This window comes from Pseudomonas sp. 43A (genome assembly GCF_013363935.1).
Classification (GTDB): Bacteria; Pseudomonadota; Gammaproteobacteria; order Pseudomonadales; family Pseudomonadaceae; genus Aquipseudomonas; species Aquipseudomonas crudilactis.
Window position 1 is genome coordinate 5,271,720 of record NZ_CP054880.1, and the last position, 57,671, is coordinate 5,329,390.

Sequence of the window (57,671 nt, forward strand, 5' to 3'; positions counted from 1 at the left end):
AAAGGCGTCGCACTGGCGCTGGCCAACAGCGGCGCGTTCCTCGAGGCCAAACTGCTGACCGGCCAGAACCCGACGCTGGCCCCGGACATGAAAGCCGACCTGCTCAAGCTGATCGCGCAACTGACCCCGGGCCTGCCGAGCAGTACCAGTTTCAACGCGATCATCGCCGCCAACACCCTGGCGCAAGCGCTGCCGAGTTTCGTCCGTAACGCCCTCGGCATGCTCGGTCAGGTCAGCGCCAAACCGCTGCCAAGCAGCTTCCCGCTGCCCGACCGCTTGCTGCAAAGCCTGGACGGCGAAGGCGATCTGGAACAGTTGCTGCGCCTCGCCGCTGCCGCTGTTTCGCGCCTGCAGAGCCATCAACTATCGAGCCTGGAACAGACCGGCGTTACCGACGATGGGCGTCTGCTCAGCACCTGGCAGCTGGAAATCCCCATGCGCAACCTGCAGGACATCGTGCCGTTGCAGGTCAAGTTCCAGCGTGAAGAAGCGCCGGAGCGCGAACCGCAGCCGAACGAGCGCCGCGACGAGCGCGAACCCAAGCAACAACTGTGGCGCGTCGATCTGGCGTTCGACATGGAACCACTCGGGCCGATGCAGATTCAGGCGCAACTGATCGCCGGCAGCCTGTCCAGCCAACTGTGGGCCGAACGGCCGTACACCGCTGACCTGATCGGCAACAACCTGTTCGCCCTGCGCCAGCGCCTGCTCGATCGCGGGCTCAACGTCGGCGACATCGACTGCCACCTCGGCACCCCGCCGCAGGGCAACCAAACCCGTCTAGAACACCGCTGGGTCGACGAAACCGCATGAACGATTCCACTGCCCCACGCCAGGCCATTGCCCTCAAATACGACGGCAACCACGCGCCGACCCTCACCGCCAAGGGTGATGACGAACTAGCCGAAGAAATCCTGCGCATTGCTCGTGATTGCGAAGTGCCGATTTACGAAAATGCCGAATTGGTGCGGCTGTTGGCGCGGATGGAATTGGGCGACAGCATTCCTGAGGAGCTGTATCGCACGATCGCCGAAATCATCGCGTTTGCGTGGAATCTGAAGGGTAAATTTCCCGAGGGACAGGATCCGAATGCGCCGATGGTCGAGAAGGACGTCACCGAACGCGGGGATGATTATTAAGCCTTAAAAGAAAAACATCGCAGCCTTCTGCGTTTGCTGCAGGGAAAAACACTGCAATGCAGGTGCCACTGAAGGATGTGACTTAACGAGAGTCGAGAAAGACGCCACCGTTCGTCGCAACTGTCAGATCTGACAGTTGCGCACGATTTTGCCGTGGCTGCCAAATGATCATGCAGCGCCAATCATCCGATCTCGGCGCTATACCGATCAGGAGCGCTCTGATGACCTCGGCCTCGAATCCGGAAGACCCTACTGCGAGTAACGATACCTCAACCCTGTATGCACCCCACATTCCTGAGCTCATCAGCCCAATGGACGGCGACGAGGGCTACCACGGTGGCATCGGCGCAGCAGCACTGAATGCCGACCTGGTTGTTATTGTTGATCCCTGGCTAGACAGTGATATGGGCCAAACCTGCAAGCTTTTTTGGGATGACGATGTCACCGCCATTCTTACAGAGACGATCGATAAACCAGAAGAATTGAACGCCCCACTGCTTTTTCGGGTACCGGCAAGCCAGATACTCGATGGGCCTGCATTCCCCGTGTTCTACCGCGTCAGGCGCAACAGCGGCAACGAAAGCGATTCGTTCAAGCTCAACATTCTGATCAAGCGCACGCTGCCAGGAGGGGTACTCGACAATCCTGAACCCCTCGGTCATCCCGGACTGCGTTATACCTTTACCCCGGATATCAAGGATGGCATCGACAGTGAAATGGCAAAGCAGGGCATTGCCATGCGTATCGAGCCCTATCAGAACATCACCGTGTTCGACCGCATCATCGCGCGATGGGGTGATACAGAACAGGTTCCCTACTATCCCGTCACGCCTGAGCAAATCAATGATCCGCAAAACCATCCGATCCTGATCCTGTTCGATGAACAACTGATCAAGCGCGCGGGGGACGGCAAGCATTCGATCACCTACCAGGTGATCGACCGCTGTGGAAACCGGCCGCACCCGCACGCGCAGTGGGCAATCCCCACGGAAGTCAGCGTGAACGTCAATCGCATACCGGCACCGACCGTGACAGGCGAACAAGGCGGTGTGCTGGATCCTGCCTACGCGACGAATATCCAGGTTGTCGCTTCAGGAATCGGACTGGCCGCTGGCGACCGTGTCCGTGCCAACTGGTTGGGCCGGGAAGAACGCGAAACAGAGGAAAAAACCTATTCGGGAAGTGGAACGCTGACATTTCCGGTTCCGCTCAGTTGGGCTAATGAAAGTGACCAGAGCACCGTCAGCATTACCCTGCGCGTACAGCGTACAGGAGGAAACCCCACCTCCGACGCCAAGCTCTTGATCATCAAAACCACGATTAATCTCAAGCCTCCCAAGGTTCTGGAGGCTTACGGTGAGCTGGGCGATCACTTGAGAATGTCCGATATCTATGAGGCCAGGTTCGTGACCGTCCAGGTTCAGCAATATGTGGGGATGGCGATCGGGCAAACCATTCGCGTCCGTTGGGCATCGGCGCGATATCTCCATGATAGTGCGATCATCCCGGTAACGGCTGTCGGCGCAATGAATGTCACCGTTCCACGGATGGAGGTCGTGGACTCCATTGGGAGTAACGTTCCCGTCAGCTTCACCGTTCGTACCTACCCCAACGGTCCTCTGCATCGGTCTGATCCATTAAGGCTGGTTGTCGATGCTCAGGCATTTGTCCTGCCGCCCCCACGACTCACCGAGGACAAGTCCACAGTCACCGTTCGATATCCGGCAATGGCTGACGCTCACGAGGCGCGTGTGCGTCTGGGCGGGGTCGTTACTCGCCGGACAGCATGGAAAGACATGAAAACAGGCGTCACAGCCGATTTTCCAATCCCGCCAGACTGGATAGCTGAAAACCAAGGGAAACCCGTGTTGATCAATTACAGCGTCAATCGACGTGGCGTTGATGAGCAAAGCCAGTTCTCTCAAGTATTAAGAGTGGAACTGTAATTCAGTGAATGCAACTCACTGAAAACACCCAAAACCAGTCATTTTTTAAATGGATGAAAAAACATGAACGCGACCGTTAATGTATTTAACCTTGTCCCGCCAAAAGTGCTCAAAGCATACGGAATCAAGGGTAACCGCTTAAACATCAACGACATTTACTGGGATAAGTATGTCGAAGTCCAGACAGACTATATCGGCATGTTGAAAGGTCACGCCGTACGCGCGCGCTGGGTGACCAGAAACCACGTGTATAACAGCGAAATACTGACAGTTGAAACTCCAGGGCCTTTGATGTTCAAGATTCCGCGCCTTGAAGTGATTGATGCCATTGGGGGAATCGCCACCGTCAATTACAGTGTTCGCCCTACACCGAACGAACCGCTTCTTATCTCCAAATCGCTGACATTAAATGTCGACCAACAAATGTTCGACCTCAGTGAACCGAGACTTTCTGCCGATCGAAAAAACGTCACGGTCAAGTTCTTGAACATGACTCCCGGGTACACCGTCAGGGTCAGATGGCACGGAGTGGTAATACGCGATACTGAAACCCAGCCAATCCAGGATACTTCCTCAATGGCCTTTGATATTCCAGCCTCCTGGATAACGGAGAACGCAGGAAAAACAGTACCGATCAACTACAGCGTTCACCGCTCAGGCTCTAATGACAACCTTATGTTTTCCCGATTGCTGCGCATCACGCTCTGAAAATGAAGATTATGAAGAAGGCACAGAATACAGGTCCACTGCAATCTGTGCCTTTATCATTGTGCTATCAGAACCTGCAATCACGCCCACCTCTGCGCGCTGCCATTGTTTACCGCAGCATTACCAAAGATAACAATATCGACTAACAACAACCCGTTAGCTTTTTTACTTCACTTAGCCAAAGTATTTTCGACTGCAATAAAAGCCGGATTTTTAGCCAGTAGGCGGCACGCGCCCAGCAGTATCTACGGCTTGATCCTGAATAAAATAGTCGAACACAGTGGCCGCTCCATCACCCAAGGTCAGGCGAATAACCGGCACTATTCTTCCCACCGTTTCGTAATAATCTTTTTGCATAAATTGCGCGCCTTCCAAACCGACAGCACGACTAGGGCCAACAACGTAAATAAATGCCTCAATTGGAAGATCTCGCCTTCCTTTTGGCCAGACGCCTACAACCACCTCATTGGCCTGAACCCGCTCGGACTGAACCTGGAAAGCGTTACGTGCCTGCAGGCTGATGGTGAACTGGTGCTTATCTGGATTAAAACTGCACTGACTCAAATGCCTGTCTCCTCCCATTCGATGATAGTGAGACACCCACTTGTCCAGGGTTGTAACTCCCTCCTCCGGGCAAGATCTGCTGGAGTCAGGATGATAGCTGTGCGCACCGCAACCTTTATTAGTCCGGTTAGGATATATCGCACCGTCAACCGGATATGAGCACAACACAGCCACTGGATAATCGTTGCTCTTATCAACATCTGCCTGACTCTTAAAGACAAAACCCTGCGTTTCGCCTCTATAAAGACGAGCAATACCCAAATCCTCGCGCAAATATGAAAACGAAATACTTCCGGAAATCTCGGACGATGGGCTAGGATCCCAAGCATGGTATTTTTCCGACGCGCCTGTTGTCCTGACCAATACGCCATCGCAGTGAAATGCCGCTTTGCCGCCACAATCATTTGCAACATTCAAGTACCGTGCATTCAATTGCTCTGCGACTATTTGACCATACATCTGATCACCTGCAGAAAAACTGAACACATTTCCGTCTGATGCCGCAAGATTCAACTTGACGATAGGCACATATAACGAAGTAGCACGATAATAATCACGTTGAAAATTTTGCGCATCCTGCAACTTTGAGGGCCACCAAGTATTGTAGTAAACGGCGTCTATGGGGAGTTTTTCAGGTTTGCTCTGATCCCACGTCTGAATCAGCACTTCCATGGGTTTGATCGTCCATCCCGCCCCTACAAGTGTGTGCGCTTCAAGACTCGCCTTGAATTGTGCGGCGACCACCGTGCTCAGCGAACACTGATTTTTTGGCAGCGAACTGTGCTCCTGAAAATTTTTCAGCCACGCTGCAGCCGTAACGGGAGAGCCCCATAACTTTGCACAATTGGCAAGATCGGTGTCGGTTTGTGCAGTTCTGGGTGCAAACCCACAGCCGTGATCCGCCCGAATATCGAGTGATTCGGTTGGGAAGGGAAAAATACATCGCAGGTTCAGCGCCTTCCCTGCTGCCAATGCAGAAGTCTGATCCTTGAGGATAAAGCCGCTATTCCTATGGCTGTTTACTGATGTGCTACCTACATCAGAACGAATATAAGTAAAGGCAACAGAGCCGAGTTTAGTCGCCTGGGAGCCATAATCCCAGAACTTGAAAACCGTGCTGTAATCCACACCCCGCAAGAGAACGCCGGAACAGAAATACGCAGGTGTTCCGTTCGAACACTGCGCGACATTACTCTTATATTTTTCATTTAAATCGGTGATCAAGGCCAGGCCAGACATGGCATTCGCAGGGAAAACGATACATACCGCAGCAATCATTATAAAATACGTCAGACATTTCATATAAACCTTCCTTATCTGATCAAGAGCAACTAATTCCAAACATCTGACTGCTCATTCCTGTGAAAACTGAAAGCTGTTGGCTCACCCTCTACCAGCGTGACACGTATGACGGGAACCAACTCTCCGCCCATATCAAAATAATCCTTTTGGGCATACTTGGCGCCTTCAACCCCTACTTCCAGGGTCTGCTTATAAAGGTAGAAAAATGCGGCTATTGGCAACTGCCTTGGAATCCCCCTGGGCCAAGTCTTCAACATGACTTCGTTATGGTAAGGTCGCTCTTCATTCGGTCTTTCAAAATTATTTCGCGCTTGCAGACTCAGGGCAAATTGATCCCGGTCAGCGGCAAAACTACATTGATGCATATTTCTATTGGAAAAATAACCTGACCCTCCAACTGAACGGTAATGCAACTTCCATTTCTCTAATGTGGTTACACCTTCTTCCAGGCAGGAACGGCTATTAGTCATATATGCCTTGTTCGGACCACACCCACCCTTCGTTGTCCGGTTGAAAGTATTACCATCCGAAGGATAAGAGCAAAGCAACGGAATAGGATATGTGCCTAACCGCTCAGCAGTCTGCGAATCTTTGAATATAAAACCTTGAGTCTCATTCCAGACCAGAATCTCAATACCTAAATCCTTTCGAACATAGGAAAACGACACACCACCCGTTGCCATGGAATTATCACTCGGATCCCAGGCATGATAACTTGGCTTAGTGCCTGTCACTCTCAGAAAAACACCACTGCAATAATAAGCCGCCTTGCCGTTACAGTCGCTTGTCACGTTCGCGTATTTGATATTCAATCTTTCGGCCACCGCCTCACCGTAGACTTGCTCCAACGGGTTAAAGCTAAAAACCTGTTTATTCGATGCAGATAGATTTAGCTTTACGATGGGCACATACAGCGACGTCTCCAGATAATATTCTCGCTGAAACTTCTGAGCATCCAACAACTTGGCAGGCGTCGATGCATTGTAAAATACAGCTTCAATTGGCAGTGACTCTGGCTTGCTCTTGTCCCACGTTTGAATGAGTACTTCCATGGGTTTGTTCGTCCATGCCGCCCCTACAAGTGTGTGCGCTTCAAGACTCGCCTTGAATTGTGCGGCGACCACCGTGCTCAGCGAACACTGATTTTTCGGCAGCGAACTGTGCTCCTGAAAGTTTTTCAACCACGCTGCTGCAGTAACGGGAGAGCCCCATAACTTTGCACAATTGGCAAGATCGGTGTCGGTTTGTGCAGTTTTGGGTGCAAACCCACAACCGTGATCCGCCCGAACATCGAGTGATTCGGTTGGGAAGGGGAAAATACATCGCAGGTTCAGCGCTTTCCCTGCTGCCAATGCAGAGGTCTGATCCTTGAGGATAAAGCCGCTATTCCTGTGGCTGTTTACTGATGTGCTACCTACATCAGAACGAATATAAGTAAAGGCAACAGAACCGAGTTTAGTCGCCTGGGAGCCATAATCCCAGAACTTGAAAACCGTGCTGTAATCCACACCCCGCAAGAGAACGCCGGAACAGAAATACGCAGGTGTTCCGTTCGAACACTGCGCGACATTACTCTTATATTTTTCATTTAAATCGGTGATCAAGGCCAGGCCAGACATGGCATTGACAGTAGCGGTAAAAAACATCGTCAAAAAAAATGAATATTTCATGCCCATACTCCGATGAATTGAAGCTCATCTTGAGTATGTTGAATATAACAAAGCGCTATCTACTGTCAGTTCTGACAGTCCCGACAAACGGTATTTTCGTATTAATGCAAAAGATCGCAGCCTTCGGCAGCGCCTACAGGAAACAAATCCAATGCAGGTGCTGCCGAAGGCTGCGATCTTTTGATCTTGCTTGCCGCTTGAAGCTAGAAGCCCTAACTGCTCTTGTGCAACTTGCGCATCAACTCCGCCTCAGCCTGGGTCAACCCGCACGACTGAGTCAGTTCATCCACGCTTGCACCCATGCCCACCAGTTTCGCCGCCTGGGCGAATGACAGGCTCGACGGGTCGCGTTGTTCAAGCTGAACGATTTTGTCCGGCAATGGACCTACCACCGCGCGCAGCTCGTGCAGGGCTTCGCCCATGCGCACGTTGCCGTTCTGGTAATCGTCGACACGCTTGGCCAGGTCCTTGATGCGCTGATCACGCAGCGCATCGCCCTCGGCCTGTTGCGCAGCGATTACGCGCTGCGCCTTGATGTACGACACAAACATCGCCAGCGTGCCTGCCCAGAAGAGGAACAGGACAATGACCGCAACCTCGAGAATCAATCAGATATTCTCCAGGTCCGACCATTCTTCTTCGCTCATCATCTTGTCCAGCTCGACCAGGATCAGCAACTCGTTGTTCTTGTTACACACGCCCTGGATGAACTTGGCCGACTCTTCGTTGCCGACGTTCGGCGCCGTCTCGATTTCCGACTGACGCAGGTAAACCACTTCGGCCACGCTGTCGACCATGATGCCGACGACTTGCTTGTCGGCTTCGATGATGACGATACGGGTGTTGTCGCTGATCTCGCCGCTGTTCAGGCCGAAGCGCTGACGGGTGTCGATCACGGTGACCACGTTACCGCGCAGGTTGATGATGCCCAGCACGTAGCTCGGCGCGCCCGGCACCGGAGCGATCTCGGTGTAGCGCAGCACTTCCTGCACGCGCATCACATTGATGCCGTAGGTTTCGTTGTCCAGTTTGAAGGTCACCCATTGCAGGATCGGATCTTCAGAACCCTTTGCATTCGTCGCCTGACTACTCATACCCTGACCCCTCGAAAAAACCGCTCTGAGCGGTGTGTGTTCTGTGTGGCGGCATTCAACAATGCCGTCGCCTGATTGTTATGTCGGCAGCTATGTCGGTTTATGTAGCGGCTTGTGGCCGCCGAGGTGCTTTGCCCCACCGCTGGCGATCAACTCGGCCAGTGCGGAAACGTCAAGCAATGCACACATGTGCTCAATCACCGTGCCGGCGAGCCATGGCCGCTGACCCCGGTGACTTCTCCATTTGATTTCATTCGGGTCCAGACGCAACGAGCGGCTGACCTGATGCACCGCCAGCCCCCACTCGTAACCTTGTACCGAAATCACGTACTGCAAGCCCTGACGGAAGTCATCGCGATAGCGATCCGGCATGACCCAGCGCGCGGTGTCCAAGACTTTCAGGTTGCCGGCCTGGCTCGGCAGGATCCCGAGGAACCATTCCGGCTGACCGAACAACGGCGTCAGCTCATGGCCGGCCAGCGAATAGATCGAGCCGAGGCACACCAGCGGCACCGCGAGGGTCAGGCCGGCGACGTCGAACAGCAGGCATTCGAACGCTTCCGAGGCCCAGGCCGGACGACCATCGGTTTCCACCGGTGGCGGCGTGTTGTTCGGCGGCAGATGCACTTCGACCAGCGGCGGGACCAGCGTCTGTTCGACGGGGGCGGGTGCAACCGGGGCTGGAACGGGTTCGACCACCGCCGGTTCCGGCGCGGTTTTCAGCAATTGGGTTTGCAGCAGCGGTGCCAATGTCGAGACCGGCGCGCGAACCGGTTCGGCCTCTTCGATCAATGTCACGGGTGCTTTGGCGACCGCTGCAACGGCAGGCGCGACAACCTGAGCAGCAGGCTTGGCCGCTTTCTGTGCGTCACGCGCCTGCTCTTCCAGTACCGCTGCCTGGAACTCGTCCAGCGTTTCGCTGCTTTCGACAACTTCAGGCTGAGCCTCAATGATCGGCGGCAGCTCCTCAGGAATGTCCTGCAGCAAATTATCCAGATAAGACTGCAGCGCCAATTGCGGACGCGAGGTGAGTTTGACCGGGCGATTCATGCTCACGCCACCTGCGGAACAAGTTGTTGCGCCAACAGGTGCTTGAGCAGCGCGCGGTAGGCCAGCACGCCACGGCTCTTGCCGTCGAATTGCGAAGGCGTGACACCGGCTCGGCTGGCGTCGCGCAGACGAGTATCGACCGGGATATAACCCTGCCAGATTTCGTCGGGGAATTTGTCACGCAGCACACGCAAGGTGTGCATCGATGCCTGCGTACGGCGATCGAACAAGGTCGGCACGATGCTGAACGGCAGCGCCTGTTTGCGCGAGCGGTTGATCATCGCCAGGGTGTTGACCATGCGCTCCAGACCTTTGACGGCCAAGTGTTCAGTCTGCACCGGGATCACCAATTGCTGGCTCGCCGCGAGGGCGTTGACCATCAGCACACCGAGCAACGGCGGGCTGTCGATCACCGCGTAATCGAAGTCCTGCCACAGCTGCGCCAGACTCTTGGCGATTACCAGACCCAAGCCACTCTGCCCCGGCGACTGACGCTCAAGGGTTGCCAGCGCGGTGCTCGATGGCAGCAGCGAAATGCGCTCATCGCTGGTCGACAACAGCAACTGCCCCGGCAGGCCTTGCGGCACGCTGCCCTTGTGCAGAAACAGGTCGTAGTTGCTGTGTTCCAGGCTGTCGGGATCGTAGCCGAAATAGCTGGTCATCGAGCCGTGCGGGTCGAGATCGACCACAACCACGCGCTTGCCCGCCTCGGCCAGCAACCCGGCTAAAGCGATGGAAGATGTGGTTTTACCGACACCACCCTTTTGATTGGCGACTGCCCAGACTCTCATTCAGTTCGTTCCTCCCGGCCGATATGCTCGACCGAGACATAGCTCAGCGTGTTAATGCGGGTGACGGAGAATTGACGGCACTCTCGCGTCCCGGCGTCTTGACCGGGGTCGGTGCAGTTTGTGTGCCAGCCCGCTTCAACGCAGCGTCCGGTTGCGCATTGGCGGTTCCGGTGCCCGTGAGACTGCGACGTACATCGAGATTGCGCGAGACCACCAGAACCACCCGACGGTTTTTCCCCCGGCCTTCAGCGGTAGCGTTGTTGGCCACCGGTTGAAACTCGCCGTAACCCACCGATGCCAATCGGCCAGGGTTCACGCCCTGCATGGCCAGCATGCGCACGATGCTCGCCGAACGCGCCGAAGACAGCTCCCAGTTGGTCGGGTACTGCGCGGTGCGAATCGGTTGATCGTCGGTGAAGCCTTCGACGTGAATCGGGTTGTCGAACGGTTTGAGGATTGCCGCCACCTTGTCGATGATGTTGAAGGCGATGTCGCTCGGCATCGCATCGCCGCTGCCGAACAACAGGCTGGAGTTGAGTTCGATCTCGACCCACAGCTCGTTGCCGCGCACGGTCATCTGGTTGGAGCTGATCAAGTCGCCGAACGCGGCGCTGATGTCATCGGCGATGCTTTTCAGCGGATCGCTGGCGCCGGCGATACCGGCGTCGATCTGCTCGGCGTCCTTGACCAGCGGCTTGGCCGGGGTCACGGTTTTCGGCCGCTCGTCGCCGATCTGGATCGGTTTGAGCGCGCGGTCGGAGTCTTTGAAGACGCCGACCAGCGCTTCGGAAATTTCCTTGTACTTGCCTTCGTTGATCGACGAAATCGAGTACATCACCACGAAGAACGCGAACAGCAACGTGATGAAGTCCGCGTAGGAGACGAGCCAGCGCTCGTGATTGACGTGTTCTTCCTGATGCCTGCGACGAGCCATGAGGTTATTCCCTTAATCCATGAAGCCTTGCAGCTTCAACTCAATGGAGCGAGGGTTTTCACCTTCGGCGATCGACAGGATCCCTTCCAACAACATTTCGCGATAACGCGACTGCCGCAACGCGATTGACTTCAGCTTGGCGGCGATTGGCAGCAACACCAGGTTGGCACTGGCCACGCCGTAAATGGTCGCGACAAACGCCACGGCAATGCCGCTGCCCAGTTGCGTCGGATCCGCGAGGTTACCCATCACATGGATCAGGCCCATCACCGCACCGATGATGCCGATGGTTGGCGCGTAGCCGCCCATGCTTTCAAAGACTTTTGCCGCTTCGATGTCGCGGGCTTCCTGAGTGTAAAAGTCCACTTCAAGGATGCTGCGAATCGCTTCCGGCTCGGCACCGTCGACCAACAGTTGCAGGCCCTTGCGCGAGTAGTTGTCAGGTTCGGCATCGGCCACGCCTTCCAGGCCCAGCAGGCCTTCCTTGCGCGCGGTGAGGCTCCAATTGACGACGCGATCGATGCCACCGGCCAGATCGACCCGTGGCGGAAACAGAATCCAGGCAAGGATCTGCATGGCGCGTTTGAACGCGCTCATCGGCGATTGCAGCAGTGCGGCACCGATGGTGCCGCCCAGTACGATCAATGCCGCCGGGCCGTTGGCCAGCGCACCGAGGTGACCACCCTCAAGGTAGTTACCACCGATGATGGCGACGAACGCCATGATGATCCCGATAAGGCTTAAAACATCCATCAGAGACACGCCTCGACAATGTGTTTGCCGATGACGTCGAGGCTGTACACCGCGTCGGCGAGGTCGGCTTTGACGATGGCCATCGGCATGCCGTAGATCACGCAGCTTGCCTCATCTTGTGCCCACACCGCGCTGCCGCCCTGCTTGAGCAGACGTGCGCCTTCACGGCCATCGGCGCCCATGCCGGTCAACACCACCGCCAGAACTTTGTCGCCGTAGGATTTCGCCGCCGAACCGAAGGTGATGTCCACGCACGGCTTGTAGTTCAGACGCTCGTCGCCCGGGAGGATTTTCACCGCGCCACGGCCATCGATCATCATTTGCTTGCCACCCGGCGCGAGCAACGCCAGGCCCGGACGCAGGATGTCGCCATCCTCGGCTTCCTTGACGCTGATGCGGCAGAGCTTGTCGAGGCGTTCGGCGAAGGCCTTGGTGAACGCTGCCGGCATGTGCTGGATCAGTACGATCGGCGCCGGGAAATTCGCCGGCAACTGCGTCAACACACGTTGCAGCGCAACCGGGCCGCCCGTCGACGTACCAATGGCAACCAGTTTGTAGGCTTTGCGTTTCGGCGCGGGCGACGAAGCGCTGGCGGCCGGAGTACGGCTTGGAGCAGGTGCATGCACAGGCGCGGGTGCCGGACGTGCCGGTGCACTGGTGCTGTGGCTGCTGAAGCTGGATGGCACCGGAGCCGGTGCAGGCGTTGGTGCTGCGGCTGGAGCCGGCGCACTGTAGGCACTGAAACGACGGTTACTGCGCGAGATGCTATGGACCTTCTCGCACAGCAGTTGCTTGACCTTCTCGGGATTGCGCGAGATGTCTTCGAAATTCTTCGGCAGGAAATCCACCGCACCAGCGTCCAGCGCGTCCAGAGTGACCCGGGCGCCTTCGTGGGTCAACGAGGAGAACATCAACACCGGGGTCGGGCAGCGCTGCATGATGTGCCGCACTGCCGTGATGCCGTCCATCATCGGCATCTCGTAGTCCATGGTGATCACGTCCGGCTTGAGCGCCAGCGCCTGATCAATCGCCTCTTTACCATTGGTTGCAGTGCCGACCACTTGAATGCTCGGATCCGCTGAAAGAATTTCCGAGACGCGGCGGCGGAAAAAACCCGAATCGTCCACCACCAGGACTTTGACTGCCATAAACACTCCATTAGGTGCAGCGGGACGTTGTCGCCCCGCCGCCCCGGATTCAAATACGCCGTGCGGCGTAACGCTTGAGCATGCTTGGAACATCGAGAATCAGCGCGATGCGGCCGTCACCGGTAATGGTGGCGCCGGACATGCCCGGAGTGCCCTGCAGCATTTTGCCCAATGGCTTGATGACCACTTCTTCCTGGCCGACCAGTTGATCGACGACGAAGCCGATCCGCTGAGTGCCCACCGAAAGGATCACCACGTGGCCTTCACGCTGCTCTTCGTGAGCGGCGGAGCTGACCAGCCAGCGCTTGAGGTAGAACAATGGCAGCGCCTTGTCCCGCACGATCACCACTTCCTGACCGTCGACGACGTTGGTGGTCGACAGGTCGAGGTGAAAGATTTCGTTGACGTTGACCAACGGGAACGCAAACGCCTGATTGCCGAGCATGACCATCAGGGTTGGCATGATCGCGAGGGTCAGCGGCACCTTGATGACGATTTTCGAGCCCTGGCCCTTGGTCGAGTAGATGTTGATCGAACCGTTGAGCTGGGAAATCTTGGTCTTCACCACGTCCATGCCGACACCACGGCCGGACACGTCGGAGATCTCGGTCTTGGTCGAGAAACCCGGGGCGAAAATCAGGTTGTAGCACTCGGTATCGCTGAGGCGATCGGCCGCGTCCTTGTCCATCACCCCGCGTTTTACCGCGATGGCACGCAGGACGTTCGGGTCCATGCCTTTACCGTCATCGGAAATCGACAGCAGGATATGGTCACCCTCTTGCTCGGCAGCCAAAACAACACGGCCGCCACGGGCCTTGCCCGACGCTTCGCGTTCTTCCGGCGACTCGATGCCGTGGTCGACAGCGTTGCGCACCAAGTGGACCAGCGGGTCGGCCAAGGCCTCGACAAGGTTTTTGTCGAGGTCGGTTTCTTCACCCACCAGTTCCAGATTGATCTCTTTCTTCAACTGACGCGCCAGATCTCGAACCAGACGCGGGAAGCGCCCGAAGACCTTCTTGATCGGCTGCATCCGCGTCTTCATCACGGCGGTCTGCAAGTCAGCGGTGACCACGTCGAGGTTCGACACGGCCTTTTGCATGGCTTCATCGCCGCTGTTCAGACCCAGGCGCACCAGACGGTTACGCACCAGCACCAACTCGCCGACCATGTTCATGATTTCGTCGAGACGTGCCGTGTCGACGCGCACGGTGGTTTCGGCTTCGCTCGCCGGTTTTTCCGGTGGCGGTGTCGCCGGCGCACGGGTCGGAGCCGGAGCCGGAGCCGGAGCAGCAGCGGCCGGTTTCGGCGCTTCGGCTTTCGGCTCAGGCTTGGCGGCAGGCTTGGGCGCTGCAGCAGCGGCCGGTGCCTTGGCAGCAGGCGTGGCGACAGTCGAAGCACTGCCAGCAGCAGCGGTGCCGACTTCGGAGAACTTGCCTTTGCCGTGCAGTTCGTCGAGCAGCGATTCGAACTCGTGATCGCTGATCAGATCGCTGCCGGCCGCCGCCGCAACCGGTGCGGCTGGCGCAGGTGCCGAGGCAATCGCCGATTCCAGCGCATCCACGGCAAAGTTGCCCTTGCCATGCAACTGATCGAGCAAGGCTTCGAATTCGTCGTCGGTGATGTCAGAGCTGTCGCCCTTGGCCGGAGCCGCAGGGGCTGCCGCCGCTGGCGCAACCGCGTCCACCGCAAACTGGCCCTTGCCGTGCAGTTGATCGAGCAACGACTCGAACTCGGCATCGGTGATTTCATCGCTCGCGGCTTCAGCGGCCGTTTGCGCAGGTGCGGCAGCGGCCGGGGCTTCAGCTTCAGCCTTGACGGCGTTCAGCGAGTCCAGCAGTTGTTCAAATTCGTTATCGGTGATGTCGCCCGACGCGTCGCCTTCGACGACCAGTTCTTCGATCATCTCGGCCACCGGCGAAGCCGGGGCTGCGTCCGCCGATTGCGGTTCGGCCAGGCGCGCCAGGGCAGCCAGCAGTTCCGGGGTGGCGGCGGTGATCGGAGCACGCTCACGAACCTCAGTGAACATGCTGTTCACCGCGTCCAGTGCTTCGAGGACAACGTCCATCAGTTCTGCATCAACGCGACGCTCACCCTTACGCAGGATGTCGAACACGTTTTCGGCGATGTGACAGCACTCCACCAGCTCATTGAGCTGAAGGAAGCCGGCGCCCCCTTTTACAGTGTGGAAACCGCGAAAAATTGCGTTGAGCAGATCTGCGTCATCCGGGCGGCTTTCCAGCTCGACCAGTTGTTCGGACAGTTGCTCAAGAATCTCGCCGGCCTCAACCAGGAAATCCTGAAGGATCTCTTCATCGGCGCCGAAGCTCATTAATGGGGTGCTCCTACAGGTCTAAAAACCCAAAAAACCTAAAATTCCAAAACTCTAGAACCCGAGGCTGGATAACAAATCGTCCACATCGTCCTGACCGGACACAACGTCTTCTCGTTTATCGGCATGAATCTGCGGACCTTCACCCTGCGAGAGATGTTTTTGTGGATCTTTTTCTGCAAGCATCGCGGCGCGGTCATGTTCGATGCCCGCAAAGCGGTCCACCTGACTGGCCATGAGCACGAGCTTGAGCAAATTGCTTTCGACTTCGGTGACCAGTTGGGTCACACGCTTGATCACCTGACCGGTCAGGTCCTGGTAATCCTGGGCCAGCAGGATGTCGTTGAGATTGCTCGACACCGCACGGTTGTCCGTGCTGCTGCGTGACAGAAAACCGTCAACCCGGCGCGCCAGTTCACGGAACTCTTCAGCCCCGACCTCGCGACGCATGAAGCGACCCCAATCGGCGCTCAACGTCTGGGCTTCGTCAGCCAGACTGTTGACCACCGGCGTGGCGCTTTCCACCAGATCCATGGTGCGGTTGGCCGCGGCTTCTGTCAGCTTGACCACATAGCCCAGGCGTTCGGTGGCGTCGGTGATTTGCGACACTTCCTCGGCCTGCGGCATGTTCGGGTCGATCTGGAAGTTGACGATCGCACTGTGCAATTCACGTGTGAGCTTGCCCACTTCCTGGTACAGGCCACGGTCACGGGTCTGATTGAGCTCATGGATCAGTTGCACAGCGTCGCCGAACCTGCCTTTTTCAAGGCTTTCGACCAGTTCGACCGCGTGTTTTTTCAGGGTCGACTCGAAATCGCCCTGTGAAGATTCGTTATGCTCCATAGCTCCCCCGCGCGTTCATCAGCCGATGCGTTCGAAAATCTTCTCGATTTTGTCTTTCAACGCCTGAGCCGTGAAAGGTTTGACTACGTAGCCGTTTACACCGGCCTGAGCGGCTTCAATGATCTGCTCGCGCTTGGCTTCTGCAGTCACCATCAGCACGGGCAGGTGCTTGAGTTTTTCATCGGCACGCACGTGGCGCAGCAGGTCGATACCGGTCATGCCCGGCATGTTCCAGTCCGTTACCAGAAAGTCGATGCTTCCGCTGTTGAGCACTGGAATGGCAGTCACGCCATCGTCAGCCTCGACGGTGTTGGTGAACCCAAGATCACGCAGCAGGTTCTTGATGATCCGCCGCATCGTTGAGAAGTCATCAACGATGAGGATTTTCATGTCTTTGTTCAATTCGACCTCCAAGCAGTCTTAAACGCGCCCAGCACCTGGACGCGCCACTTCAATCAATCGGCGCAGCACTCGAAGACTGTCTGGAGCACAACAGAGCAAGACCGGTGCCGTTCATCACCGCACCAGCCTCGTTCGCAGTGTCCCCACACTGCCTTCAGCGCGCTCGCCACTCCCCCAAACGCCCCCGCAAACGGGCCGCGCACTGGCTGTGTAACTGGCTGACCCGCGATTCACTGACGCCAAGGACTTCACCGATCTCCTTGAGGTTCAGCTCTTCGTCGTAGTACAGCGCCAACACCAGTCGCTCACGCTCCGGCAAATTGGCAATCGCGTCCGCCAACGCGGCCTGGAAACGTTCATCTTCCAGATCGCGTGACGGCTCAAGATGAGCACTCGCGCCATCCTCGTGCAGCCCTTCGTGTTCGCCGTCCTGCAACAGGTCGTCGAAACTGAACAGGCGGCTGCCCAAGGTGTCATTCAAAATCCCGTAGTAATCGTCGAGACTCAATTGGAGTTCGGCTGCAACCTCGTGATCTTTAGCGTCACGGCCGGTTTTAGCTTCAATTGAGCGAATTGCGTCGCTGACCATACGGGTATTGCGGTGAACCGAGCGTGGCGCCCAGTCCCCTTTGCGCACTTCGTCGAGCATCGCGCCGCGGATTCGTATGCCCGCGTATGTTTCGAAACTGGCGCCTTTGCTGGCGTCATATTTGGTCGAGACTTCGAGCAGGCCGATCATCCCGGCCTGGATCAGGTCTTCGACCTGCACACTGGCCGGCAAGCGCGCCAGCAAGTGATAGGCAATGCGTTTGACCAGCGGCGCGTAACGCTCGATCAGCTCGTACTGAGCGTCGCGTGCCGACTTCTTGTAGTAGTTCATACCGCTAGCGGTCATAGCACGGGCCCTGCCGTTTGCTGCACGAGGCGCTCGACGAAAAACTCAAGGTGGCCACGCGGGTTGGCGGGCAGCGGCCAGGTGTCGACCTTCTGCGCGATCGCCTTGAACGCCAGTGCGCACTTGGAACGCGGAAAGGCTTCGTACACCGCGCGCTGCTTCTGCACCGCTTTACGCACGCTTTCGTCGTAAGGCACGGCGCCGACGTATTGTAGAGCGACGTCAAGGAAGCGATCCGTGACCTTGGTCAACTTGGCGAACAGGTTGCGCCCTTCTTGCGGGCTCTGCGCCATGTTGGCCAGAACGCGGAAACGGTTCATGCCGTAATCGCGGTTGAGCAGTTTGATCAGCGCGTAGGCGTCAGTGATCGAGGTTGGCTCGTCGCAGACCACCAGCAACACTTCCTGGGCTGCACGTACAAAACTGACTACCGAGTCACCAATACCCGCAGCGGTGTCGATCACCAACACGTCGAGATTGTCGCCGATGTCGCTGAACGCCTGAATCAGGCCGGCATGTTGCGCCGGGCTCAGGTGAACCATGCTCTGTGTGCCGGACGCGGCCGGGACGATACGAATGCCGCCGGGGCCTTGCAACAGCACGTCGCGCAATTCGCAACGGCCTTCGATCACGTCGGCCAGTGTGCGTTTAGGGGTCAGACCCAACAAAACGTCGACGTTCGCCAGTCCCAGATCGGCGTCCAGCAGCATGACCCGACGGCCAAGCTCTGCCAGCGCCAGAGACAAGTTCACTGACACGTTAGTCTTGCCGACGCCACCTTTGCCGCCGGTCACCGCGATCACCTGTACGGGATGCATGCTGCCCATGTTATTTCTTTACCTTGTCTTGCATAGACGGAGGCCACATTACTGGCTGCGCGTTCACAACCGGAACAATGCATGGCAGACCATCGATGTAGGTACAAAAACTGTTCATGAATACCTCAGCCTACCTGCTTGGTCGGGCTGTGATAGATATCAGCGAACATGTCAGCCATGGCTTCTTCGCTGGGTTCTTCCTGCATTTGCACGCTGACGGCGCGGCTGACCAGTTGATGACGGCGCGGCAGATGCAGATCATCCGGAATCCGTGGGCCATCGGTCAGGTACGCGACCGGCAATTCATGACTGATCGCCAGGCTCAACACTTCGCCAAGGCTGGCCGTTTCATCCAGTTTAGTCAGGATGCAGCCGGCAAGCCCGCAACGCTTGTAACTGTGATAAGCGGCGGTTAGAACCTGTTTCTGGCTGGTGGTTGCCAAGACCAGATAATTTTTTGAACGAATGCCACGTCCGGCCAGACTTTCCAGCTGCATGCGCAGGGCTGGATCGCTGGCTTGCAGGCCGGCAGTATCGATCAATACCACGCGTTTGCGCAGCAGTGGATCCAGCGCCTGCACCAGCGATTGGCCCGGATCGACGTGGGTCACCGGCACATTGAGAATGCGGCCCAGCGTCTTCAGTTGTTCCTGCGCACCGATGCGGAAACTGTCCATGCTCACCAGCGCAACATTCTGCGCGCCGTATTTCAGCACATAACGCGCGGCAAGCTTGGCGAGTGTAGTGGTCTTGCCCATGCCGGCCGGGCCGACCATGGCAATGATACCGCCCTCTTCCAGTGGCTCGACTTCCGGTACGGCAATCATCCGTGCCAGATGCGCGAGGAGCATGCGCCAGGCCTGACGCGGTTCTTCGATATCAGTGATCATCGCCAGCAGATCACGCGACAACGGACCGGACAGGCCGATACGTTGCAGACGGCGATACAGGTTGGCTTGCGCCGGACGGCTGCCTTGCAGCTGATTCCAGGCCAGGGTGCCGAGCTGAACTTCCATCAGCTCGCGCAGGCTGTTCAATTCGAAACGCATCGAATCCAGTGCGCGCGGATCAACACCGCCGGAGGACTGCGCAGGCGCCGGGGCTGGACGCGCCGGGGCGGCGTAAGTCGGCTCGCTCAGCGGTTCAGCGGCAGTCAGCGGCAGGCCAGCCGTCAACGGCAGCCCGGCGAAGATCTGGCGATTGCTATTGCCGTCGGCTTCGCCACGCAGGCTCAGTTCGGCCTGGGCGGTGACAATGCGCGATTGGGTCTTGCGCAGTTCGTCTTCGAGCTCCATGTTCGGAACCCGTGGCGCCAGCGCCGACAGTTTGTAATCCAGTGCCGCCGTCAGCTCGACACCGCCGGCAATGCGGCGGTTGCCAATGATGGCGGCATCAGCGCCCAGCTCATCACGAACCAGCTTCATGGCCTGACGCATATCGGCGGCAAAGAAACGCTTAACTTGCATAAACCACTACCTCAGCCGTTGGGCCCTACTGTCGCAACGATGGTCACTTGCTTGTTGTCCGGTATTTCCTGGTAGGCCAGCACATGCAATCCAGGGACTGCGAGGCGGCCAAAGCGCGAGAGCATCGCGCGGATCGGGCCAGCGACCAAAAGGATCACCGGCTGACCTTGCATTTCCTGACGCTGCGCCGCTTCGATGAGCGAACGTTGCAGCTTCTCGGCCATGCTTGGCTCCAGCAGAACGCCCTCTTCTGAGCCTTGTCCTGCCTTCTGCAGACTATTGAGCAATATTTGTTCCAACCTTGGTTCCAAGGTGATCACAGGCAGCTCCGACTCAGTACCTACAATGCTTTGGACGATGGCGCGGGATACGCCGACCCGCACAGCAGCCACCAACGCGGCGGTATCTTGACTCTTCGCCGCGTTGTTGGCGATGGCTTCGGCAATGCTGCGGATATCGCGCACCGGCACGTGTTCGGCCAGCAGCGCCTGTAGCACTTTGAGCAGTTGCGACAGCGACACCACGCCCGGCACCAGTTCTTCAGCCAGTTTCGGCGAGCTTTTGGCCAGCAATTGCATGAGTTGCTGCACTTCTTCGTGGCCGATCAGCTCACTGGAGTGCTTGTACAGAATCTGGTTCAAGTGCGTCGCGACCACGGTGCTGGCGTCGACCACGGTGTAACCGAGCGATTGTGCCTGCGCACGTTGGCTAATTTCGATCCACACCGCCTCCAGGCCGAAAGCCGGATCTTTGGCGTTGATACCGTTGAGCGTGCCGTACACCTGGCCCGGGTTGATCGCCAGTTCGCGATCCGGATAGATCTCGGCTTCGGCGAGGATCACCCCCATCAGGGTCAGGCGATAGGCGCTTGGCGCCAGGTCGAGGTTGTCGCGAATGTGCACGGTCGGCATCAGGAAGCCCAGATCCTGCGAGAGCTTCTTGCGCACGCCCTTGATCCGCGCCAGCAATTGCCCGCCCTGATTGCGATCCACCAGTGGGATCAGGCGATAACCGACTTCCAGACCGATCATGTCGATTGGCGTCACGTCGTCCCAGCCCAGCTCTTTGGTTTCCATGGCACGGGCCGGCGACGGCAGCAGCTCCTGCTGACGCTTGACCTCTTCCAGCGCCACAACTTTGGCAACGTTCTGCTTTTTCCAGAACAGGTAGGCACCGCCAGCGGCCAGCGCGGCCATGGTCAGGAACGAGAAGTGCGGCATACCCGGCACCAGGCCCATGACCGCCATCATCCCTGCCGCCACCGCCAGCGCTTTCGGCGAGGCGAACATCTGGCGATTGATCTGCTTGCCCATGTCTTCCGAACCGGAAGCACGGGTCACCATGATCGCCGCGGCTGTAGATAACAACAGTGATGGCAATTGCGCCACTAAACCGTCACCGATGGTCAGCAACGCGTAAACCTTGCCGGCGTCGGCGAAGCTCATGTTGTGCTGGAAGATACCGACGGCCATCCCGCCGATAAGGTTGATGAACAGAATCAGCAGGCCGGCAATGGCGTCACCACGGACGAACTTGCTGGCACCGTCCATCGAACCGTAGAACTCGGCCTCTTGGGCGACTTCCTGACGGCGCGCCTTGGCCTGGTTCTGGTCGATCAGACCGGCGTTGAGGTCGGCGTCGATCGCCATTTGTTTGCCGGGCATCGCATCGAGGGTGAAGCGCGCGCTCACCTCGGAAATCCGCCCGGCACCCTTGGTCACCACGACGAAGTTGATGATCATCAGAATCGCGAAGACCACGATACCGACCACGTAGTTACCGCCGATCACCACTTCACCGAAGGCCTGAATCACCTTACCGGCAGCGGCGTGGCCGTCCTGACCGTGGAGCATCACCACCCGCGTCGAAGCCACGTTCAGCGCCAGCCGCAGCAGCGTCGCGACCAGCAGAATCGTCGGGAACACGGCGAAATCCAGCGGTCGCAGCGCGTAAACGCAGACCAGCAGAACGACGATCGACAGGGCGATGTTGAAGGTGAAGAATACGTCGAGCAGGAACGGCGGCACCGGCAACATCATCATCGCCAGCATCACCAGCAACAGCAACGGCACGCCCAGATTGCCTCGACTGAGGTCGGCAACGTTTGTGCGAGCAGTGTTGAATAACTGAGAGCGATCCACCGGTTTTCCCCGTTCCTTTAAAGCAAACTTTTGACGCCCAGAGCGGGCTCACGGCGGGTACTGCAAGAAGCTTTCCAACTTTTGCCAAGGATTGAAACAGGAAGGGATAAACACGCTCCCTGTAGGAGTGAGCCTGCTCGCGATAGCGGTGTGTCATCCAACAAATTCGCCTACTGACACTCCGCTATCGCGAGCAGGCGAAGGCCTACATTTGGTGTGCATTTCACTCTCACATTTGGAATGCAGTCTCTTGTGGGAGCGAGCCGGCTCGCGAAGAGGCCCTTATATCCGGCACAAATTTTTCGATTTAAACGAAGCTGTTTAAAAGACACCTTCAGACACGCCTTCAAGGCTACAAATCCTTGCGCCTTTGCCTACAGCCAAGCCAGAATCCGCCGGTTTGTGCGCCTTGGGGGGCGGGTTCTATTGTGGATCGGTCGCTGACGAATCAGCGATCGGGTCTCGCAGCCCGTCGATCTCTGGACGCACAACACCCGCTTTTTTAAGGCGGCTGTACGTGGGAGACCTTCGGGTCTGCCGGTTCTAGAGTCCCGGTCTGCGACCCGCGTATAGCTGCCCCCCTCATTCGTCTCGCAGCGAACGCTGGCAACTCCAATGACTCCAGGAGCTTCACCATGATCAAACCAACACCCAACCCACCCGAAACCGACCCCACCTCCCCCTACGAATCCCTCGATTCAAAAAAACTCCACGAAGCCGCCGACCGCGCCCTCGATCACTACCTCTGCCCACCCGGCTCCACCCCACCGCCACGTAAAACACGCCGGATGTACGCCGTGACCGCCGACTTCAAAAACGAAGAACTGCTGGCCGATGCCAGCGAAACACTCGCTTCTGCAAGAACCATCGCCCATGACTTCGCCCACCTCATACCCGCGTCGCAGCGCAGGACGCTGCTGGGCATCGCGCAGCTGATCATGCTCGGGGAACTGGCGGTGAATCGGGCGCTGGATAACTTGGAATTGCCGAATTAACGCGTCGCCACTGATGCCCTCCTGTGGGAGTGAGCTTGCTCACGAAGACTGACTTACAGGCAACACAGCTTTTCATACAGCAAACGACCACTCGTCGCAAAACCGCCGTCACCTGTCAGATCTGACAGGTGTGCAATCTGCGATTAAGCGCTTTGATGACACCTGACCCTTTCACCGCTCAGGAGCGTCAGTCATGACCACAACCCGAACGCCCGACAACGCCGCATTGGCGCTTTACCCTCCCCGCGCTCCCGAAGCGACTACGCCGGTAGATGGCGCCCATTATGGCGTACCCAAACACGTATACGACCTCAAGCCCATGGGCCTGACCATCGCCGTCGATCCTCCGCAGGTCGGTACGGTCGATGCCGGCGATGTGATTCGCCTGGTGCTGAACAAAGCCAGTACCGAAGCCACCAAAACCATCCAGCCCGGCGAGGAAAATGCCGTTCATACCCTCTACCTGCCCAAAGGCCTTCTGCTGACCACTGGCGTCAACACTCTCGTTTACACCATCACCCGTGGCAGCCAGAACATTGGCACCTCAACGCCGGATCTGACCTTGCTGTACAACGACATCCGCCCCGGTAAAGAAGATCTCACGCCCGGTGACGGCGCTCATTCCAGACTGCAACTGATCCTGCCGCAGGACGTGATCGACGACGGCATCGATGCCGAGCGCGCCAAACAAGGCGTGCAGGTGTGCTTTGCCTACCCCTACTGCCGGGCTTACGACGTAATCCGTTTGAACTGCAACGGCAAGGATGTTGTGCGAACCGTCACTGCCGCTGAAGCCCCGACCAGCCCTTCAGCCGAGCCGACGAAAATTTGCGTGATGGTTGGGGAAGATGTATTCCAGCAGGCCGGGGACAATTCGAAGTTTGTCTTTTCCTACACCGTCACCGATCAGCTTGGCAACGGGCCAGACACCGACTCGCCTTACTCGGGCACGGTGGAGGTCGATGTGCACCTGAAGGAAACCCGACTGGTCGCCCCCGATCTGGCCGAAGACCCGGACGATCCGAGCGATGACCCGAGCACCATCGATCTGACGAAGCTGGGCAGCAAGGATCTCACCGTACTGGTGCATACGTTCGCCCCACTATGGCAGGCCAACGACAAAATCCGTGTGACCTACACCGCCACCCAACCCGGCGCCCCGATCGTGTCGCACACGGTTGAGGCCGATGTCGGGCGCATTCCGTTCACCTACAAACTGATGGTGCCCAATGCCAAAGTGATTGCTGGCAGCACGGTGCGTGGAAAATATGAGCTGATACGCGGCGGCGAGATCTTTGCGACATCCAACCCCGCCAAAGCCGATGTCATCGGCAATCCGATCATCGGGTTGCTGCCGCCGTTTCTAGTGGGCGCCGTTGATCCAATCGATGTGCTGGCCCATCCGAACGGGGTGACCGTTCGCGTCGAGTACCTTGAAGCACGGACAACAGACCGCGCCCGACTGGTGGAAGTTAATCCGCCGGCGGGCTCGCCGCAGTTTCCTTTGGTGGAGTTCAACAGCGACAAACAGGTGGATACGGTGTTGAGCGCGGCGTTTCTGGCGGCTCGACATGGAAAGGTGATCGAGCTGCGCTGGAACTTGAATCGCAATGGTGGGCAGGCTGGGAAATCAGACTCGGTCACGGTTACCGTGCTGAAGATTGTCGATGAAGACCTTCGGCTACCAACTCCTGAAGTCCCACAGGCAACAGATGAAGGAGATTTAAACCTTGCTCACTTCGAAGGTGATGCCCAAGTTAAAGTCGCACCGTGGATAGGCATGATGGCAGGCCAAAAAGTCGAGTTGACGGCACACGGTTTTAAGGACGACGACTCCCCCCATATCATTTATCTGCTGCCTAGCCACACCGTCATCGATGATGATCTAACTAATGGAGTGAAGTCCGATTTACTAAGGAGCGAACTCCTTAAATTAAAAAATGAGAGCAAAATAACAGCGACACTTACTATAGACTTCACCCCTGACAATAATCTGGCAGAGAGAGTAGCGTGCCCAAAACGCTCGCTCACTCTTCGAAAGCTGAAAAAAACTTCTGGACTTGAAACATGGGAAGGCAGATCACAGCAAACATTTATACAAAACGCTCCTGTAAAACTTGACAACAGCTTTACAGTGCACGTCATTAGAGACAGCTCTGGGTCATTATATCAAATACGTATAATTCATCTTCAAAGTTTTCATATGAAGTTCGGCTTCGCGACACTACTTGCAGACCGTTCCTCACTATTCAGACTTGATCTCGATGGACTTGCACAAAAGATGAGCGTCGAGTTCAGTAGTGTATATAGAGACGGCACACTCATAAAGTTCTGCGACTCAAAAGGGGAAACCTTACATGCGGCGCAAATCCCGGTGACTCATGAGAGTGTTCATACATCCTCATATACAGCGCTGACTGGAACGTCCATCGCTTACGTAGAAATATTGGTAGGTCCAGAAATCTATGGTGGAATTTGGATTGACAACATTTTGTGGGAGTAACCACTTTAACCAGACAATAATTTTTTATTTAGCGCAAATTTTATGCGGAATATTTAACTAGTTTTGAAGCGCAAAGAGATCGCAGCTTTCAGCAATTCCCACATGGAAATACGTAACTTTGTAAACCTGAAGACTGCGATCTTTGGACTTTAAGCACCAACGTTTGAATGACACGCTCAGACACGTAATAAGGCTACAAAACCTTGCAGCATTGCCTACAGCCAGGAGCAAAGAGGACCGAACAACGGCGAACAAAGGGGACGGATTTATTTAACCAGTGATTTAAACAGCGGAGCTTGATCGAGATTTTTCTGCTGACCCGGATGGCCCTTTCGCGAGCAAGCTCGCTCCCACAGGGGAACGCGTTCCAAATGTGGGAGCGAGCTTGCTCGCGAAGGGGCCAGTGAGTCAGTGCAAATCGCCTTTTAAACTCCGGCGTTTAAAAGACACCTTCAGACACGCCTTTCAGGCTACAAATCCTTGCGCCATTGCCTACAGCCAAGCCAGAATCCGCCGGCTTGTGCACCTTGGGGTCGGGTTCTATTGTGGGTCGGTCGCTGACGAATCAGCGATCGGGTTTAGCAGCTCGGCAATTTTCAAGGCACGCGAGTATCGCCATTCCGTTATGGCGGCTTTGCGTGGGGCACTTCGGTGCGCCGGGATCCTTGAGCCTGGTCTGCTAACCCGCGCACAAGCCGCCACCTCCTCGTTTAGCAGCGAAAGTTGACGGCTCCATTTCTCAAGGAGCTTTACCATGATCAAACCAACACCCAACCCACCCGAAACCGACGCCACCTCCCCCTACGAATCCCTCGATTCAAAAAAACTCCACGAAGCCGCCGACCGCGCCCTCGACCATTACCTCTGCCCACCCGGCTCCACGCCACCGCCGCGTAAAACACGCCGGATGTACGCCGTGACCGCCGACTTCAAAAACGAAGAACTGCTGGCCGATGCCAGCGAAACACTCGCTTCTGCAAGAACCATCGTCCATGACTTCGCCCACCTCATACCCGCGTCGCAGCGCAGGACGCTGCTGGGGATCGCGCAGCTGATCATGCTTGGGGAACTGGCGGTGAATCGGGTGATGGATAATCTGGAGTTGTCGACCTGATCTGTACCCGCCACAGCGACCTCTGCAAGAGCCGGGCTTTCAATGGTTCAGGCATAAAAAACCGCCGCCCCGCTCAATCAGGGCGGCGGTTTTTTGTTGCATCACAGTAAAGTCAGGAACCAGGCCGCCGATCCGGCGAGGACGCTGCTGGGCATCGCACAATTGATCATGCTCGGCGATCTGACGGTGAATCGGGTGCTGGATAATCTGAAGTTGCCGCAGTAGCGTCCTCCCCCCGATGATCGTTCTCACGCTCTGCGCGGGAGCGATAAAGTAGATGCAGAAACTGGCCACAGACCTTGCTCAGGCGGGTTCTTGCCAAGCCCGAACCAACGGTCTCTCGTCACTCTTCCCAATGAGAAAGGCCAACCGCCCATCGGAAATACTCGACTACCTGTCAGATTTGACAGTGGTGCAACAGTGTACTTCCTGCATTCAATGAGGCCCTCCAGGCAATCACTCAAACGCAGGAGACACCTCATGAACTCAGTTTCAGCAGTCACCGATCCAGCGGCGCCGAAGGTACTTGAAGCGCATGGCTCCGCGGGTGATCAATTCGATTTCAATAATGTTTATTTCGCCCGACACGTCACCGTTCAAATTCCACATTACACCGGCATGGCGCGTGGTCATACGGTTCGCATGACTTGGGAAAACCCTCGGTACACCTATCACTCAGAGGTGGTCACGGTGGTAACACCAGGCGCCCTCAACATCCTCACCCCACGCATGGAGGTAATCGATAGCATTGGTCATACCGTGAAAGTTTTTTACACGGTCCGCACTGCCCCGGGTGGTACCTTGATTGCTTCTCGATACTTGCTGTTGCACATCCTTCCTCAAGCATTCGATTTACTGGCACCGACGCTGTCGAGCGACCAGACAACCATTGGTGCGCATTATACGGGTATGACGACCGGCTACACGGTCCGCATCCGCGCGACAGCCAACACGACCTGGCAAAGTCAATCACAACCTGTTCAGACCGGCGTCCCCTCGACGTTCACACTTCCTCCGGACTGGCGCACAACCAATCGCGGTGCCGATGCCCTGATCAATTACACCGTATACAAATCGGGAAGTGGTGAGCGATTGATGTTTTCGAAAGTGTTGAGAACACGAATTGGCGAAGCCGCCACTGCTCCGACGTTGACATCGGTCAAAGGCTCTCCCAGCGGTGTCGAAATCCCTCAAGCCGGGGTCACGGTGGAAACGGCCGTCACCCTCAGCGGCAGCGCGGCCAAAGGCCAGAAAGTCGAAATCTTTGACGGCACTGTCTCCAAAGGTCCGGCAACTGCAGATCCCACAACCGGTGTCTGGACGCTGCTCATCAGTGCCCTGGCTGTGGCAGCCCACAGCTTTACCGCCAAGGCGTTGTATGGTACTGGGCAGACTTCTGCCGCGCGAACCCTTACGGTGGCCCCCGCGCTCATCATAGAAACCTCAACTTTAGTAATATCTGGTCGCAACCTTTCCATCGCGAATTCCGGCCCCAGATGGATTCGTACCGGAAAGGACCCCTTCGGCACCACAGCCGACCGAACCCCGTTAAGTGGCGTCCCCCCGTACACTTATAGGTCAGGCGACAGTGGCATCGCTTCGGTTGAGGAGACGACAGGGCGCGTGCGGAGTGAGTGGAACGGAACGACCCGTATCTATGTGACCGACAGCCTGGGACGCGACGCCAGCTACGAGGTAACCGTGCACAATGTAATTAGGCTAATAAAGTACCCGGGCGGAGGCTACACCGCGGCACAAGCCCTAGCGTGGAGACAATCTCTAGGGGGCGCCCTCATCGGGCGCGATGACATAGCATTATTAGCTAAATACACCAGGGTCGGATCCCCCGATTGGGACGGCGGGAGGGGCATTAGCATCGCACCCCTCCTCAACCGACCAACAGTACCCCCACACCGTCGCCCAGGGCACTATATTGACTACTTGGACGGGGGCGGCGACGAGACAGGGGTATGGTGGATAAAAGACGGAATAAACAATCCAACGCCCGACAACTACATCAACACCATCTTACTCGTATGTTTAGTACCATAATCGCCGAGCCATCACCCCATAAATAGCCAATAGGTTAATACGAAAAAACGTTAATCCACCTCATCCACGTCCGAGGACGCGGGTGAGGTTTGCTCCTAAAGCTGGCGTTCTTTCGATGAACGGAAAGAAAGAGGACGCATTTATTTACCAGCCGACCACTGAAAGCCGCACTCCTAGCAAAAGGGAGTGCGGTTTTTTTCATTTAATCTCGATTCACAGCAATCGTTGGGCAGTATTTAAGACTATAACCGCAAGGATTATCGGGGCATTCCACGTTTTCACCCAGACAATCGCCCGACTTTTCTCCTTTTAAACTTAAGTGTTTAAAAGACACCTTCAGACACGCCTTTCAGGCTACAAATTCTTGCGCCATTGCCTACAGCTACGCCAGAATCCGCCGGCTTGTGCGCCTTGGGGTCGGGTTCTATTGTGGGTTGGTCGCTGACGAATCAGCGATCGGGTTTAGCGACTCGAACTCAAGTCAAAGGTGCATCAGCGTTCCTGGCTTCGTTGCGGATCTGTATTTTCGCGATTTCGTCATGGTGGCTGTATGCGGGAGACCTTCGGGTCTGCCGGGTGCCTTTGACCGGTTCGCTAACCTGCGTACAGCCGCCACCCTCCTGTTTAGCGACAGGTTGTAGCGGCTCCACTTCAAAGGAGCTTCACCATGATCAAACCAACGCCAAACCCATCCGAAACCGATCTCACCTCGCCCTACGAATCCCTCGACTCAAAAAAACTCCACGAAGCCGCCGACCGCGCCCTCGACCATTACCTCTGCCCACCCGGCTCCACCCCACCACCTCGTAAAACCCGCCGGATGTACGCCGTCACCGCCGACTTCAAAAACGAAGAACTGCTGGCCGATGCCAGCGAAACACTCGCTTCAGCCAGAACCATCGCCCACGACTTCGCCCACCTCACACCCGCGTCGCAACGCAGGACGCTGCTGGGGATCGCGCAATTGATCATGCTCGGCGAGCTGGCGGTGAATCGGGTGATGGATAATCTGGAGTTGCCGCAGTAGCGCCCTCTGACCCATGATCCCTGTGGGAGCGAGCCTGCTCGCGAAAGCTGACTCCCAGGCAATATCTTCCCCCAAAAAAACCGCCGTTCCAAAGCAACCGGGACGGCGGTTTTTTTATTCACTCAATGACCATTCGTCTGAGACATGTCGCCACCTGTCAGATCTGACAGGTGCGCAATCTCCAATTAAGCGCTCTGATAACCCCTGCCCGTTCCCACCATGCAGGAGCCTCATCCGTGACCACCTCAACCCCACCGGACAACACCGTCCTCGTCCTGAGACCGCCGATGATCAACGGCCAGACCAAGCTCGTGGTAGGCGCACATATTGGCGTGCCCTTGGTGGCTTATGACCTTGTCACTGACGGTGAAGGCGCCGTTGTCCTCGTCGACCCACCGTTGTCGGGCACCATGGATCCCGACGATGTCATGGAGCTTTGGCTTGAGGATGAAGTGACCGTACTGGACAGCAAGACCATTGAGGATCCGAACGTGCGCACCACGTTGCGCATCCCCAAGGGTCGACTGCATCCGGACAAGGTCAACAAGCTTTACTACACCGTCAGGCGTGGGAGCGCCAATCGAGGCACTTCCACCCCATCGCTGGAAATCCTCTATAACCGCATCCGCCCCGGCTTCAAAGATCGTCTGACCGACCCCGGTGGCCACTCCGAACTCAAATTGCTATTGCCCGATGTGATCAAGGACGGCGTCGGCCCGGACTTCGTCAGCGCCGAAGTGTGCGTGGCCTATCCGTATTGCCGGGCGTACGACCTCATCACCCTCAAGTGCAACGGCGAACTGCTGGACCCCAAGCCCAAGGTCAATCCGAATCAGGCGCCGCAACCGCCGAATCCCGGTGACGAACCCCCTATCACCATTTGCTTCACCATCACCCGCGCCTATCTCGACAAGGCGAAACGTCTGGATAAAAAACTGCATTTCTCCTACACCGTCACCGACCAGATCGGCAACGGCCCGGACACCGACGCACCGTGGTCGCCGGTGCATAGCGTGGATGAGGATCTGGATGGCACTCGGTTACCGATGCCGATTTTGCTGGAACGCAAAGAGGATTTTCCCGGTGATGACGCAAGTATCATCGATCTGGAAAAACTGGCCGGTAATCCTTTATTGGTGGTGGTGCTGACGACCGATAACCGTTTTGTCGTGGGCTACGACGTTATCGCGACCTATACCGCGACTAACACGGGCCAACCCGCCGACGTAGTGGTGACTGTCCCCGGCAAAGTCGAAGCGGATCCGTTCGGAGTGAAACAAACCCTGTTCCTTGAGGTACCCAACGACAAGGTTTTCGCTGGCAGTGACGTCACCGTCACTTATGAACTGCGCAAGCCTAATGGTGATCTGGCGGGCAACTCACAAGTGGCACACGCTAGAGTTACCGGTGTGCGGCTGGACTTGAAGCCACCCAGCATCAAGGAAGCGCCGAACGGTACCAGCCTCGACCCGTTTGCCGGCAAAGACACCCTCACCGCCGTGGTCGACTATGTCGGCATGCTGTTGGATGACGAGATCATCGTCACTTTCAGCGGCGCCCCGGGAACACCCGAAGGCGGCTCGCATATCACAGCCCCGTGGACGGTACGTACGTTAGGCGCGCAGGACATTCCGCTTGATAACACTGTGATTGCTTTTAACCTCGGCCAATCGGTGACAGTGAGCTACACCGTGGCTCGCGGCAGCGATGATCCGAAAGACTCGAAAACCCGCACCCTGGCGGTGCTGCCGATAAAAAACGAGGACAATCGGCTGCCCGATCCGGTCATCAATGGCATCACCAGTGCAGAGCTGGATGTCACCACGCTGCCCGGCCAGCCGCGCACACGAATTGCCGCGTGGCTGCTTCTCGCACTCAAGCAAACGCTGTGGCTGCGCTATTTTGTGGAAGGCAATCCAACACCAATCAGCACCACCTACAACGGCGCCGTCATCCCACCTGATGGTGTACCCGGTGGTATGCAGCCATATACGCCGATGACCGAACTCAACAAATTGGCCGATGGGGCCAAATTGCGGATCGAGTTCAAGGTTGGTTTCGATGGCAGTACGGATGAAAGCAAAGCGGTGGTTTTCCCATCACGCGTTTATACCGTGAAGGCTTTGGCGACACCGCTGCAACCGTCACTCAAAGAAGCCGCTGGCAGCAACAGCCTGAATCCGTTCGCCGCCAAGGACACCCTGACCGTGGTCGTTCCGCACTACACCGGCATGGCAAGCACCGACCAGATCAGCGTGACCTGGACCGGCGCGACCGGCACACCGGACGGCGGTTCGCACACTTCGACAGCGGTGGAAGTGGGAACGGTGGGCGAAAAGGAGATCCCCATCCCCAACACGGTGGTGGCCTTCAATCTGGGTAAGACGGTGACGGTGTTCTACACCGTGATTCGTAACGGGTCGCCGTACAAGTCAGGTGAGTTTGCCCTCAACGTGCAGACGATCCCGGCTGAACATCCCGAGTTGTCCAAACCGAGCATTATCGATGCTAACGAAGAGGACGATACCCTGGATCTGACCAGTTTTGACGGGGATACCCAAGTACTGGTCAACGCTTGGCCATTGATTGCGGTGGGGCAGAAATTTTGGGTACGTTGTGAAGGGATTGACGAAAACGGTGCGACGCAAATCGAGCAGATTCATAAAGGGGTGTCGATTACTACCATGGGACCTCAAGGTGGTGCACTGCCACGCAGCTTCCTGGACAAACTTGCCCACGACACGGAAATTCGGGTGTATGTGGCGGTCAACTTTGATGGGATATCCAGTATAGGGACGGCGGTAGGCTTTCCGCAGCGCCCTTACACCCTAAAGAACAGTAAACTAATAATATATGAAGACTTTGAAGCTACTACACCTCAGCAATTATCTGTAAATGTTCCTGTAAAACTCTCGAGCGGCCTTACTTTAACATTGCTTACGCAGGGTCGTTTTTACACAAGAATAGTTTTAATAGACAAATATGATCTCGGACTAAAAACCATGAAACTTGGTGCTGATAGCCTAACAAGATTCAGCTGGGAGGGTCTGGCTACAAAAATTGAATTCACCACAGTACGCGGATCCAGCGCAACAATAGAAGGTATTATCACTTTCTTTGATCTTGAAGGAAAGATAATAGAGGTTAAGCCATACATTCCAGGCGATGGAAAACATATCTTTAAATACAGCGCACCTATTGGGAAACATATATATTTTTTTGAGATTACACCCAAAATCAATGGAGCAAATGTAATGCTCATAGATGAAATATCTATAGACAAGTAATACTTGCAATTAAGTAAAGATAGGAGACAGCTTTATTTAACCAGTGAGTTAAACAGTGGGGCTTATCCAGATTTTTCTGCTGACCGGGATGGCTCTTTCGCGAGCAAGCTCGCTCCCACACGGGGAACGCGTTCGTTCCAAATGTGGGAGCGAGCTTGCTCGCGAAGGGGCCAGTGAAGTCAGCGCAAATCGCCTTTTAAACTCGGGCGTTTAAAAGACACCTTCAGACACGCCTTCCAGGCTACACATCCTTGCGCCTTTGCCTACAGCTACGCCAGAATCCGCCGGCTTGTGCGCCTTGGGGGCGGGTTCTATTGTGGTTCGGTCGCTGATTACTTCAGCGATCGGGTTTAGCAGCCCGGGTTATCTCTAGACGCACAAAGTCCGTAGCCGTTATGGCGGCTTTGCGTGGGGCACTTCGGTGCGCCGGGTTCTAGAGTCCTGGTCTGCTAACCCGCGTACAGCCGCCACCTCCCTCGTTAGCAGCGAACGGTGGCAGCTTCACTACTCTAGAGGCTTTACCGATGATCAAACCAACACCCAACCCACCCGAAACCGACACCACCTCCCCCTACGAATCCCTCGATTCCAAAAAACTCCACGAAGCCGCCGACCGCGCCCTCGATCACTACCTCTGCCCACCCGGCTCCACGCCACCGCCCCGCAAAACCCGCCGGATGTACGCCGTCACCGCAGACTTCAAAAACGAAGAGCTGCTGGCCGATGCCAGCGAAACACTCGCTTCGGCCAGAACCATCGCCCATGACTTCGCCCATCTCGTACCGGCGTCGCAGCGCAGGACGCTGTTGGGGATCGCGCAACTGATCATGCTCGGCGAACTGGCGGTGAATCGGGTGATGGATAATCTGGAGTTGCCGCAGTAGCAGGGATCTGTGACAAGCCTTGAGTGAGGTGTTGTGGCTGCTGACGTCTTCGCGGGCAAGCCCGCTCCCACAGGGATCTGCGCCGTTCACAACCCCCTGATCCACAGACGAACCTGTGGGAGCAGGCTTGCTCCGGGCGGCGATCCGACGAAGGCGGCCTCACAGCCCACACATGTCTTCAGGCATAAAAAACCGCTGCTCCGTTGAATCGGGGCGGCGGTTTTTTCGTTTCAGCCGTGTTAGTAGTGAGGGTGATGGAGTGCTCAATACCGGAGGATTTTTACTTTTCCATTCTTGCTCTTGGGCAATTCGAACTCGACCTCGTTGCCGACTTTGACGTTCGCCTGCAAGGCATCGGGCAATGGAATGCTGAATCGGTATTCTTTGGCCGTCAGAAAAAAACCCGTGGCTTCGGCAAAGGAAAGGGATCGTCCCGATTGCTTCGGCGTGATGGTGCCTCTTCCGGTTTTTTCATCGTAGCTGCTGAAAATACCTTTCATTGCCTTGCTCCCTTGCACTCGCCTGCCTGACCGCGTCAGTGCGCGGCTGCACCTTGCATCAAACTGCAAAATCACGGCGACTGCACCTGTCAGAGTTGACAGTCATGGGAGAGCGCAGACAAATGGCTTCGCCGCAACGTCAGGAATCGCGGCGCAAGTCCGGCGGAATCGGCAAGTCGTCCTTGAGCGGATCCGGGCGTTTGCCCTTGCCGGCGCGGTACTGGCGGATCTGGTAGACGTAGGCCAGGACTTGCGCGACGGCCAGGTACAGGCCGCCGGGGATTTCCTGGTCGAGTTCGGTGGAGTAGTAGATCGAGCGCGCCAGCCCCGGCGATTCGAGGAGCATGACGTTGTTGGCCACGGCGATTTCGCGAATTTTCAGGGCGAGGAAGTCGCTGCCCTTGGCCAGCAGTATCGGCGCGCCGCCCTTCTCGGAATCGTATTTGAGCGCGACGGCGTAGTGGGTCGGGTTGGTGATGACCACGTCGGCGTCGGGAATCGCCGCCATCATGCGGCGCTGGGACATTTCGCGCTGGGTCTGGCGGATGCGCTGTTTGACTTCCGGGCGACCTTCCTGATCCTTGTGCTCGTCGCGCACTTCCTGCTTGGTCATCAGCAGTTTCTTGTGGGCTTCCCAGAGCTGCACCGGCACATCGACAGCGGCGATGATGATCAGGCCGCAGGCCAGCCACAACGTGCTCCAGCCGACCAACGTGACGCTGTGAATGATCGCTGACTCCAGCGGCTCATGGGCGATCCGCAGAAGGTCATCGACATCCGACGACAACACCACCAACGCCACGCCCAAGGTGATCAGAAACTTGGCCAGCGCCTTGAGCAGTTCAACCACGGACTTGAACGAAAACATCCGTTTCAGGCCCGCCGCCGGGTTCATCCGGCTGAATTTGGGCGCCATGGAACCGGCCGCGAACAGCCAGCCACCGAGGGAAATCGGCCCGATCAGGGCCGCCAGCAATAGCGTGATCATGAACGGCTGAATGGCCACCAGTGCCATCTGACCCGACTTCAACAAAAATGCGCCCATGGACCCCTGGTCCATGATCACCTCACGCGACAGCGTGAAGTTCAGGCGCATCAGCTCCATCAGGTCTTCGGCCAGCATGCCGCCGAACACCAGCAGCGCGCCGGCACCGGCCATCATCACGGCGAGGGTATTGAGCTCTTTGGAACGGGCAATCTCGCCCTTCTCACGGGAGTCCTTTTTACGTTTCTCCGTGGGGTCTTCTGTTTTGTCCTGACCGCTTTCGCTCTCTGCCATGACTCAGCGCGCCCGTGCCAGTTCGCGTAACAGCTGCAAGGCTTCAGTGGCCAGCGGCTGGTACTGATTGAGAATGTCCGCCAGACCGACCCAGACAATGAACAGGCCGAGCACCAGGGTCAGCGGAAAACCGATGGAGAAGATGTTCAGTTGCGGCGCGGCACGGGTCATCACGCCAAACGCGATGTTGACCACCAGCAGCGCAGTGACCGCCGGCAACACCAACAATAGCGCCGCCCCCAGTACCCAACCGAGTTTGCCAGCCAGCTCCCAGTAATGCGCAGTCATCAACCCACTGCCGACCGGCAGCGTGGTAAAGCTTTCAGTGAGGACTTCGAAGACTACCAGGTGGCCGTTCATCGACAGGAACAGCAACGTCACGAGCATGGTGAAGAACTGCCCGATCACCGCCACCGACACACCGTTGGCCGGGTCGACCATCGAGGCGAAACCCATGCCCATCTGGATCGCGACAATCTGCCCGGCCACGGCAAAGGCCTGGAAAAACAGCTGCAGAGAAAACCCAAGCACGGCACCGACGAGGATCTGCTCGGCAATCAACATCAAGCCACTCAGGTCCAGCGGGCTGACCGCTGGCATTGGCGGCAGGCTCGGGGCAATGCACACGGTGATGGCCACGGCGAAATACAGGCGTATCCGCCGCGACACCAGCGTCGTGCCGAACACCGGCATCACCATCAGCATCGACGCGACGCGAAACAGCGGCAACATGAACGAGGCCACCCAGGAACTGATCTGGGTGTCGGTCAGCTGAAGCAGCGATTGCATGGCTTAGCCGATGACCATCGGGATGTTTTTGTACAACTGGATGATGTATTCCATGAACGTCTGCACGATCCACGGCCCGGCAACAATCAAGGTCACCAGCATCACCAGCAGACGCGGCAGGAAGCTCAACGTCTGTTCGTTGATCTGCGTTGCAGCCTGGAACATCGCCACCAGCAAGCCGACCAACAGGCTCGGCACCACCAGAATCGCGACCATCAATGTGGTCAGCCAAAGGGCTTCACGAAAGATATCGACCGCAACTTCCGGCGTCATGGCGAGACACCTCCAAAACTGCTGGCCAGGGTGCCGATGATCAGCGCCCAGCCATCGACCAGCACGAACAACATGATTTTGAACGGCAGCGAGATGATCAGCGGCGAGAGCATCATCATACCCATCGCCATCAGCACACTGGCCACGACGAGGTCGATGATCAGGAACGGAATGAAGATCATGAAGCCGATCTGGAACGCGGTTTTAAGCTCGGACGTGACGAACGCCGGCACCAGAATGGTCAGCGGTGCCTGATCCGGAGTGGCGATGTCGGTGCGCTTGGACAGACGCATGAACAGCTCCAGATCGCTGGTGCGGGTCTGCGCGAGCATGAAGTCCTTGATCGGCACCTGAGCTTTTTCTACCGCTTGCTGGGCGGTAAGGGTTTCCGCCAGATACGGTTGCAGCGCGTCCTTGTTCACCCGATCGAACACCGGGGCCATGATGAACATGGTGAGGAACAGCGCCATGCCGGTGAGGATCTGGTTCGACGGCGTCTGTTGCAGACCGAGGGCCTGACGCAGGATCGAGAAGACGATGATGATTCGGGTGAAACTGGTCATCAGGATGACCGCCGCCGGGATAAAGCTCAGCGCGGTCATGATCAGCAGGATCTGCAGACTGACCGAATACTCCTGCGCGCCGTCGGCGTTGGTGCCCAGCGTGATCGCCGGGATCGACAACGGATCGGCGGCGAACGCCAGTGGCGCGGCCAGCATCAGGGCCAGCGTCAAGACGATGCGTAACGCACCCATTACTTCTTATCCTTCTGATCCTTGCCGAGAATTTTCAGCAGGTGCTGGGCAAATTCCGGGGTCGCTTTTTCACTGGTGCCGGGCACTTCAACGGGCTCCTTGAGCACGTGCAGCGCGGTGATCGTGCCGGGGCTGAGGCCGAGCAGAATCTGCTCGTTACCGACCTGCACCAGCATCAACCGGTCACGCGGCCCGAGCGCGCGCGAACCGATCAGCTCGATTACCTGCCCCTTGCCCGCCGGCCCTGCCTGCTGCACGCGGCGCAACAGCCAGGCGAGGAAGAAGATCAACCCCAGCACCAGCAACAGGCCGAACACCAATTGCGTCAGTTGCCCGGCCACGCCGCTGCTGACCATCGGCGCGGTGGCGGCAGGCACTGTGGTGGCTGTCGTTGGCTCGGCGGCCAGCACGCTCAATGGCAATGCCAGCAAAGCCCAGAGAAACCGTTTCACTCAGCGCAGCTTCTTGATGCGTTCGCTTGGGCTGATCACGTCAGTCAGGCGGATGCCGAACTTTTCGTTGACCACTACCACTTCACCGTGCGCGATCAGCGTGCCGTTGACCAGCACGTCCAGCGGCTCACCGGCCAGACGATCAAGCTCGATCACCGAACCCTGGTTGAGTTGCAGCAGGTTGCGGATGTTGATGTCGGTGCTGCCCACTTCCATCGAGATCGATACCGGGATGTCGAGGATCACGTCCAGGTTCGGGCCGTCCAGCGTTACCGGATCGTTGTTCTTCGGCACGCTGCCGAACTCTTCCATCGGCAGACGCGAGCCGCTGGCTGCGTCGGCGGCCAGCAAGGCGTCGATGTCAGCTTGACCATCACCGGTTTCTTCCAGGGCAGCAGCCCATTCGTCAGCCAGTGCCTGGTCGTCCTGGGCGTTCATATCGTCGTTCATCATTTGTCCTCGGCGGGCAAAAATTCAGTTAAAGGCTTGGGGGTTGGAGCGCCGTTTCAACGGCGCTCGATCGGCTCGATCACTTGCAACGCGAGGTTGCCTTTGTGCGAGCCCATCTTGACCTTGAAGGCCGGCACGCCGTTGGCGCGCATGATCATTTCGTCCGGCATTTCCACCGGGATCACATCGCCCGGCTGCATGTGCAGGATGTCGCGCAGCTTCAACTGGCGGCGCGCCACGGTGGCGCCAATAGGCACGTCGACATCGAGCACGTCCTGACGCAGGGCGTTGACCCAGCGCTCGTCCTGATCGTCGAGGTCGGACTGGAAACCGGCGTCGAGCATTTCGCGCACCGGCTCGATCATCGAGTACGGCATGGTCACGTGCAGGTCACCGCCACCGCCATCGAGTTCGATGTGGAAGGTGGAGACCACGATCGCTTCGCTCGGGCCGACGATGTTGGCCATGGCCGGGTTCACTTCCGAGTTGATGTACTCGAAATTGACTTCCATGATTGCCTGCCAGGCTTCTTTCAAATCGACGAAAGCCTGCTCCAGCACCATGCGCACTACACGCAGTTCGGTCGGGGTGAATTCACGCCCTTCGATCTTGGCGTGACGGCCGTCGCCGCCGAAGAAGTTGTCCACCAGTTTGAACACCAGTTTGGCGTCGAGGATGAACAGCGCGGTGCCGCGCAACGGTTTGATCTTCACCAGGTTGAGGCTGGTCGGTACGTACAGCGAGTGCACGTATTCGCCGAACTTCATCACCTGCACGCCACCGACGGCAACGTCCGCCGAGCGGCGCAGCATGTTGAACATGCTGATGCGGGTGTAACGGGCAAAACGCTCGTTGATCATTTCCAGAGTCGGCATGCGCCCACGGACGATGCGATCCTGACTGGTCAGGTCGTAGCTTTTGACACTGCCGGGTTCGGCAGCGTTATCGGTCTGTACCAGACCATCGTCGACGCCATGCAACAGCGCGTCGATTTCATCCTGGGACAGCAGATCCTGCACGGCCATGTCGTGTTCCTACTGCAGTACGAAATTAGTGAAAAGCAACTGTTCGATCACCACTTTGCCCAGCTCTTTCTGCGCCACTTCCTGGACGCTGGCTGTGGCCTTCTGGCGCAACATCTCTTGGCCGACCGGGGTCGCCAAGGTGGCGAAATCCTGACCGGAGAAGAGCATCACCAGGTTGTTGCGGATCACCGGCATGTGCACTTTGAGCGCTTCCAGATCGGCCTGATTACGCGCCAGCATGGTGATGCTCACCTGCATGTAGCGCTGACGGCCGTTCTGGTTGTAGTTGGCAACGAAGGCCGGCGCCATCGGCTCGAAAATCGCTGGCTGCTTGCCGACAGGCGCCGCATCGGCGGCCTCGGCAGGTTTGCTCTGGGCACTGTGCATGAAGAACCAGGTCGCCCCCACGGATGCACCAATGGCCAGCAGCAACGCCAGCACGATCACAATGATCAGCTTGAGTTTGCCTTTGGTTGCGGGGTCTTTCACTGCTGCTGTTTCGCTCTTCGCCATGCCAATAATCCGTCACTATTCGGGTTTTCACAGTCGCACGGCAAGGCAAGAGCAAGTGTTATGCCAGAAGTGTCGGTGGTGGTGGAGACAACGCGAAAGTCAAAGGCACCCTCACCCCAGCCCTCTCCCCGAGGGAGAGGGAGCCGACCGAGGTGTCTTGGCTCATACACCGACCTGAGATACCGAGTCGATTATGGATTCACAGCAAAAGTATCAGGTCGGCGTACTTCGCGAGCATCCTCCGATCAGTTCCCTTTCCCTCCGAGAGAGGGCCAGGATGAGGGGCCCCTGTCGTGAAACGTCGATCTGAAGACCGGGTCGATTATGGATTCACAGCAAAAGTATCCGGTCGGCGTACTTCGCAAGCATCCCCCGATCAGTCCCCTCTCCCTCCGGGAGAGGGCTAGGGTGAGGGGCTCTTGATTTGATCAGGCGTAATAGTCGACCGCGCTGCTGCCAATCACGCTGGTGGTTTGCGTAGCGGCTTCAGCAATGGCGGCAGGCGCCAATTCTTCATCCACCGAATCGAGGCGACCGCCGGCCGCGCTGGTGCGACCACTCTGACCCTGCTGAGCCTGTTCCTGACCTTGCTGGCCCTGCCAGCCACGGCTCTGGTCGGAGACATTGACGTCGACCTGGCCCATGCCCTGCTGGTTGAACATGTCGCGCAAGCGATGCATCTGCCCATCCAGCGCTTCACGCACACTTGGATGCGCGCTCATGAAGGTCACTTGGGTCTGCTGGTCCGGGATCATGTTGACGCGAATGTCCAATCGCCCCAGCTCAGCCGGTTGCAATTGAATATCTGCCGCCTTCAGATTGGCGCTCGACAGATACATGACGCGGTTGACGATTTCTTCGGTCCAGCCACTCTGATGCATGGCGATCGGCTGGTTCACCGGCACGGCATTCGCGGTCTTCGGCGTGGCAGCTTGCGTCAGTGCCGCCAGACGGTTGGCGAAGTCATCCACGCGGGTATCGCTGGTCGCCGTCTTGAGATCTTTGAGGCCATCGTCGATCAAACCACTGAAGGCTTTTTCGCCGCCCTGGCTGGTGCTGTCCTTGTCGGCTTGGACGTCGAGCATGCTGGCCATGCCGGCGGCGAAGTTCTGCGCCGCAGTCAATTCGCCGTCGGCCTGAGCCTGAGCGGGCGACGCTTTCGGTTGCGCCTGGCTGGCAGCGGAAATGTGCCCGCCCTGCTCCATCGCCATACGTACGGCCGGCATCGAGTCGAGGGGGTCGGCCGCAGGATCGAAATCGCTGTCGGTGGTCGGTGCCGGATCTTTGACCATACCCGGCAATGCGGCGAGCGCAGGTGTTTCAGCTTCAGGCTGGGCGGTGGCGACAATAGCCGGGGTCTGCACCACAGGTGCCGTGACCACAGGCTGCACAGCGGCAACCAATGCCGGATCAAGCGTCGGGTCAACCGGCGCGGCATCAACCACTGAGGGCTGGGAAGTGTCCGAGCTGTCGTCACTGCTGGCGGTGGTGTCATCGGTCGCTGCGGTTTTATCGGCAGGCAAGTCGTTGCCGCTATCGGCAACAGCCGGTTGCGCAGCGGCAGACTGATCCTTGCCGATATCTTTTTTGCCGCTGTTGTCGGCCATCTTGTCACGCGACGGCTTGGGCGAGTTGTCAGTGCTGGCAACAGGTTTGCTCGACCCCTGATCGGCGAACACCTTAGCGAAACTTGAGGCTTTATCCCCAGTATCTACGGCCATAGCCGACGTTTTGGCCGAGGCGGCTTGCGCCTTGGCCTGAGCGGCATTCTGAAGAAGGATGTTGGGGGTCGCTGGCATGAAACGGTCTCCGCTGCACTGGGATCGTAGGTACAGTTGCGGAGATAGCTGCAAGTGCCGGGCCAGTTTTGTCCGGCGCTTTGGAAAAGCGCCGGACGGCGGGATCAGTGGGTGGTGGCGTGCTGTCGCTCTTCTTCGTAAACAGTGCGAATTTCAGCGAACTCGACGCTGATATCGGCGACCAGTTTGACGTTTTCTGCCGGACTCTTGTCTTTAGCGTTCGATTCCAACTCCTGGCAAAGAGTCGCCAGTCGAACAGCGCCCATATTGCTTGCACTGCCCTTGAAGCTATGGGCGACTTCTGACAGTTCCTTGGCATCGGCGGTCTCTTGCAATTGATGCAAGCGACTTTCCGAATCACTCAGAAAGGTGTCGAGCAAATCCGGATAGCTGTCTTCCATAACGTCGCGCAAGGTGTCGAGCACTTCGCGATCTACATGTGTGTCAGTCACTTGTTCACTCCTTGATCAAGAATTGCGCGGATTATGCCTCAACCTCCCAGGAAAACTCCACGCGGGCACTACGACCTTCGTCCGACCAACTGGCGTTATGCCCCAATTGCCGGACCAGACTGACGCCGCGCCCCGACAAACGGACACCGTCCAGCGGCCGCTCCATGACTCGCGCCACATCAAACCCCTTGCCGCTGTCTTCGACACGAATCACCAGACAACCGCCCTCGCCTTGTGGCTGCACCTGCAAATGCACACGAACAAAACCATCCTGCAGCGCCTCCAGCCGATCATTGCGCTGCTGATAGTACCGAGCGAAACCCGCCGCATCGCGCTTGAGGCTGGAATCCAGACCGAGCACGCCATGCTCCAGCGCATTGGAATACAACTCGGCCAGCACGCTGTACAAAGCGCCACTCTGCGCCCGCAGCCCATGTACCTCAAGCAGCAACTGCAACAGGTACGGCAATGGATTGAAACGCTTGAGCGTGGCACCACGGAATTCGAAGCTCACCGACCAGTCGAGCGGGCACGACTGGCCGCTGTCGGAATACACCGGCACCGACGGCTTGACCCGCGCCGATTCCAGCAGGCTGACCTCGACCATGCTGACATCGTCACGTGCCTCGCCGCGAAAATCCCGCAGCGCCTGCTCGATATCCTCGAACAATCGGTCCGGCTCGCGATTGGCGGCGAACACCTGCTGCAAACGCTCGACACCGAACAACTGATCGTTGGCATCACTGGTGTCGATCACGCCGTCAGACAGCAGAAAAACCCGATCCTCGACCGTCATCGAATGCACTTCAGTGCGGTCATCGAACGCCTGCGGGCTCAGCACACCGAGCGGCAGATGACGCGCGGTCAGTGGCTCGCGCTCGCCCGTGGCGATCCGGTGCAAATACCCATCGGGCATGCCGCCATTCCATACCTCTACCGAACGTCGCTGAAAGCTCAGGCACAACAGCGTCGCACAGCAAAACATGTCCACCGGCAGGATACGTTTGAGCTTGGCGTTCATTTCACGCAGGGTTTCGGCCAGGCCATATCCCTTGGCGGTCATGCCATAGAAGACTTCGGCAAGCGGCATCGCGCCCACTGCTGCCGGCAAGCCGTGACCGGTGAAATCGCCGAGCAGCACATGCATGTCGCCCGCCGGCGTGTAAGCCGCCAGCAGCAAGTCGCCGTTGAACAGCGCGTACGGCGATTGCAGGTAGCGAATGTTCGACGCGCTGAGACAACCGGAGTGCGCCACCTTGTCGAACACCGCTTTGGCCACGCGCTGTTCATTGAGCAGGTAATCGTGGTGTTTGGCGATCAGGTCCCGCTGTTGCAACACGGTTGCCTGCAAACGGCGCAAGCGATCCATCGCCTTGATTTTGGCGGCGAGGATCACCTGGTTGTAAGGCTTCGCCAGAAAGTCGTCGCCACCGGCCTCCAGACAACGGGCCAGCGCTTCGCTTTCGGTCAGCGACGTCAGGAAGATGATCGGCACAAGCGTTTCGCCGGCCAACGCCTTGATCTGCCTTGCGGCCTCAAAGCCGTCCATGACTGGCATCATCGCGTCCATCAAGACCAGATCGGGTTGCTGACGGCGAAACAGGTCAACCGCTTCGGCACCGTTGGCCGCCGTCAGGACCTGGTGACCCTGGCGGCGGACGATGGTCGACAGCAATAAGCGATCGGCGGCACTGTCTTCGGCGATCAGGAGGGTCAGCGGCTCTTGCGCCTGCATGGCGGTCAACTGATGTCGAAGAGTTTGTCGAAGTTGGAAATGGCGAGGATCTTGCGCACGTCGGAGTTGCTGTTGACCACCCGCACGTCCGCGTCGTCACCCCCCGCGTGATCACGCAGCAAGAGCAGCATGCCCAGCGCCGAACTGTCGAGATAGGTAGCTTCTTTCAGATCAACCACAATGGATCCGGGTTTCGTATCGAGTCGCTCATAGGACTCGCGAAATTCCTGATGGCGACCAAAATCAAACCGCCCCCTGACCGAGATCGTCAGTTTTTGACCATCTGGAGAGACTTCTGTAACGACTGACATTGACTGGCTTCCTTGTCATTGACGAACCTGTACAAGGTTTAGCACCTGCACAGGGTTGCAGCAAGGTTAGAAGCTAGATCAAAAGATCGCAGCCTTCGGCAGCTCCTACACTGATCCCCCTGTAGGAGCTGCCGAAGGCTGCGATCTTTTGATTTTGTTTTAAAACGGATTCTGCCGCGGCAAGCGCTGGGACAATTCATCGAGCAACTTCTGCTCGCGCTTGTCCTCAAGGCGTTGCGCCTCTTCGCGATAACGTTGCACCAGTTTGCGCAAACCTTCGACCTTGGCGAACGCCTGCTGCCATTCCTCACGCGCCTTGTCGAGCTTGTTCTGATGCCAGACCAGGCTCTGGCGCTGCTGATCAACCGCAGTGTCGAGTTGCGCCAGAAAGCCCTGAAAACCGAGCAGCCATTGCCCGCTCACGCCGGTGCTGCCGCGCACGATCCATTGCTGCGAGTAATCCAGACGGAAGGCATTGAGGTCGGCCAGTTTGCTTTCTGCAACCTTTACCTGGCCCTGAAAATAGCCCAGCCGTTGCACGGCGGTTTTCTCGGCCTGTTCGGCCATGTCCACCACTGGCGCCAGACGCGCGGCTCGACTGACGGCGGCCATGACCGGTTAGCCGCCCGCCGCGGGGGCAAACAGGGTTTCCAGGTAAGCCTGGCTTTCGCCCATGTTGATTTTGTCGTTGAGGCCCTGACGCTGGTAGCGGACCAACTGCGGTTGCAGGGAAATTGCCAGATCGGTCTCGCGGTCGCCGCCGGCAACATAGGCGCCAACGCTGATCAGATCGCGGCTCTGCTGATAACGCGACCACAACTGTTTGAAGTACTGTGCGCGCTGCATGTGTTCCGCCGAGACCACCGCCGGCATCACCCGGCTGATCGAGGCTTCGATGTCGATGGCCGGATAGTGACCTTCTTCGGCAAGACGCCGGGACAATACGATGTGGCCGTCGAGCACGCCTCGCGCCGAGTCGGCAATCGGGTCTTGCTGGTCATCGCCTTCGGACAGCACGGTGTAGAACGCGGTAATCGAACCGCCGCCCTTCTCCGCATTACCGGCGCGCTCTACCAGCTTCGGCAGCTTGGCGAACACCGACGGCGGATAACCCTTGGTCGCGGGCGGCTCGCCGATGGCCAACGCGATTTCCCGCTGGGCCTGGGCGAAACGGGTCAGCGAATCCATCAGCAACAGAACGTTCTTGCCCTTGTCGCGGAAATACTCGGCGATCCGCGTGCAGTACATCGCGGCGCGCAGACGCATCAACGGCGCATCGTCCGCCGGCGAGGCAACCACCACGGAGCGTTTGAGGCCTTCTTCACCGAGGCTGTGCTCGATGAACTCTTTAACTTCGCGACCCCGCTCACCGATCAGGCCAACAACGATAATGTCGGCCTCGGTGAAGCGCGTCATCATGCCCAGCAAAACGGATTTACCGACACCGGTACCGGCGAACAGGCCCAGACGCTGACCACGACCTACCGTCAGCAAGCCGTTGATGCAACGGATGCCAACGTCCAGCGGCACGCTGATCGGGTCACGGTTGAGCGGGTTGATCGTCGGGCCGTCCATCGGCACCCAGTCTTCGGCTTTCATGCCGCCCTTGCCGTCCAGCGCGCGACCGGCACCATCGAGCACTCGGCCAAGCATGCTCATGCCCATCGGCAAGCGACCGGTATCGGCCAAAGGCACCACACGGGCGCCGGGGGCGATGCCGGCAACGCTGCCGACCGGCATCAGGAAAACCTTGCTGCCAGAGAAACCCATGACTTCCGCTTCCACCTGAGACGGGTGATAGCTGTCGTCATTGATCACCAGGCAACGCGTGCCCATGGCGGCGCGCAGGCCTTCGGCTTCGAGGGTGAGGCCGACCATGCGCAGCAGGCGACCTTCAAGAATCGGCGCGCCGGCAATCTCGGTGGCCTCAGCGTAAGTGCTCAGGCGCTTGGCGAAACTGGTGCGTTCAAGGCGCATCGGGTGCGTCCGCGAGCGGCTCTTCAGGCGTGGCCGCCGGTTTTACGTCTTCCGGAATATCCAGGGTCAGATCCGCTTCAGCCGGGTGCAAGGCCTGCTCGTGCAACTGATCGAACAGTTTGGCCATGACCTGAGTAACGCGGGTTTCAATGCTCGCATCGATGCGGCTGTGTTCGGTTTCAACCCGGCAGCCGCCCGGCAGCAGCGATTCGTCTTCGACGATGCGCCAGTTTTCCTCATGGCGTTCGCGCAAAGCCTTGGCTTGCTCGAAGTCCTGCGGATTGACGTACAGACGCACGTTTTCCACACCCAGCGGCAACAGCTTGAGCGCATCGCGCATGACGTGTTCGATCTGGCTGGAATCGATGGCCAGCTCGCGCTTGATCACCTGTTTGGTGATGTGTTGCACGAGGTCGACCAGCGATTTTTCGATCTGCGTATCTTGCTCGGCGATGGGTTCGAACAGGTTCGCCATCAACTGCTCGAGGCTGGCAAGTTTTGCCGCCAGCGCTACTTCAGCTTCCTGACGGACCTTGAGCGTGGCGCTGTGAAAACCTTCCTTTTCGCCGATGCCGAAGCCCTCGTTGTAAGCCTCCTGACGGATACTTTCGAGTTCTTCCAGGGTCAGTGGCTGGACTTCTTCCAGCGGCACTTCTTCCATTTCCGGCGGTTCGGGTTCCGGCTCAGGCTCGGGTTCCGGCTTCGGCGGATCGAAGCTGGGCATGGCCCAGGATTCGAATCCGCGGACATCGCGGGCACGGATCAGATCCGTCACATCGTCGTCGTGCTTGTCCATGGGCTTAGATCATTTCCTCGCCACCTTTGCCACCAAGTACGATTTCGCCGGCTTCGGCCATACGACGGGCAATGGTGAGGATTTCTTTCTGTGCGGTTTCGACGTCGCTGACGCGCACCGGGCCTTTGGCCTCGAGGTCGTCGCGCAACAGTTCGGCAGCACGTTTGGACATGTTCTTGAAGATCTTTTCTTTGACGCCTTCGTCCGACCCCTTGAGGGCCAGCACCAGCACGTCGGAAGACACTTCGCGCAGCAACGCCTGAATACCACGGTCGTCGACATCGGCGAGGTTGTTGAACACGAACATGAGGTCTTCGATCTGACCGGACAGGTCTTCGTCGACTTCGCGGATCGAGTCCATGAGCTGGCCTTCGATCGAGCTGTCGAGGAAGTTCATGATGTCGGCCGCACGCTTGATGCCACCCAGGGTGGTGCGCGAGGCATTCGAGTTGCCGGAGAACTGCTTCTCGAGAATCTGGTTGAGCTCTTTCAGTGCCGCTGGCTGCACGGTGTTCAACGACGAGACGCGCAGGATGATGTCCAGACGCACCTTGTGATCGAAGTTGCCGAGCACTTCACCGGCCTGATCCGGGTCGAGGTACGCGACCACGATCGCCTGAATCTGTGGGTGTTCGTAACGGATCACGTCGGCAACGGCGCGCGGTTCCATCCATTTCAGGCTGTCGAGGCCACTGGTGTTGCCACCGAGCAGGATGCGGTCGATCAAGCCGTTGGCCTTGTCTTCGCCCAATGCCTGGGTGAGCATTTTGCGCACGTAGTCGTCGGAACCGACGCCGAGGCTGGTCTGGTCGCCGACGATGTCGACGAACTCGCTCATGACCTGCTCGACCTGTTCGCGATGGACGTTGCCCATCTGCGCCATGGCCACGCCAACCCGCTGAACCTCTTTCGGGCCCATGTGGCGCAGCACTTGCGCGGCATCGGTCGAACCCAGGGACAGCAGCAGAATCGCGGCTTTGTCGACCTTGGTCAGTTTTAAGGTTGCGGCTCGGTTATCACTCATCTGCGTTAATCCACTCTTTCACGACCTGAGCCACGCGACCCGGATCCTCGGCCACCAGGCTCTTGATTGCATTCAGTTGCGCGTCATAACCCTCACTCGGGCTCGGCAACAGAATGCTCTGCGGACCACCGAGGCTTACGCGGTCGTTGGAAAGTTCGCCGTCCAGGCCACCCATCCCGCCGAGTTCCACGTCGCTGCCCAGACCGGCCAGCTCCTTGCCTTTGCCGCCGCCGGTGATGTTGTTGAGCACCGGACGCAGCACACCAAACACCAGCACCAGGATGAACAACACACCCAGCACTTGTTTGACGATGTCCCAGAACCATGGCTGGGAGTAGAACGGAATATCGGCAATCACTTCGCCGCGCTCGGCGGAGAACGGCATGTTGATCACGCTGACACTGTCGCCACGGCTGGCGTCGAAACCGACGGCGTCCTGGACCAGACGGGTGAAGCGCGCCAATTCGTCGGCGCTCCACGGCGCACGGCTGGTTTCGCCGTTGGCCGCGTTGACCTTGACCTGATCGTCGACCACCACCGACACCGACAGGCGATTGAGGCGACCCTGCTGCTGTTTGGTGTGGCTGATGGAACGGTCGAGTTCGAAGTTCTTGGTCGATTGCTGACGCTTGTCGGCCGGGTACGGCGCGAGCATCGGCTGGCCGGTGGCCGGGTCCATGATCTGCTGACCGTTGGCGTCAACCAGTGGCTGACCAGGCTGCACCATGGCGGCCGGCGCTGCGGTGCCACCGGTGGTTTGCGGCGCCGAAGCAGGCGATGGCGGCTGGTTGCTCAGGGCACCCGGCACACCTTGCGGGCCATTGCTGGCGGTGCGCTGCTCGTTGACCGACTGCTCGCTGCGCAACGCCGGTTGATCCGGGTTGAACTGCTCGGCAGTCGACTCGACGGCGTTGAAATCGATATCGGCCGAGACTTCTGCCTTGTAGCGATCGTTGCCCAGTACCGGCTGCAGAATGTTGTGCACGCGCTGGGTGAGCATGCTTTCCATGCGGCGGCTGTAATCGAACTGCTTGCCGGCCATGGTCATTTCGGAGTTTTCCGCCTGATCAGAGAGCAAAGTGCCCTTCTGGTCGACGACGGTGATCTGCGATTTGCTCAGCTCGGGAACGGAAGTCGCCACCAGGTTGATGATCGCAATCACCTGACCCGGCTCCAGCGAACGACCGCTGTACAGTTCAACCAGAACCGAAGCACTTGGCTTGCGCTCATCACGGACGAACACCGAACTCTTCGGAATCGCCAGATGCACGCGGGCACCCTTGACGTTGTTCAGGCTGGAAATGGTCCGCGCCAGTTCACCTTCGAGGCCGCGACGATAACGCGTGGCTTCCATGAACTGGCTGGTGCCCAGACCCTGTTCCTTGTCGAGGATTTCGAAACCGATATTGCCGTCGCTGGGAGTGACACCAGCAGCAGCGAGTTTCATCCGCGCACGGGACAGGTCATCGGCCTTGACCAGCAAGGCGCCGGAATTCGGTTCGACGTTGTAAGGAATGTCGGCGGCGGCCAGGGTGTCCATGACCTGTTTGGCGTCCATGCCGGCAAGGCTGCCGTACAACGGACGGTAATCCGGCTGCTGCGACCACAGCACCACGGCAAAGCCAATCGCCACGCTCGCAGCCAGGCCGACCAACAGGCCCACCTGACGCAGCATGGTCATCTCGGAGAGGTTTTCCAGGAAGGACAGGCCGAACAACGGCGGTTTGCCGTCTATCGGGGTGGCCTTGGCCGGAACGTTATCGGCGACTGCTTCTGCCATGACTCAATCTCGTCCTTAAACCGGCATCTGCATGATGTCTTGATAAGCCTGAACCAGCTTGTTGCGCACCTGGGTCAGAGCCTGGAACGACACGCTGGCTTTTTGCGAAGCGACCATCACGTCCGTCAGATCGACGCCGCTCTTGCCCACTTCGAATGCGTTGGCCAACTGAGTCGACGCGGTCTGGGTATCGCTGACCTTGTTGATCGCCTGACCGAGCATGTCGGAAAAGCTGCTACCCGCCAGTTCAGGGACAGCGGTCGTCGATTTCGGTGCAGACATGGCGTCCAATTTCATGGCCTTCATGTCCATCATCAACCGATTAAATTCAATACCTTGGCTCATGGTCTACTCTCTTGGGCGGCCCGCAATTTTTTGACACTCACTCGGCGGGTACACAGGTATTAGCAACAAGGGTGCCAGCTCATGGGCACCCCTTTCAGAAAAGCGTTTTCAAATCGTTGCGCCAGACGTCAGGTGGCAAACAGATAACCTTCGACGTCCATCCCGGCATCGCGCATTTGCGCCAGTTTGTAGCGCAGGGTGCGTGGGCTGATGCCGAGCTTTTCCGCGGCTTCCTTGCGGCGGCCACGTTCGGCACGCAGGGTGTCGATGATCATCTGAAACTCCCGGCGGCGCAGGTCGTCGCCCAGGGCGCCAGCCGAATCCGCTTCGATTTCCACCTCGCGAAGCACCGCTGACACCGGCGCGGCGACAGGCATCGCGGTGTACGTCACGGGACCGGCCAGACAGAAATCCTGCGGCTGAATCAAACCGCCCTGCTGCAGGATCAGCGCACGCTGAATGGCGTTATCCAGCTCACGCACATTGCCCGGCCACGGGTAAGCGGTCAGGCACGCTTGCGCGTCAGGCGAGAGTTTCGCCGCCGCATGCTTCATTTTATTGACGTGTTTGGCCAACAACCTTTCGGCCAGCGGCAGGATATCGGCAGTGCGCTCGCGAAGTGGACGCCAGGCCAAGGGGAAAACCGACAAACGGTAAAAAAGGTCTTCACGGAAACGCCCCGCCGCTACTTCGCCCGCCAGATCGCGGTTGGTGGTGGCGACCACGCGAATATCCAGAGCGATTGGCTTGCGCGCGCCCACCCGCTCGACTTCACGCTCCTGCAGCACGCGAAGCAATTTGGCTTGCAGGCCCAGAGGCATTTCGGAGATTTCGTCGAGCAGCAGCGTGCCGCCGTCGGCCTGTTCGAACTTGCCGGCCTGCGCGGCAATGGCGCCGGTGAACGAACCCTTCTCATGCCCAAACAACGTGGCTTCGAGCATGTTGTCCGGGATCGCCGCGCAGTTGATCGCAATGAACGGCTGGCTGGCGCGATGGGATTGCTGATGAATGTAGCGCGCCAGCACCTCTTTACCGGTACCGGATTCGCCGGAGATCAGCACCGTGGAATCACTGCGCGCCACGCGTGCGGCCAACTCGAGCAGTTGCGCGCTCGCCGGCTCGACCGCTATCGGGCCTTCGCTTTCGCTCGCGCCAATATTGCCCAGCGCATGCCGCGCGACCAGGTCCAGCAAGGCTTTAGGTTCGAAAGGTTTGACCAGATAGTCCGCTGCACCTTGACGCATCGCATCGACGGCGCGCTCAACGGCGCCATGGGCAGTCATCAGCAACACCGGCAACTGCGGCTGACGGGCGCGCAACAATGAGAGCAATTGATGACCGTCCATGCCAGGCATATTGACGTCGCTGACCACCAGGCTGAACGCCTCGCGCGCGACTGCCGTCAACGCCTCCTCAGCGCTACCGACCGCATGATAGTCATGGCCGGCCAGCAGCAACGTATCGGCCAGCGCTTCGCGCAACGAACGGTCATCCTCGACCAGCAAAACCTTGATGCCCATGGCGTTTACTCAGCTCCCTGTGCAGCGGAAAACAGCGGCAGGATCACCTGCGCGCACGTGCCGCGGCCGACCCGCGAACGCAGCAGCAATTGTCCCTGATGCGCCCGTGCCACCGCCTTGACCACGGTCAGGCCGAGGCCGGTACCGGTGACTTTGGTGGTAAAAAACGGTTCGCCGAGCCGCGCCAGAACGGCCGGTTCGATGCCGCTGCCACTGTCGCTGATGCACATGCGCAAGCTGTTGTCGCGGGTGTAGCAATGCACTTTCAGGCGCACGTCTGCGGCACTGGCCTGAATCGCATTTTCGATCAAATTCAAAAGTGCACCGACCAGCGTATCGCGATTGCACAACAGCTCCCCGGCATGACTGTCGCACTGCCAGCGGATTGGCAGATCCTGCACATGGGTCAGCGCCGCCGCCTGCAAGGCCTGCATCAAGGCATTCGGAGTGAGACGATCAGTCAACGGCAATTCACCGCGAGCGAACACCAGCATGTCGCGCACCTGGTGCTCCAATTCGTGCAGACGCTCTTTCAGCCGCCCGGCGAAACGCTGCTGCGTGGCGACCGGCAGCTCCTGCTCAGTCAAATGACTGGCGTAGAGCAAGGCGGCAGACAGCGGCGTGCGGATCTGATGCGCGAGCGAGGCGACCATGCGCCCCAACGAGGACAAACGCTCATGGCGCGCCAGTTGATCTTGCAGATGGCGGGTTTCTGTCAGGTCGTTGAGCAGCACCAATTGCCCCGGCTCGGCATCCAGCGAGCGGGTGGCAATCGACAGGCGTCGACCGTTCTTCAGGGAAATTTCATGACCGTCGTCTTCACGCGGGGCAAAGCAGCGCGCAATCACCTGGCGCCACAACTCGCCCTCAAGCGGCAGGCCGAGCAACTCGATAGCGGCCGGATTGGCTTCGCGCACCATGCCGTGACCGTCAATGACGATGACGCCACCAGGCAACAGGTCGAGGAGGTTTTGCAGACGGTTGGCCAGACGCTCTTTTTCCGCCAGCTCCTGCATGCGCTGGGCGCTGACCACAGCCAGTTCGCCCTTGAGCTCGGTGACCCGCGCTTCAAGCATGCTGTAGGAGTCCGTCAGTTGACTGGACATTTGGCTGAACAGCGCGAAGGCCTGCTCAAGACCCTGTCGGCTCGCCTGTTCTACGGAGGACGGCTGCCCCTCGGGACTGGAGGCAGAAGACATCTGGGCTTGGGGCATTAGCTTTCTCGCTTGGCTGACCGTCAGTTAAACGGAACGTTGCGAGGGCTGTAGCAATACCCGTGCCTAAAAAAAACTGCTTATAAATGAAGCAGTTGAAAAACAGGCGTCAATCATCCGCCTGTTCGTCTCCATCGCGCCGGCTCATGCCGTATTTGCGCATCTTTTCAACCAGGGTGGTACGGCGGATACGCAAGCGCTCAGCGGCACGCGCCACGATGCCGTTGGCATCATCCAGTGCCTGCTGGATCAAGCCCTGCTCCAGACCACCGAGGTAGTCTTTCAGGTCGAGACCTTCCGGCGGCAGCATGGCGTTGGCGGTGAAGTCCGGCGTGTGGCCATTGATCGCCACGCGCTCTTCAAGATCGCTGCGCAGGCTGTCGACCATTTGCTCGTCTTCGTCGTCGACGTAGCGGAATTTCTTCGGCAACTCGACCACGCCGATCACGCCGTACGGGTGCATGATCGCCATGCGCTCGACCAGGTTGGCCAGCTCGCGAACGTTGCCCGGCCAGCCGTGACGGCACAGCGACATGATCGCCGCCGAGTTGAAGCGGATCGAACCGCGCTTCTCGTGCTCCATGCGCGAGATCAGCTCGTTCATCAACAACGGAATGTCTTCGACACGCTCACGCAGCGGCGCCATCTCGATCGGGAACACGTTCAGGCGATAGTAAAGGTCTTCGCGGAAGGTGCCGATCTCGATCATGCTTTCGAGATTCTTGTGCGTCGCCGCGATGATGCGTACGTCAACGCTCTGAGTCTTGTTGCTGCCCACGCGCTCGAAGGTGCGTTCCTGCAAGACGCGCAGCAGCTTGACCTGCATCGGCAGCGGCATGTCGCCGATTTCGTCGAGGAACAGCGTACCGCCGTTGGCCAGTTCGAAACGGCCGGCACGGCTGGTGATTGCGCCGGTGAAGGCGCCCTTCTCGTGGCCGAACAATTCGCTTTCGAGCAGCTCTGCCGGGATCGCCCCGCAATTGACCGGCACAAATGGCGCATCGCGACGTTTGGAATGGTAATGCAGGTTGCGCGCGACCACTTCCTTGCCGGTGCCGGACTCACCGAGGATCAGCACGCTGGCGTCGGTATCGGCGACTTGCTGCATCATCTGGCGCACGTGCTGGATCGCACGGCTGGTGCCGACAAGACTGCGGAACAGATTGGGTTCGCGATGACGACCGCGCTCGCGGGCCTGGTCATACATCTCGCGATAGACCTGGGCACGGTGCAGCGAATCGAGCAATTTGCTGTAGCTGGGAGGCATTTCGAGGGTCGAAAGCACTCGGCGACGCTGGTCTTCAGGCAGGTCAACGGAAGAATTATCGCCCATCAACAAAACCGGAAGGAACTCATCCCAGGTTGAGAGTGTCTTTAGCAAGCCCAAAAGCGCGCCAGGAGCATTAACCGTCCCGATCAGTACGCAAATGACCTCACGACTAGACGACAAAGAGCCGACTGCCTGCTGCCAGTCATGGCTGCCGCAGGGTAAATTTTCTTCGCCAAGAAAATTTAGAATCACCGCCAGGTCGCGGCGGCGGACGCTATCGTCATCGATCAGCAGAATTTTGGTTTCACGCCACATGCAATAGCAACTTCCCTAGTCAACTCAATGCCCGAAATTAGGGGCAAGCGAGACGCTTGCAGGACACCATGTGCCTGTAGACGCCTGAAATCTGAAAACAGCCACTAGTTAAGTCAAAAAACCGTGCACAGTCAAATTTATGGCGCACATGTCTGGATTAACTGGGGGTTAATTAACCAAACAGATGGTAAACCTTTGCCGCCTTCTGCGCTTGGGTGATCTGCGACATCTCGTTGGCTATTGCCTGCCGCTCACCCATGGCCACCTCAAGAAGCTCCTTGTAGACATGCAGCAACTCCTCAAGGTTGTCGCGCAACGCGACTTCATCCAGCGCAGCTTCGGCCATGACGTCTTCCATGCAGGAACGGCAAGCCAGATCCAGCTCGCCAATGGCTTCCCAGTTGCGCTCGGCCAACGCAGTGACCAATGCTTCACGGGTATCGGCGATTCGCTGCAATACAAGACTCATGACGATCTCCTTAAAACTGCGGGCCAGGTGGAGCGATGCCGTCCCAACCTTCCTTCACGGTTCGCAACAGACCGGCCACTTCGTCGAGGATCTTCGGATCACTCTTGATGTTGGCCTCGGCCAGTCGCTTCATCATGTAGATGTAGAGCTGGTTGAGCTCAGCCACCGACTCGGCGCTGTTTTCCAGATCCAGACCTTCACACAAGCCGCCAATGATGCCAACAGCCTTGCTGATAGCCGTGCACTTGGCAGCAATATCCTTGCGCTCAATGGCGCCCTTGGCCTCGGCGATACGCCCCAGACCACCTTCCATCAACATTTGCACCAGACGGTGCGGGCTCGCTTCGGACGTCTGTGCGTGTGCGCCGACTTTCTGGTATTGCCGAAGGGCTAACATCGGATTCATGTTCTACCTCATTGCCACATTGACTCGTATAACCAGTGTATCGCCAACGAATCAGAGAACTTTAGATCAAAAGACAAAAACCCGGCACACGCCGATAAAGCGTAGCCGGGTTTTTGTCGTGCCTGCCTGTTACTTCGCGGACTGCTGAGCGTTCAGCGAGCTGAAGAACGACGTGATGTTGCTCGCCGTCGCCTTCATCTGGCCTACCAGCAAGTCCATGGCGTTGTACTTGGCAGTCAACGTCTTGGTCAGGTTCTCGACACGCAGGTCGAGTGCCGCTTGCTGGTCGGTCAGGTTTCTGGTGTTTTTAGTGAGAATGGCCATGCGCTGATCAAGCAAGCCGGTGCCGTTAATGCTACCCGCTGGCGGCTTGAGATACGGATCAACCACCTTGCTCATACGCGTCAGCAGGCCATTGGTGTCGTCGGTGCCGGTGAACAACTGCTGAACCTGGCCGGTCATGCCTGGCTGCGCCATGGTTTTGGTGAAAGCAGCGGTATCAAACTTCAGGTTACCGGTGTCACGGTCAGTCATCACACCCAACTGCGACAGCACCGACAACGGGCCGCCAGCGCCTGTTGCCGTCAACTGCTCACGAATATCGGCAATCAGTGCGCGCGGCATCGCGTCGCCAGTGAAAGCCGCCTGCACAGTCAGCTTGCCATCGGCATCCGCCGTCGCCTTGGACAGCGTATCGATGGTGGTCTTCAACGTGTTGTAAGCGTCGACGAACGACTGAATCGATGTCTGCAGACCTTTGGTGTTGGCGTCCACGCTGACCACAGTCGGCGTCCCAACGCTACCCACGACAGGGCTGACCGTCGTCAGGTTCAGGGTCAAGCCACTGATTGCACCGGTCACCGTGTTGCTTTTGCTGGTGACTTCAAGGCCGTCGATGGTCAGCTTGGCGTTTCCCGCAACGTCGTTGACAGCGCCTGAAGCGCCTGCAGCCGGGCTAGCGCCCATCTTCTGGGTGCCATCGATTTCCAGACCGGCAATACCGCTGACTTTGAGGTCAGAGCCTTCGCCGGTCTTGCTCGAACTGATCACCAGGCGCGACGAGCCGGAGCTGTCGGTCACGATGTTGGCGGAAATCCCGTTGGCGCCCTGAGCCTTGTTGATGGCGTCGCGGGTGGTTTGCAACGTGGCATTTGCCGGAATGTCGACATTGTAATCAGTGCCATTCTGACTGATTTTCAGGGTACCACTCGGAATGGCACTGGCGGCACCGCCGGCGAAAGAGGCGCTGGCGATTTTCGAGCCAGTGGCCAATTGACTGACAACAACGTTGTAATTGCCCGCCACTGCAGTGCTGTCGGACGTCGCGCTCAGATTGGTATTGCTCGAAGTCGCGGTGAAGCCGGAAAATGCAGGATTGGTCTTGCTGCCCAGATTGGTCATCGCCGTCTGGAACGCGGTCAACGCGCTCTTCAGCGAGCCGACGCCGGAAATCTTCAGCGTGTTGGCTTTGGTCGCGGTGTCGATCTGCGTCTGCTTCGGCGCCTTGTCAGCGTTGACCAACGCAGTGACGATCGCACCGATGTCCAGGCCGGAACCCAGTCCGGAACCCGGTAGAATTGGACTTGCCATGTGCATCTCCCTTCAGATTGTTGCCATTCTTTTGACCGTTACACGCGTCCTGAGAACAGACAAACATTATTCATGCCAGCTATCAGACTTTGGCGTCGAACAATACGTGGCTTGCGTTGGCCAGGCTGTCTGCCAGCTTGAGAGCTTCTGCGGAGGGAATCTGTCGAACGACCTCACCCGTCTCGCTTGCGATCACCTTGACGATGACCTTCCCGGAATGCTCGTCGATCGAGAACTCCAGATTGCGCTTGATCGATTGAACAAACTTCTCGATCTCCTGCACCGCCAGCTTCAACTTGGCGTTGTCCGAATCCTGACTCTTGGCAGCGACCGGCGCTTCAGCCTTGACAACTTTAGGCGTCTCTGACGGTTTGTCAGCGACCGGCGTGACTGGCTTGGGAGCCGGATAAGACTGGTTAAGCTTGACGCTCATGTCCATGCTCATCACCTCCTAACGTAAAAAGGCGAGAGAGCACGACAAGCGCACTCCCCCGCCCAAACTTGTTCCGAAATTACTGAAGCAGCTTCAGTACAGCGGAAGGCAGTTGGTTGGCTTGAGCCAGAACGGAGGTCGAAGCCTGCTGCAGAGTTTGCTGCTTGGTCAGGTTAGCAGTTTCTGCGGCGAAGTCGGTGTCTTGTACACGACCCTGTGCAGCGGTGGTGTTCTCAACGATGTTCTGCAGGTTGGAGATGGTGCTGGTCAGACGGTTTTGCGAAGCACCCAGGCTCGAACGAGTGCTGTTGATCGTTGCAATTGCAGCGTCGATCGCGGTGATT

General features: G+C 57.9%; 55 protein-coding genes (2 of these 55 cut by a window edge). 11 read left to right on the plus strand and 44 right to left on the minus strand.

Annotation, left to right across the window (positions count from 1 at the left end):
- The 4 genes from HUW52_RS23030 to HUW52_RS23045 all read left to right on the plus strand — a co-directional run.
- Positions 1-813 carry the 3' portion of a flagellar hook-length control protein FliK gene (locus tag HUW52_RS23030; protein WP_175554983.1) on the plus strand. The gene continues 762 nt to the left of window position 1, outside the view, so the window shows 813 of its 1,575 coding nt (coding positions 763-1,575); its start codon lies beyond the left edge, outside the window; the stop codon is at positions 811-813.
- Complete coding sequence (locus HUW52_RS23035) at positions 810-1,139, plus strand: EscU/YscU/HrcU family type III secretion system export apparatus switch protein (RefSeq protein WP_095050198.1); 330 nt, start codon at positions 810-812, stop codon at positions 1,137-1,139. Before HUW52_RS23030 ends, HUW52_RS23035 begins: the two co-directional genes overlap by 4 nt.
- A 221-nt stretch (positions 1,140-1,360) precedes the next feature.
- Positions 1,361-3,085 carry a hypothetical protein gene (locus HUW52_RS23040; protein ID WP_175554984.1) on the plus strand — a complete coding sequence of 575 codons (1,725 nt, stop codon included), beginning with the start codon at positions 1,361-1,363 and terminating at the stop codon, positions 3,083-3,085.
- A 63-nt stretch (positions 3,086-3,148) separates the two neighbouring features.
- Positions 3,149-3,793 carry a hypothetical protein gene (locus tag HUW52_RS23045; RefSeq protein WP_175554985.1) on the plus strand — a complete coding sequence of 215 codons (645 nt, stop codon included), beginning with the start codon at positions 3,149-3,151 and terminating at the stop codon, positions 3,791-3,793.
- Between the two features lie 213 nt (positions 3,794-4,006).
- Here the strand turns inward: HUW52_RS23045 and HUW52_RS23050 are convergent, their stop codons facing one another.
- The 16 genes from HUW52_RS23050 to flhA all read right to left on the minus strand — a co-directional run bounded on the left by HUW52_RS23050 (position 4,007) and on the right by flhA (position 21,993).
- On the minus strand, positions 4,007-5,659 hold the full coding sequence (locus HUW52_RS23050; RefSeq protein WP_175554986.1) for a hypothetical protein: 1,653 nt from the start codon (positions 5,657-5,659) through the stop codon (positions 4,007-4,009).
- Between the two features lie 29 nt (positions 5,660-5,688).
- Positions 5,689-7,329 (minus strand): hypothetical protein, encoded by a 1,641-nt coding sequence (locus HUW52_RS23055; protein ID WP_175554987.1) that lies wholly within the window; start codon positions 7,327-7,329, stop codon positions 5,689-5,691.
- Positions 7,330-7,541: 212 nt separating this feature from the next.
- On the minus strand, positions 7,542-7,937 hold the full coding sequence (locus tag HUW52_RS23060) for a DUF2802 domain-containing protein (protein WP_175554988.1): 396 nt from the start codon (positions 7,935-7,937) through the stop codon (positions 7,542-7,544).
- A complete protein-coding gene (locus HUW52_RS23065) occupies positions 7,938-8,423 on the minus strand; it encodes a chemotaxis protein CheW (RefSeq protein ID WP_007919980.1) in 486 nt (161 codons plus the stop codon).
- A gap of 90 nt (positions 8,424-8,513) precedes the next feature.
- Positions 8,514-9,473 carry a CheW domain-containing protein gene (locus tag HUW52_RS23070; RefSeq protein WP_175554989.1) on the minus strand — a complete coding sequence of 320 codons (960 nt, stop codon included), beginning with the start codon at positions 9,471-9,473 and terminating at the stop codon, positions 8,514-8,516.
- Positions 9,474-9,475: 2 nt separating this feature from the next.
- A complete protein-coding gene (locus HUW52_RS23075) occupies positions 9,476-10,264 on the minus strand; it encodes a ParA family protein (RefSeq protein WP_008077691.1) in 789 nt (262 codons plus the stop codon).
- 43 nt (positions 10,265-10,307) lie between these two features.
- Positions 10,308-11,198 carry a flagellar motor protein MotD gene (gene motD, locus HUW52_RS23080; RefSeq protein ID WP_064390875.1) on the minus strand — a complete coding sequence of 297 codons (891 nt, stop codon included), beginning with the start codon at positions 11,196-11,198 and terminating at the stop codon, positions 10,308-10,310.
- A 12-nt stretch (positions 11,199-11,210) separates the two neighbouring features.
- Complete coding sequence (locus HUW52_RS23085) at positions 11,211-11,951, minus strand: flagellar motor protein (protein WP_016987476.1); 741 nt, start codon at positions 11,949-11,951, stop codon at positions 11,211-11,213.
- Positions 11,951-13,099: a chemotaxis response regulator protein-glutamate methylesterase gene (locus HUW52_RS23090; RefSeq protein WP_175554990.1), complete on the minus strand. Its 1,149-nt coding sequence runs from the start codon at positions 13,097-13,099 to the stop codon at positions 11,951-11,953. Before HUW52_RS23090 ends, HUW52_RS23085 begins: the two co-directional genes overlap by 1 nt.
- A 49-nt stretch (positions 13,100-13,148) precedes the next feature.
- Entirely contained in the window at positions 13,149-15,428 is a 2,280-nt protein-coding gene (locus HUW52_RS23095) for a chemotaxis protein CheA (RefSeq protein WP_175554991.1), read from the minus strand.
- Between the two features lie 54 nt (positions 15,429-15,482).
- On the minus strand, positions 15,483-16,271 hold the full coding sequence (locus HUW52_RS23100) for a protein phosphatase CheZ (RefSeq protein WP_007920000.1): 789 nt from the start codon (positions 16,269-16,271) through the stop codon (positions 15,483-15,485).
- An 18-nt stretch (positions 16,272-16,289) separates the two neighbouring features.
- Positions 16,290-16,661: a chemotaxis response regulator CheY gene (locus HUW52_RS23105; RefSeq protein ID WP_161986607.1), complete on the minus strand. Its 372-nt coding sequence runs from the start codon at positions 16,659-16,661 to the stop codon at positions 16,290-16,292.
- Positions 16,662-16,827: 166 nt separating this feature from the next.
- Positions 16,828-17,568: an RNA polymerase sigma factor FliA gene (gene fliA, locus HUW52_RS23110; protein ID WP_007920004.1), complete on the minus strand. Its 741-nt coding sequence runs from the start codon at positions 17,566-17,568 to the stop codon at positions 16,828-16,830.
- Entirely contained in the window at positions 17,565-18,395 is an 831-nt protein-coding gene (fleN, locus tag HUW52_RS23115; RefSeq protein WP_003222917.1) for a flagellar synthesis regulator FleN, read from the minus strand. Before fleN ends, fliA begins: the two co-directional genes overlap by 4 nt.
- A 116-nt stretch (positions 18,396-18,511) precedes the next feature.
- Positions 18,512-19,852 (minus strand): flagellar biosynthesis protein FlhF, encoded by a 1,341-nt coding sequence (gene flhF / locus HUW52_RS23120; protein ID WP_016987473.1) that lies wholly within the window; start codon positions 19,850-19,852, stop codon positions 18,512-18,514.
- A gap of 11 nt (positions 19,853-19,863) precedes the next feature.
- On the minus strand, positions 19,864-21,993 hold the full coding sequence (gene flhA / locus HUW52_RS23125) for a flagellar biosynthesis protein FlhA (RefSeq protein ID WP_016987472.1): 2,130 nt from the start codon (positions 21,991-21,993) through the stop codon (positions 19,864-19,866).
- A 635-nt stretch (positions 21,994-22,628) separates the two neighbouring features.
- Here flhA and HUW52_RS23130 point away from each other — a divergent pair.
- The 3 genes from HUW52_RS23130 to HUW52_RS23140 all read left to right on the plus strand — a co-directional run bounded on the left by HUW52_RS23130 (position 22,629) and on the right by HUW52_RS23140 (position 26,605).
- Positions 22,629-22,988 (plus strand): DUF6124 family protein, encoded by a 360-nt coding sequence (locus HUW52_RS23130; protein WP_175554992.1) that lies wholly within the window; start codon positions 22,629-22,631, stop codon positions 22,986-22,988.
- 193 nt (positions 22,989-23,181) lie between these two features.
- The gene (locus HUW52_RS23135; RefSeq protein ID WP_175554993.1) at positions 23,182-25,491 is read left to right on the plus strand and encodes a hypothetical protein; all 2,310 of its coding nucleotides are present in this window, start codon (positions 23,182-23,184) and stop codon (positions 25,489-25,491) included.
- 754 nt (positions 25,492-26,245) lie between these two features.
- Positions 26,246-26,605 carry a DUF6124 family protein gene (locus tag HUW52_RS23140; RefSeq protein WP_175554994.1) on the plus strand — a complete coding sequence of 120 codons (360 nt, stop codon included), beginning with the start codon at positions 26,246-26,248 and terminating at the stop codon, positions 26,603-26,605.
- Between the two features lie 39 nt (positions 26,606-26,644).
- Here HUW52_RS23140 and HUW52_RS23145 read toward each other — a convergent pair whose 3' ends face one another.
- The gene (locus HUW52_RS23145) at positions 26,645-26,899 is read right to left on the minus strand and encodes a hypothetical protein (RefSeq protein WP_175554995.1); all 255 of its coding nucleotides are present in this window, start codon (positions 26,897-26,899) and stop codon (positions 26,645-26,647) included.
- A 186-nt stretch (positions 26,900-27,085) separates the two neighbouring features.
- Between HUW52_RS23145 and HUW52_RS23150 the strand changes: the two genes are divergently transcribed.
- The 4 genes from HUW52_RS23150 to HUW52_RS23165 all read left to right on the plus strand — a co-directional run bounded on the left by HUW52_RS23150 (position 27,086) and on the right by HUW52_RS23165 (position 33,855).
- The gene (locus HUW52_RS23150; RefSeq protein ID WP_175554996.1) at positions 27,086-28,657 is read left to right on the plus strand and encodes an Ig-like domain-containing protein; all 1,572 of its coding nucleotides are present in this window, start codon (positions 27,086-27,088) and stop codon (positions 28,655-28,657) included.
- A gap of 667 nt (positions 28,658-29,324) precedes the next feature.
- Positions 29,325-29,684: a DUF6124 family protein gene (locus HUW52_RS23155; protein ID WP_175554997.1), complete on the plus strand. Its 360-nt coding sequence runs from the start codon at positions 29,325-29,327 to the stop codon at positions 29,682-29,684.
- A 236-nt stretch (positions 29,685-29,920) separates the two neighbouring features.
- Complete coding sequence (locus HUW52_RS23160) at positions 29,921-32,971, plus strand: hypothetical protein (RefSeq protein WP_175554998.1); 3,051 nt, start codon at positions 29,921-29,923, stop codon at positions 32,969-32,971.
- A 524-nt stretch (positions 32,972-33,495) separates the two neighbouring features.
- Positions 33,496-33,855, plus strand: a complete 360-nt coding sequence (locus tag HUW52_RS23165; RefSeq protein ID WP_175554999.1) for a DUF6124 family protein — start codon at positions 33,496-33,498, stop codon at positions 33,853-33,855.
- A 263-nt stretch (positions 33,856-34,118) separates the two neighbouring features.
- Here the strand turns inward: HUW52_RS23165 and HUW52_RS23170 are convergent, their stop codons facing one another.
- The 27 genes from HUW52_RS23170 to HUW52_RS23300 form a co-directional block, all read right to left on the minus strand.
- Positions 34,119-34,355, minus strand: a complete 237-nt coding sequence (locus tag HUW52_RS23170) for a hypothetical protein (RefSeq protein ID WP_095122673.1) — start codon at positions 34,353-34,355, stop codon at positions 34,119-34,121.
- 139 nt (positions 34,356-34,494) lie between these two features.
- Positions 34,495-35,634, minus strand: a complete 1,140-nt coding sequence (gene flhB, locus HUW52_RS23175; RefSeq protein ID WP_175555000.1) for a flagellar biosynthesis protein FlhB — start codon at positions 35,632-35,634, stop codon at positions 34,495-34,497.
- A gap of 3 nt (positions 35,635-35,637) precedes the next feature.
- A complete protein-coding gene (gene fliR, locus HUW52_RS23180; RefSeq protein WP_016984315.1) occupies positions 35,638-36,423 on the minus strand; it encodes a flagellar biosynthetic protein FliR in 786 nt (261 codons plus the stop codon).
- Between the two features lie 3 nt (positions 36,424-36,426).
- Complete coding sequence (gene fliQ, locus HUW52_RS23185; protein ID WP_007920026.1) at positions 36,427-36,696, minus strand: flagellar biosynthesis protein FliQ; 270 nt, start codon at positions 36,694-36,696, stop codon at positions 36,427-36,429.
- On the minus strand, positions 36,693-37,451 hold the full coding sequence (gene fliP, locus HUW52_RS23190) for a flagellar type III secretion system pore protein FliP (RefSeq protein WP_016984314.1): 759 nt from the start codon (positions 37,449-37,451) through the stop codon (positions 36,693-36,695). Before fliP ends, fliQ begins: the two co-directional genes overlap by 4 nt.
- On the minus strand, positions 37,451-37,903 hold the full coding sequence (fliO, locus tag HUW52_RS23195) for a flagellar biosynthetic protein FliO (protein ID WP_175555001.1): 453 nt from the start codon (positions 37,901-37,903) through the stop codon (positions 37,451-37,453). Before fliO ends, fliP begins: the two co-directional genes overlap by 1 nt.
- Positions 37,904-38,353, minus strand: coding sequence for a flagellar motor switch protein FliN (gene fliN / locus HUW52_RS23200; RefSeq protein ID WP_007920031.1), 450 nt, complete (start codon positions 38,351-38,353; stop codon positions 37,904-37,906).
- A 56-nt stretch (positions 38,354-38,409) separates the two neighbouring features.
- A complete protein-coding gene (gene fliM / locus HUW52_RS23205) occupies positions 38,410-39,378 on the minus strand; it encodes a flagellar motor switch protein FliM (RefSeq protein ID WP_007920032.1) in 969 nt (322 codons plus the stop codon).
- A 9-nt stretch (positions 39,379-39,387) separates the two neighbouring features.
- Complete coding sequence (gene fliL, locus HUW52_RS23210; protein WP_007920033.1) at positions 39,388-39,891, minus strand: flagellar basal body-associated protein FliL; 504 nt, start codon at positions 39,889-39,891, stop codon at positions 39,388-39,390.
- Between the two features lie 428 nt (positions 39,892-40,319).
- Entirely contained in the window at positions 40,320-41,690 is a 1,371-nt protein-coding gene (locus tag HUW52_RS23215) for a flagellar hook-length control protein FliK (protein ID WP_175555002.1), read from the minus strand.
- Positions 41,691-41,794: 104 nt separating this feature from the next.
- A complete protein-coding gene (locus HUW52_RS23220; RefSeq protein WP_016984310.1) occupies positions 41,795-42,142 on the minus strand; it encodes an Hpt domain-containing protein in 348 nt (115 codons plus the stop codon).
- A gap of 31 nt (positions 42,143-42,173) precedes the next feature.
- Positions 42,174-43,877 carry a fused response regulator/phosphatase gene (locus tag HUW52_RS23225; protein WP_175555003.1) on the minus strand — a complete coding sequence of 568 codons (1,704 nt, stop codon included), beginning with the start codon at positions 43,875-43,877 and terminating at the stop codon, positions 42,174-42,176.
- Between the two features lie 5 nt (positions 43,878-43,882).
- Complete coding sequence (locus HUW52_RS23230) at positions 43,883-44,188, minus strand: STAS domain-containing protein (RefSeq protein ID WP_016984308.1); 306 nt, start codon at positions 44,186-44,188, stop codon at positions 43,883-43,885.
- Positions 44,189-44,347: 159 nt separating this feature from the next.
- On the minus strand, positions 44,348-44,800 hold the full coding sequence (gene fliJ, locus HUW52_RS23235) for a flagellar export protein FliJ (protein ID WP_077571659.1): 453 nt from the start codon (positions 44,798-44,800) through the stop codon (positions 44,348-44,350).
- Positions 44,801-44,806: 6 nt separating this feature from the next.
- A complete protein-coding gene (gene fliI, locus HUW52_RS23240) occupies positions 44,807-46,165 on the minus strand; it encodes a flagellar protein export ATPase FliI (protein WP_175555004.1) in 1,359 nt (452 codons plus the stop codon).
- Complete coding sequence (gene fliH / locus HUW52_RS23245; RefSeq protein WP_016984306.1) at positions 46,155-46,961, minus strand: flagellar assembly protein FliH; 807 nt, start codon at positions 46,959-46,961, stop codon at positions 46,155-46,157. Before fliH ends, fliI begins: the two co-directional genes overlap by 11 nt.
- A gap of 4 nt (positions 46,962-46,965) precedes the next feature.
- Positions 46,966-47,985 carry a flagellar motor switch protein FliG gene (gene fliG / locus HUW52_RS23250; protein WP_016984305.1) on the minus strand — a complete coding sequence of 340 codons (1,020 nt, stop codon included), beginning with the start codon at positions 47,983-47,985 and terminating at the stop codon, positions 46,966-46,968.
- Positions 47,978-49,765, minus strand: coding sequence for a flagellar basal-body MS-ring/collar protein FliF (gene fliF, locus HUW52_RS23255; RefSeq protein ID WP_016984304.1), 1,788 nt, complete (start codon positions 49,763-49,765; stop codon positions 47,978-47,980). Before fliF ends, fliG begins: the two co-directional genes overlap by 8 nt.
- 15 nt (positions 49,766-49,780) lie before the next feature.
- Positions 49,781-50,110: a flagellar hook-basal body complex protein FliE gene (fliE, locus tag HUW52_RS23260; protein WP_016984303.1), complete on the minus strand. Its 330-nt coding sequence runs from the start codon at positions 50,108-50,110 to the stop codon at positions 49,781-49,783.
- A 128-nt stretch (positions 50,111-50,238) separates the two neighbouring features.
- Positions 50,239-51,630 (minus strand): sigma-54 dependent transcriptional regulator, encoded by a 1,392-nt coding sequence (locus HUW52_RS23265; protein ID WP_016984302.1) that lies wholly within the window; start codon positions 51,628-51,630, stop codon positions 50,239-50,241.
- A 5-nt stretch (positions 51,631-51,635) separates the two neighbouring features.
- Positions 51,636-52,829 carry a PAS domain-containing sensor histidine kinase gene (locus HUW52_RS23270; RefSeq protein WP_175555725.1) on the minus strand — a complete coding sequence of 398 codons (1,194 nt, stop codon included), beginning with the start codon at positions 52,827-52,829 and terminating at the stop codon, positions 51,636-51,638.
- Positions 52,830-52,953: 124 nt separating this feature from the next.
- On the minus strand, positions 52,954-54,429 hold the full coding sequence (locus HUW52_RS23275; protein WP_016984300.1) for a sigma-54 dependent transcriptional regulator: 1,476 nt from the start codon (positions 54,427-54,429) through the stop codon (positions 52,954-52,956).
- 172 nt (positions 54,430-54,601) lie between these two features.
- On the minus strand, positions 54,602-54,898 hold the full coding sequence (locus HUW52_RS23280; RefSeq protein WP_016984299.1) for a hypothetical protein: 297 nt from the start codon (positions 54,896-54,898) through the stop codon (positions 54,602-54,604).
- Between the two features lie 10 nt (positions 54,899-54,908).
- A complete protein-coding gene (gene fliS, locus HUW52_RS23285; RefSeq protein ID WP_016984298.1) occupies positions 54,909-55,304 on the minus strand; it encodes a flagellar export chaperone FliS in 396 nt (131 codons plus the stop codon).
- A 129-nt stretch (positions 55,305-55,433) separates the two neighbouring features.
- Entirely contained in the window at positions 55,434-56,894 is a 1,461-nt protein-coding gene (gene fliD, locus HUW52_RS23290; protein ID WP_016984297.1) for a flagellar filament capping protein FliD, read from the minus strand.
- Between the two features lie 82 nt (positions 56,895-56,976).
- Positions 56,977-57,333, minus strand: a complete 357-nt coding sequence (locus HUW52_RS23295) for a flagellar protein FlaG (protein WP_016984296.1) — start codon at positions 57,331-57,333, stop codon at positions 56,977-56,979.
- A gap of 73 nt (positions 57,334-57,406) precedes the next feature.
- Positions 57,407-57,671, minus strand: partial view of a flagellin domain-containing protein gene (locus tag HUW52_RS23300; RefSeq protein ID WP_016984295.1) — the 3' end only. Its footprint extends 587 nt past the window's final position; 265 of the gene's 852 nt are visible here — the last part of the coding sequence; its start codon lies beyond the right edge, outside the window — the gene reads right to left on this strand; its stop codon occupies positions 57,407-57,409.

Bases quoted from the DNA above. Each gene is read 5' to 3' on its own strand.
- fleN (WP_003222917.1), bottom strand. From the start codon at position 18,395: ATGGGCAGCATGCATCCCGTACAGGTGATCGCGGTGACCGGCGGCAAA.
- flhF (WP_016987473.1), bottom strand. From the start codon at position 19,852: ATGCAAGTTAAGCGTTTCTTTGCCGCCGATATGCGTCAGGCCATGAAG.
- HUW52_RS23275 (WP_016984300.1), bottom strand. From the start codon at position 54,429: ATGTGGCGTGAAACCAAAATTCTGCTGATCGATGACGATAGCGTCCGC.
- HUW52_RS23100 (WP_007920000.1), bottom strand. From the start codon at position 16,271: ATGGAGCATAACGAATCTTCACAGGGCGATTTCGAGTCGACCCTGAAA.
- fliF (WP_016984304.1), bottom strand. From the start codon at position 49,765: ATGGCAGAAGCAGTCGCCGATAACGTTCCGGCCAAGGCCACCCCGATA.
- fliG (WP_016984305.1), bottom strand. From the start codon at position 47,985: ATGAGTGATAACCGAGCCGCAACCTTAAAACTGACCAAGGTCGACAAA.
- HUW52_RS23090 (WP_175554990.1), bottom strand. From the start codon at position 13,099: ATGGCAGTCAAAGTCCTGGTGGTGGACGATTCGGGTTTTTTCCGCCGC.
- HUW52_RS23070 (WP_175554989.1), bottom strand. From the start codon at position 9,473: ATGAATCGCCCGGTCAAACTCACCTCGCGTCCGCAATTGGCGCTGCAG.
- HUW52_RS23045 (WP_175554985.1), top strand. From the start codon at position 3,149: ATGAACGCGACCGTTAATGTATTTAACCTTGTCCCGCCAAAAGTGCTC.
- HUW52_RS23280 (WP_016984299.1), bottom strand. From the start codon at position 54,898: ATGAGTCTTGTATTGCAGCGAATCGCCGATACCCGTGAAGCATTGGTC.
- flhB (WP_175555000.1), bottom strand. From the start codon at position 35,634: ATGGCAGAGAGCGAAAGCGGTCAGGACAAAACAGAAGACCCCACGGAG.
- fliQ (WP_007920026.1), bottom strand. From the start codon at position 36,696: ATGACGCCGGAAGTTGCGGTCGATATCTTTCGTGAAGCCCTTTGGCTG.
- HUW52_RS23095 (WP_175554991.1), bottom strand. From the start codon at position 15,428: ATGAGCTTCGGCGCCGATGAAGAGATCCTTCAGGATTTCCTGGTTGAG.
- HUW52_RS23040 (WP_175554984.1), top strand. From the start codon at position 1,361: ATGACCTCGGCCTCGAATCCGGAAGACCCTACTGCGAGTAACGATACC.
- HUW52_RS23065 (WP_007919980.1), bottom strand. From the start codon at position 8,423: ATGAGTAGTCAGGCGACGAATGCAAAGGGTTCTGAAGATCCGATCCTG.
- HUW52_RS23075 (WP_008077691.1), bottom strand. From the start codon at position 10,264: ATGAGAGTCTGGGCAGTCGCCAATCAAAAGGGTGGTGTCGGTAAAACC.
- HUW52_RS23140 (WP_175554994.1), top strand. From the start codon at position 26,246: ATGATCAAACCAACACCCAACCCACCCGAAACCGACGCCACCTCCCCC.
- HUW52_RS23050 (WP_175554986.1), bottom strand. From the start codon at position 5,659: ATGAAATGTCTGACGTATTTTATAATGATTGCTGCGGTATGTATCGTT.
- HUW52_RS23085 (WP_016987476.1), bottom strand. From the start codon at position 11,951: ATGGATGTTTTAAGCCTTATCGGGATCATCATGGCGTTCGTCGCCATC.
- HUW52_RS23270 (WP_175555725.1), bottom strand. From the start codon at position 52,829: ATGTCTTCTGCCTCCAGTCCCGAGGGGCAGCCGTCCTCCGTAGAACAG.
- fliJ (WP_077571659.1), bottom strand. From the start codon at position 44,800: ATGGCCGCCGTCAGTCGAGCCGCGCGTCTGGCGCCAGTGGTGGACATG.
- fliE (WP_016984303.1), bottom strand. From the start codon at position 50,110: ATGAGCCAAGGTATTGAATTTAATCGGTTGATGATGGACATGAAGGCC.
- HUW52_RS23130 (WP_175554992.1), top strand. From the start codon at position 22,629: ATGATCAAACCAACACCCAACCCACCCGAAACCGACCCCACCTCCCCC.
- HUW52_RS23170 (WP_095122673.1), bottom strand. From the start codon at position 34,355: ATGAAAGGTATTTTCAGCAGCTACGATGAAAAAACCGGAAGAGGCACC.
- fliA (WP_007920004.1), bottom strand. From the start codon at position 17,568: ATGACCGCTAGCGGTATGAACTACTACAAGAAGTCGGCACGCGACGCT.
- HUW52_RS23150 (WP_175554996.1), top strand. From the start codon at position 27,086: ATGAACTCAGTTTCAGCAGTCACCGATCCAGCGGCGCCGAAGGTACTT.
- fliN (WP_007920031.1), bottom strand. From the start codon at position 38,353: ATGAACGACGATATGAACGCCCAGGACGACCAGGCACTGGCTGACGAA.
- HUW52_RS23165 (WP_175554999.1), top strand. From the start codon at position 33,496: ATGATCAAACCAACACCCAACCCACCCGAAACCGACACCACCTCCCCC.
- HUW52_RS23295 (WP_016984296.1), bottom strand. From the start codon at position 57,333: ATGGACATGAGCGTCAAGCTTAACCAGTCTTATCCGGCTCCCAAGCCA.
- HUW52_RS23215 (WP_175555002.1), bottom strand. From the start codon at position 41,690: ATGCCAGCGACCCCCAACATCCTTCTTCAGAATGCCGCTCAGGCCAAG.
- motD (WP_064390875.1), bottom strand. From the start codon at position 11,198: ATGGCTCGTCGCAGGCATCAGGAAGAACACGTCAATCACGAGCGCTGG.
- fliI (WP_175555004.1), bottom strand. From the start codon at position 46,165: ATGCGCCTTGAACGCACCAGTTTCGCCAAGCGCCTGAGCACTTACGCT.
- fliM (WP_007920032.1), bottom strand. From the start codon at position 39,378: ATGGCCGTGCAGGATCTGCTGTCCCAGGATGAAATCGACGCGCTGTTG.
- HUW52_RS23225 (WP_175555003.1), bottom strand. From the start codon at position 43,877: ATGCAGGCGCAAGAGCCGCTGACCCTCCTGATCGCCGAAGACAGTGCC.
- HUW52_RS23055 (WP_175554987.1), bottom strand. From the start codon at position 7,329: ATGAAATATTCATTTTTTTTGACGATGTTTTTTACCGCTACTGTCAAT.
- fliH (WP_016984306.1), bottom strand. From the start codon at position 46,961: ATGGACAAGCACGACGACGATGTGACGGATCTGATCCGTGCCCGCGAT.
- fliS (WP_016984298.1), bottom strand. From the start codon at position 55,304: ATGAATCCGATGTTAGCCCTTCGGCAATACCAGAAAGTCGGCGCACAC.
- fliD (WP_016984297.1), bottom strand. From the start codon at position 56,894: ATGGCAAGTCCAATTCTACCGGGTTCCGGACTGGGTTCCGGCCTGGAC.
- HUW52_RS23105 (WP_161986607.1), bottom strand. From the start codon at position 16,661: ATGAAAATCCTCATCGTTGATGACTTCTCAACGATGCGGCGGATCATC.
- HUW52_RS23035 (WP_095050198.1), top strand. From the start codon at position 810: ATGAACGATTCCACTGCCCCACGCCAGGCCATTGCCCTCAAATACGAC.
- HUW52_RS23135 (WP_175554993.1), top strand. From the start codon at position 23,182: ATGACCACAACCCGAACGCCCGACAACGCCGCATTGGCGCTTTACCCT.
- fliL (WP_007920033.1), bottom strand. From the start codon at position 39,891: ATGGCGAAGAGCGAAACAGCAGCAGTGAAAGACCCCGCAACCAAAGGC.
- fliR (WP_016984315.1), bottom strand. From the start codon at position 36,423: ATGCAATCGCTGCTTCAGCTGACCGACACCCAGATCAGTTCCTGGGTG.
- HUW52_RS23230 (WP_016984308.1), bottom strand. From the start codon at position 44,188: ATGTCAGTCGTTACAGAAGTCTCTCCAGATGGTCAAAAACTGACGATC.
- HUW52_RS23155 (WP_175554997.1), top strand. From the start codon at position 29,325: ATGATCAAACCAACGCCAAACCCATCCGAAACCGATCTCACCTCGCCC.
- HUW52_RS23265 (WP_016984302.1), bottom strand. From the start codon at position 51,630: ATGGGCATCAAGGTTTTGCTGGTCGAGGATGACCGTTCGTTGCGCGAA.
- fliP (WP_016984314.1), bottom strand. From the start codon at position 37,451: ATGGGTGCGTTACGCATCGTCTTGACGCTGGCCCTGATGCTGGCCGCG.